Raw genomic sequence first — 55,485 nt, 5'->3', positions numbered from 1 at the left:
ACGCCGACCGAGAGCGCGGCGGCCGTCGCGGCGAGGGCGTTCATGACGTGGTGCTCGCCCAGCACGCGCAGCAGCAGCTCGGCGCGGCCGGCCTCGCGGCCCTCGCCCTCGCGCACGACGATCGTGAACCGGGTGCCCTCCGCGGAGGGCTCGACGTCGACGGCGCGAACGTCGGCCTGCTCGCCGCGGCCGAACCAGAGCACGCGGGCGGCCGTGCGATCGGCCATCGTGGCCACACGCCCGTCGTCGGAGTTGAGGACCGCGACGTCGTCGGCGGTGAGATCGGCGACCATCTCGGTCTTCGCCTCGAGGGTGCGCTCGATGCCGCCGAACTCGCCGGCGTGCGCGAGGCCCACCGCGAGGACGACCCCGACGTCCGGCTTCGCCATGCGGACCAGGCGCCGGATCTCGCCGACGGCGCTGGCGCCCATCTCGGCGACCAGGAACCGCGTCGACTCCGACACCTGCAGCATCGTGATCGGCGCACCGACCTCGTTGTTGAACGAGCCGCGCGGGGCGACGGTCTCGCCGACGCGGTGGAGGATCGTGCGGAGGAGGTTCTTCGTCGTCGTCTTGCCGTTGGACCCGGTCACGCCGACGACGGTCAGCCCGCCGAGCGCACGGACGCGCCGGACGACCTCCGTCGCGAGGGCGCCGAGCGCCTGCACGGAGTCGTCGACGAGCACCTGCGGCACGTCGAGATCGAGCGGGCGCTCCACGATCAGGAGAGCGGCGCCGTTCTGCACGGCGGCCGGCGCGAAGAGGTGCCCGTCGGTGTGCTCCCCGCGCTTGGCGACGAAGATCCCGCCGGGGCGGATCTCGCGGGAGTCGGTCTCGGTGGCGCCGTCGACGAGCGTCGACGCCGTCGAGGAGGGGCCGGCGAGGTGCAGGCGTCCGGAGACGGCCTCGGCGACCTCGGTGAGGGTCATGGCGATCATCTAGAGCCAGCCCGCCTCACGCAGAGCCAGACGGACGTCGTCCCTGGCCGAATACGGCATGTGCACTCCTGCAACCTCCTGGTAGTCCTCGTGGCCGGGTCCGGCGTAGAGGATCGAATCCCCCTCGCGCGCGAGCGCGACGGCGGCGCGCACGGCGGCGCGCGGGTCGGGGATCTCGTGGATCTCCCGGTCGGGTGACGCCTCCCTCGCCGCACGGAGGAGGACGTCGCGGATCGCGGCGGGGTCCTCCCAGCGGGGGTGGAAGTCGGTGACGACGACGACGTCCGACAGCCTGGCGGCGATCGCGCCCATGTCGGCGCGCTTGGTCGGATCGCGGTCGCCGTCGGCCCCGAACACCATGATCAGGCGACCGGGCGTCAGTGCCCGCAACGCCTCGAGAGCGTTCTGGAACGCATCGGGAGTGTGGCCGTAGTCGACGTAGACGCGCGGACCGCGCTCGCCCGAGACCCGCTCGGCGCGACCCGGGATGTAGACGTCGAGGACGCCCTCCTCGAGGGCGTGGGCGATGGCTCCGAGGTCGAAGCCGGACTCGACCAGCATCACGATCGCGAGGGCGGCGTTGGCGGCCATGTACCAGCCGATGAGCGGCACGGTCACCTCGACCGAGCGGTGCTCGGGCCCGTCGAGCCGGAAGGTCGTCTGCTCGGTCGTCCCCGCGACGACGGTCATCGTCCAGTCCGCGGGGACGTCGGGGGCGACTCCGACCGCCGGGGAGCTCGCGAGGGTCGCGACGGGGATGCGCGAGCGCTCGGCCAGCTCCCGGCCCCAGGTGCTGTCGACGGTCACCACGCCGCGACGTGCACGGTCGGGTTGGAAGAGATCCGCCTTGGCCTCGAAGTAGTGGGCCATGTCGGAGTAGTCGTCGAGGTGGTCGTGGCTCAGGTTCGTGAAGCCGACGACGTCGAAGACGACGCCGTCGATGCGGTGCCGGGTCAGCGCCTGAGCGGACACCTCGATCGACACGGCGCGGACGGCCGACTCGCGCATCCGAGCCAGGAGCGCGTGCAGCTCACTGGCCTCGGGGGTGGTCAGGGAGCTCGGCACGGCGACGTCGCCGATGCGGCGCTCGGCCGTCGAGCTGAGACCGGACACGACTCCGAGACGGCGCAGGAGGGCGTCGAGCAGGTAGACGACGCTCGTCTTGCCGTTCGTGCCGGTGACGCCGAACAGGGTGGGCACGTCCTCGCGGGTGCGGTGGATCCAGGAGGCGACGTCGCCGAGGGCGGCGCGCGGATCGGGGGTGACGAGGACGGGCAGTCCGCTCGCCGCGGCGAGGGCCGCGCCCTCCTGGTCGGTCAGCACGGCCACGGCGCCCGAGGCGGCGGCGTCGGAGGCGAACGCGGCGCCGTGCACACTCCGGCCGGCGACGCCGACGTAGAGGTCGCCGGACTCGACCTGACGCGAGTCGAGCGTCACTCCGCTCACCTCGACGCCCTCCGTGCCCGGAACGGCGCGGAGCGAGAACTCGGACACCAGCTGCGAGAGCGACCTCGGGACCGGATGCTCGGGTCGGAGGGAGGACTGCGGGCGAGTGACGTGCAATGCCCGCTCTTTCTCTCGTGGTGGTGCGATCACCACGTCGTGGGGTAGCTCACGGCGGGGACCGTCGACGGCTCCACCCGGTTGGTCTTCAGCACCTGGGTCATGACCTGCTGGAAGACCGGGGCGGTCGCCTGGGACGTGTTCATCTTAACCGGATCGGCGATGGTGACCGTCACGACGTACTTCGGGTCCTCTGCGGGAGCGAGCCCCGCGAGGGAGACCGTGTAGCTCGAGGAGTAGCCGCCATCGCCGTCCGGCTGCTGAGCCGTTCCGGTCTTCGTCGCGATGTTGTAGCCGTCGACGTGGATGTAGTCGGCGAGCCAGCCGTCGGTGTAGTGGGTCTGCAGCATGTCGACGACGTCGTGCGCGGCTCCGGCCGAGACGACCTGCGTGCCCGTCGCGTCCGGGACGTCGACGACGGTCCCGTCGGCCGTGGTGCAGCCGGCCACCAGCTGCGCCGGGAGGCGCACTCCGTCGTTCCCGAGGGTCTGGTAGATGCCCGCGACCTGGATCGCCGTGGCGGAGACGCCCTGGCCGAACATGGTCGTGTAGTTGGTCTGGCCGTCCCAGTCCTGGTAGTCGCTGAGCAGGCCGCCGGACTCGCCGGGGAACCCGACCGCGGTCGGAGCGTCGAGCCCGAACTTCAGCATGTAGTCGTAGCGCTGCTGAGCCGACAGCTTCGAGCCGATCGTCGCGATGCCCACGTTCGACGAGTCCTTGAGGATCCCGGTCAGCGTGTAGTTCGTCGGCGTGTGCGCGAAGTCGTCGCTGAACGAGACGCCGTTCTTCTCGAAGGTGTCGGGCGTCACCACGTGGGTCGTCGGCGTCGCGAGCCCCTGGTCGATCAGCATCGCGGCCGTCATGGGCTTGAACGTCGATCCGGGCTCGAACGGGCTCTGGAACGCGCGGGATCCGCGATCGGCCGCGGCGCTGGCCGTGACGTCGTTGGGGTCGACGGTCGGGGTCTCGGCGACGGTGAGCAGCTTGCCGGTCTCGACCTCCTGCACGACGACGATCCCGTAGCTGCCGCCGACCTCGGCGACCCGCTGCGACAGCACCTGCTGCGCGTAGTACTGCAGATCGGAGTCGATGGTCAGCTGCACCTGCCCGCCGTCGACGGCGGGCGTCTCGGCGACGGTGCTGCCCGGGATCCGGACGTAGTCGGCGCTGCGCTCGAAGCTCTCGGAGCCGTTCTTGCCCGCGAGGCAGGAGTTCTCGGTGTACTCCACGCCCTCCTGAGCCGCGCCGTCGGCGCCGACGTAGCCGATCAGGTTGCCGGCCACCGCGCCGTTGGGGTAGGTCCGCCCCTGCTGCGTCTCGAAGTAGAGCCACGGGATGTCGAGCGCGACCAGCTTCTGGTAGGCCTCGAGGTCCAGGCCCTCGGCCAGCACGAGGTAGTTGGCCTTCGCGTTCTCGGCCAGCTCGGCGTCGACGAGGCCCGTCACCTGCTCCACGCTCTGGCCGGTGATCGCACCGATCTCGGCGGCGGCCTGCTCGATGCTGACCACGACCTCCCGACCGTCCGGCATCTCGCGGGGGAACTCAGCGACGTTGCGCGGCGACGTGGTCAGCCGGTAGCGGGTCGTCGTGTCCGCGAGGACCGCGCCCGCACGATCGACGATCGCGCCGCGGGTGCCGTAGGTGACGCTCCTGCTCGACTGGCTCTCGGCGGCCGCGTCGGTCAGCTCGTTCGCGCGGACGATCTGGATGTCGACGAGCTTGCCGATGAACAGGCCCACGACCGCGGCGATCACGAGGAACGTGACGGCGGTGCGGCGTCGGCTGGAGCGGTTCTGTCTCACTGCGGCGGTGTCCTTCTGCGTCCGGGCGGGGTGGAGCCGTTCGTCGTGTGCTGGTCGGAGCGGCCGGGAGGCCTGGCCGGTCAGTGCGTGATCGGGGCGGGCAGCTCGCCCTGCAACGGTACGGCCGAGGCCGCTCCGGCGGCGGACGACGCGCTCGCGGCGGCGGGAGCGGCCTCCGCGCCGGCGGGGAGGATCAGGGCGTTCGGCACGAGCGCGGCGGCGCCCGCGGTGCCGACCTCGCTGGCGGAGGCGGAGGCGGGGTCGCCCAGCACGGCGCCGTCCGACAGGCGGAGGTAGACGGGAGCGGTGTTCGCGACCATGCCGAGACCCTGCGCGGCGGTCGCGAGGTTCTGCGGCGAGCTCAGCGTGTCGACCGCGTCCTGCTTCTCGGCGTTGCTGCGGGTGAGCGTCTTCTGCTCGGTCTGCAGCGCCGCGATCTGGTACGCGCCCTGCGACAGGCCCACGCTGACGAGGAGCTGCACCACGATGATCGCGAACAGGCCCGCCACGGCGACGATCCCGTAGACGAGCTTGGGGCGCGGTGCGCTCGCTGCGGCCGGGACCGCCTCGATGCGGGGCCTCTCGGACGGTTCACCCGGACGGGCCGGGCGGGTGTGCTCGATGACGGCGGGGTCGATGACGGCGGTGGCGCTCACGCGGTCCTCCTGATCCTCTCGGCCGCGCGCAGACGCACGGGTGTTGCTCGGGGGTTTCGGGCCTTCTCCTCGTCGGACGCCAGTTCGGCGCCGCGGAGGACGAGTCGGAACTCGGGTCGGTGCTCGGGCAGCTCCATCGGCAGCCCCGCGGGGGCCGTCGAGGACGAAGCGGCCTGGAGTGCGCGCTTGACGATGCGGTCCTCGAGCGACTGGTAGGCCTCCACGACGATCCGGCCGCCGACGGCGACGCGGTCGAGTGCGGCGGGGATCGCGCGCTCGAGGACCGACAGCTCCTGGTTGACCTCGATGCGCAGCGCCTGGAAGACGCGCTTGGCGGGGTGGCCGTTGCGCTGGATCGCTACCGGCGTCGCGGCCTGGATGATCTCGACCAGTCGGCCGGAGCGCACGATCGGCGCCTCCCGACGCGCCTCCACGATGCGCTTGGCGTACCGCTGGGCGAGGCGCTCCTCGCCGTACTCGTGGAAGATGCGGCGGAGCGCGCCCTCGTCGTACTCGGCCAGGATCGTCTCGGCCGTGAGCGGCGCCGTGGCGTCCATCCGCATGTCCAGCGGCGCGTCCTTGGAGTAGGAGAAGCCCCGCTCCGTCTCGTCGAGCTGCAGCGAGGAGACGCCGAGGTCGAAGAGCGCCCCGTCGATCTCGTCGATCCCCAGCTCGTCGAGCACGTCGGGCAGCTCGTCGTAGACGGCGTGCACGAGGTCGATCCGCGAGGAGTGCGCGGAGAGCCGCTCCCCCGCCAGCGCCAGCGCCTCGGGGTCGCGGTCGAGACCGACGAGGTGGAGGCCGGGGAAGCGCTCGAGCAGCGCGAGCGAGTGGCCGCCCATGCCCAGGGTCGCATCCACCAGCACGGCGCCGTCGCGCTCGATCGCCGGAGCGAGGAGCTCGACGCAGCGCTCGAGGAGCACGGGCAGGTGGCGCTCCTCGGTCGGGCGCACCTGCTTCTTCTCGGTGTCGTCTGCCATGGCGGTCCCGCCGTCCTGTTCCTGCTGCCCGATCCCCATCCATCTCACGACCGGACACCGGGGAAGGTGCGTCCGGGCGCCGAGTGGCTGGGAGTCGCGCGGCAGGAGCTAGAACAGTCCGGGGATCACCTCCTCCTGGGTGTCGGAGAAGACGGACTCCTGCTCGGTCAGGTACGCGTCCCAGGCGTCCTGCGCCCAGATCTCGGCACGGTTGCCCGCGCCGATGACGGTGAGGTCGCGGTCCAGGCCCGCGTAGGCGCGCAGCGGCGCCGGCAGCGTGACGCGGTTCTGCTTGTCGGGCGTCTCGGCGCTCGCGCCCGAGAGGAACACGCGGAGGAAATCGCGGGCCTGCTTGCTGGTGACCGGCGCCTGGCGGATCTTCTCGTGCATCGTCTCGAACTCGCTCTGGCTGAAGACGTAGAGGCACCGCTCCTGACCGCGCGTGACGACGACTCCGGAGGAGAGCTCGTCGCGGAACTTGGCGGGGAGGATCACGCGGCCCTTCTCGTCGAGCTTGGGGGAATAGGTGCCGAGGAACACGGACGTCCCCCCACTTCTTCCGGCCCGGATGGTGTGTCCTCCACAGTACTCCACTTCCCCCCACCCACAACCCCGCGGCGCGCGGCGACGCACCGGTTTCTCCCCGGTCATCCGCGGGATCGCGCGGCGGAGCACGGGTGGAGCGGAGTGGAGGGACTCAGCGCTCAGAGGGAGGGTCCGGGCATGAAAAAAGGGCCGATCCGTGAGGATCGACCCTGTGGGTGGTGCGGAGTGGGTGTCAGCCGCGACCGTCGCCGCGGTTGTCCCATCGATCGTTCAGACGATCCATGAAGGTGGAGTTCGGACGCGCTCCGGTGGACCGGGGCTTCGCGGGACGGGCCGCGCCGGGCAGTCCGGGCTCCTCGACTCCCCCGGCGGCCGGGCGCATGGCCACGACGACTCCGGCGAGCATGACGGCGAAGCCGCCGACGCCGACGAGCGGGACCTGGACGATGACGCCGGTCACGAGGATCGCGAGACCGAGGAGCGAGAGGAGGATGCCGAGCACGAGGGCCCGGTAGTTGGTGCCGCCGCGCCCCTTGCTGACCGCCGCCACGAAATCGGCGTCGTTCTGATAGAGGTTGCGCTCCATCTCGTCGAGGAGCCGTTGCTCGTGCTCGGAAAGCGGCATCTTGACCCCTTCGAGGGTGCGGCGCCGATCCTCTCGGGAGCGACACCAGGTTGGCGACACGGTGTGGTCGACGGGGCGGGTGGCGCTTCAGTGTAGACCGAGCCCGGCACAGGCGCTAGGCGGCGTCGATGCATAGGCTGGTCGGGTGAACAACAGCACTCGTCTGGTCGATCGCGTCCAGCTCCGAATCGATGGATTCCTCGCCGGGCGCACGCCAATTCTGCGCTCGATCGGAGAGGACGTGTCCGCCCTCGGCGACCTTTCGCGGGACTTTCTCAGCGGCGGGAAGCGGTTCCGCGCGCGCTTCTGCGAGGCCGGCTGGACGGCCGTCTCGGCGGTCCCCAGCGAGGCCCATCCGAGCGGTTCCGACCCCGTCGCGAGCGTGGGCGCCGGGCTCGAGCTGTTCCACGCCGCGGCCCTGGTCCACGACGACGTGATCGACAACTCCGACACCCGCCGGGGCGCCCCCTCGGCGCACCGCCGCTTCACCGGGATGCACTCGGCCGGCGGCTGGGCCGGCTCGGGCGACGAGTTCGGCCGCTCCTCCGCGATCCTGCTCGGAGACCTGCTCCTGGTGTGGTCGGACGAGATCTTCGCCGACGCGGAATGGGCCCTGGAGGACCGCACCAGCGCCGGGCGCGCGAGGACCGAGTTCAATCTGATGCGCACCGAGGTCACGCTGGGCCAGTACCTCGACATCCTCGAGGAGAGCGCGTGGGCCGGTCACGACGAGCACGAGCACCTCGCCCGGGCTGAGCGCGTCGTCGTCTACAAGAGCGCGAAGTACAGCATCGAGGCGCCGCTCGCGATCGGCGGCTCCCTCGGTGGAGGCGACGACGCCCAGATCGACGCCCTCCGGCGTTTCGGTCTCCCGCTGGGCATCGCGTTCCAGCTGCGCGACGACGTCCTCGGCGTCTTCGGGGACCCGGCCCTCACCGGCAAGCCCGCGGGCGACGACCTGCGCGAGGGGAAGCGGACGATGCTGCTCGGCCTCGCCCGCGCGGGCTCCTCCGCCTCGGCGCGCGACGCTCTCGACGCCGTCGTGGGTCGCAGTGACGCCGGCGTCGAGGACATCGCCCGCGCGCAGACGATCGTCGCCGAGAGCGGAGCCCTGGACCGGCTCGAGGAGCGGATCGGCCGCGACGTCGAAACGGCGCTGGCGGTGCTGCCCGGATCGCCGCTGCGCGAGGAGGGACTCGACGAGCTGCGGGACCTCGCGGCCCGGGTCAGCGTCCGGACCGCCTGAGCCGGGAGGCGCTCACGGCGCCGCCGAGCGGATCAGGCCAGGGCCTGGGCCACGCGGCGCACCTCGGCCTTGCGGCCGGCCTGCAGGGCGAGGACCGGGCTCGTGCCCAGGCTCTCCTCGTCGGCGAGCAGCCACTCGACGGCCTCGTCGTCGGAGAACCCGGAGTCGGACAGCAGGATCGCGGTCCCGCGGATCTCGGACATCGGCTCCCCGTCGCGGAGGAACACGGACGGCACGACGAGCTTGCCGTCGCGGCGCGTGGCGAGCAGGTGGCGCTCCTCGAGCATCCGGCGGATGCGGCTGACGCCGAGGCCGGTGCGCTCGACGAGGTCGGGAACGGTCAGCCACTCGATCTCGGAGGCGGTCGAGGACGGGGCGGGGGCGGACGAGTCGGTCACCCCTCAAGAGTGCCACGCCCCGCGCCTCCGAGCACGCCCGTCCGGGTCGCGCGGGGCGCCGCTCCCGCGTTGCACACGGGTTCGCCGGACGGTCTTGCCTAGACTCGTCGCGTGACCACCAGCCAGCTCGACCCCCTCCTCGGCCGTCTCGTCGACGGCCGCTACGAGGTGCGCTCGAGGATCGCCCGCGGAGGCATGGCCACGGTCTACCTCGCGACCGATCAGCGCCTCGAGCGTCGCGTGGCCATCAAGGTGATGCACGGCCACCTCTCCGACGACGCGACCTTCAAGAACCGCTTCGTGCAGGAGGCCCGCTCGGCCGCTCGACTGGCGCACCCCAACGTCGTGAGCGTCTTCGACCAGGGGCAGGACTCGGACATGGCGTACCTCGTCATGGAGTACCTGCCGGGAATCACCCTGCGGGATCTGCTCAAGGAGCGGGGGCGCCTCACCGCCCAGCAGGTCGTCGACATCATGCACTCGGTGCTGTCGGGCCTCGCCGCGGCGCACCGTGCGGGCATCCTGCACCGCGACCTCAAGCCCGAGAACGTGCTGCTGGCTGACGACGGCCGGATCAAGATCGGCGACTTCGGGCTCGCCAGGGCCGCGTCGGCGAACACCGCGTCGGGGCAGGCGCTGCTCGGCACGATCGCCTACCTCTCCCCCGAGCTCGTCACCCGCGGCACGGCCGACACCCGCAGCGACATCTACGCCATCGGCATCATGATCTACGAGATGCTCACCGGCGAGCAGCCCTTCACCGGCGAGCAGCCGATGCAGATCGCCTACCAGCACGCCAACGACTCGGTGCCCTACCCGAGTGCGAAGGTCGCCTCCGTCCCGACGTCGCTCGACGAGCTCGTGCTCTGGGCGACGGAGCGCGATCCGGACATGCGTCCGCGCGACGCCGGAGTGATGCTCGCGCAGCTGCTCGAGGCCGAGCGGCTGATGGGCATCACGCCGACCGACCGCCGGGTCGCCGACACCCAGGCCGTCACCCCTCTGCCCGAGGCAGCCCCGCCGCCCGCGACGACCGCGCTCTTCGATGCGGCGATTCAGGGCCAGACGACGGTCCTCGACGGACCCGGGAGCGAGGCCGAGGTCGTCGAGGACGACGACGAGACCGCCGTCGCCCGGCTTGCCGCGAAGCGGAGGGTCCGGCGCCGACGAGGCGTGCTCCTGGTCGTCGCCGTGATCCTCCTCGCCCTCCTCGGCGGCGGCACCGCCTACTGGTTCGGCGAGGGCCCCGGCGCGCTGCGCACCATCCCGAGCGTCGTCGGCCTCCCGCAGGACGACGCCGTCGAACTGCTCGAGTCCAGCGGACTGCGGGCGGAGCAGGAGCAGGCGCCCGACCTGACCGTTCCTCCGGGCACGGTGATGAGCTCGAACCCGGCGCCGGACCAGGCCATCCACAAGGACTCCGTCGTGACGCTCGTGGTCTCCAGCGGCCCCCGGCAGCTCGAGGTCCCGGCTCTCATCGGTCTCTCGGAGGAGGAGGCGATCGCGGCGATCACCGCAGCCCCGTTCGCCCTTGGCGACACGACCCGCGTGTTCGACGGGGACGTCGACGAGGGACGGGTCATCTCGGCCGCCCTCCCCGACGGCTCGCCGCTCCCGCCCGTCCTCGCCGAGCAGTCGACGATCGCCCTGACCGTCAGCCTCGGGTCGATCCCGAACGTCGTCGGGATGACCCTCGAGGAGGCGACCGCGGCGGCGAAGGACGCCGGCCTCGCCCTCGACCGCAACGGCGAGGACTGGAGTGACACCGTGCCCGCCGGCGTCGTCCTCATCCAGGCGAACCCGGAGGCTCCGGCCACCACCGGCGGCACGATCTCGGTCGTCGTCTCCAAGGGCCCGGAGCCGGTCGCCGTGCCGAACGTCGTCGGTCTGACCCGCGACGAGGCCAAGGCGGCCCTCGACGCCGTCGACCTGACGTGGAGCTACTCCCTCTCGACCCTCGGCGCGCTCATCGACGCCGCCCCGAACGAGATCACGAGGGTCACCGCGCAGTCGGACCCCGCCGGCGAGGCCGTGCAGCGCGGCACCTCCATCCAGCTGTCGATCACCATCACGACGTGATCACTGTGCGATGGGGTCCTCGCCCCCATCGCCGCGGTCGGCTTCACAACGGGTCGCGAACCGGAGAGCGGGTCGCGTGCGGCTAGCGCGGATCGCTCGCACGCGATCCACCCGTTCGCCTCGAGGAGGGGGACGATTCGGATGCCTGGGAGTCCATCGGACTCGGACCCCTGGTGATCGAGTAGCCCTCGGAGAGGGCGTATCGAGATCCACGACCTCCAACAGTGTCGGTCTCGATACGCCGCTGCTCGGCAGAGGCTCGCTGATCGAGTAGCCCTCGCAGATGGCGTATCGAGATCCACGACCTTCAGAAGGGCGGGTCTCGATACGCCGCTCCGCGGCAGACGCTCGTTGATCGAGTAGCCCTCACAGAGGGCGTATCGAGATCCACGACCTTCAACAGTGTGGGTTTCGATACGCCGCTGCGCGGCTACTCGACCAGCGGGCTTCTGGTGATCGAGTAGCGCGCGCGGCGGGCGCATCGAGATCCACGGCCTCCAGGAGGAGGACCGCCTCGCCGAGGTGGCGCTCAGACGGCGGAGCCGCGGAGTTCCTCCGCCACGAGGAAGGCGAGCTCGAGGGACTGCATGTGGTTGAGGCGGGGATCGCAGACCGACTCGTAGCGGGTCGCGAGGGTGGCCTCGTCGATCTGCTCCGAGCCGCCGAGGCACTCGGTGACGTCGTCGCCGGTGAGCTCCACATGGATGCCGCCCGGGTGGGTGCCCGCGGCGCGGTGCGCCTCGAAGAAGCCCTTGACCTCGTCGACCACGTCGTCGAAGCGACGGGTCTTGTAGCCGGTGGGCGTCGTCAGACCGTTGCCGTGCATCGGGTCGGTGACCCAGAGCGGCAGGGCGTCGCTCGACTTGACCGCCTCCAGCAGCGGGGGCAGGGCGTCGCGGATCTTGCCCGCTCCCATCCGCGTGATGAAGGTGAGGCGACCGGGCTCGCGATCCGGGTCGAGCTTGTCGATCAGCTCGAGCATCGTCTCGGGGCTCGTCGAGGGGCCGAGCTTCACGCCGATCGGATTGCGCACGCGCGACAGGAAGTCGACGTGGGCGCCGTCGAGCTCGCGGGTGCGCTCGCCGATCCAGATGAAGTGGCTGGACGTGTTGTACGGGGTGCCGGTACGCGAGTCGATCCGCGTCATCGGGCGCTCGTAGTCCATCAGCAGGCCCTCGTGGCCCGTGTAGAACTCGGTGCGCTTCATGCCCTCGAAGTCGGCTCCGCACGCGACCATGAACTTCACGGCACGGTCGATCTCGCGGGCGAGCTGCTCGTAGCGCTGGTTCTGCGGGTTCTCGGTGAAGCCCTTGTTCCAGTAGTGCACGAGCCGCAGATCGGCGAAGCCGCCCTGCGTGAAGGCCCGGATCAGGTTCAGGGTCGACGCGGCCGTGTGGTACCCCTGCACGATCCTGCGCGGGTCGGCGGTGCGCGACTCCGGAGTGAAGTCGTAGCCGTTCACGATGTCGCCGCGGTAGGCGGGCAGCGTGACGTCGCCGCGGGTCTCGAGATCGCTCGAGCGGGGCTTCGCGAACTGCCCGGCCATGCGGCCCATCTTGATGACCGGCATGCTCGCACCGTAGGTCAGGACGACGGCCATCTGCAGCACGGTCTTGACGCGGTTGCGGATCTGGTCGGCCGTGGCACCGGCGAAGGTCTCGGCGCAGTCGCCGCCCTGGAGCAGGAACGCCTCGCCGCGCGCCGCGGCGCCGAGGCGCTCGCGGAGCTGGTCGACCTCGCCCGCGAAGACGAGCGGAGGCAGCGCGGCGATCTCGGCGGACGCGGCGCGGACCGCCTCGGCGTCGGGCCACTGCGGCTGCTGCTTGATCTCGAGCTCGCGCCAATAGTCCAGGCCGGCGACCACGGAGGGGGCGGCGAGGACGTACGGTTCGTTCGGATCGATGACCACGGGGGTTCCTGGTTCTGACGGGCGCCGGGAGGCGCGCGAGCGGGTACCGCCCGGTCGGACGGCAGCGGTTGACGAGCTTATCGCCTCGCGGGACGCCTCCGAGGAGGAGGCCTCCGCGCACAGCCGGCGGTCAGCGGACGAGCGCGGCGCGCTTCTCCTTGACCGACGTCGCGTAGACGTCGAGGTACTCCTGGCCGCTCAGGGCGAGGAGCTCGTACATGATCTCGTCGGTGATCGAGCGGAGGATGAAGCGGTCGCCCTCCATGCCCTCGAAGCGGCTGAAGTCGAGCGGCTCGCCGAAGACGATGCCGATCCGGCCGAGCTTGGGCAGGCGGCTGCCGATCGGCATGATCCGCGCCGTGTCGACCATCGCGACGGGCACGACGGGCACGCGCGCCTCGAGGACCATCCGCGCGACGCCGGTGCGTCCGCGGTACATCCGGCCGTCGGGGCTGCGGGTGCCCTCCGGATAGATGCCGAGCGCCTCCCCGCGCGCGAGGACCCGGAGCCCGGTGTTGAGGGACGCCTCGGAGGCCTTCCCGCCGGAGCGGTCGATGGGCAGCATCCCCGTGGCGGTGAAGAACAGGCGCGTCGCCCAGCCCTTCAGGCCCTTGCCGGTGAAGTAGTCGCTCTTGGCGAGGAAGACCATGTTGCGGTCGATCACGAGCGGCAGGAACACCGAGTCGATGAACGAGAGGTGGTTGCTCGCGAGGATCACTCCGCCGGTCTGGGGCACCCGGTCGGCGTTCACGACCCACGGACGGAAGATCGTCTTCAGGAGCGGTCCCGCCACGATGTGCTTCATGAACCAGTAGAACATCGTGCGGCTCCTCAGCGAGTGCAGGGTCGGGGGTGGGGCGGGTGGAGCGGGGTCAGAGGGAGTTCGCGTGCAGGCGGGCGAGATCCGCCGCACCGACGACTCCGGCGTCGTTGACGAGCTCCGCGATGCGGAACTCGGGCTCGGGGTGGTAGCCGCGCGCCGGCAGATTGTCGAGGTACGCCTGACGGATCGGGTCGAGCAGCAGGTCGCCGGCCTGCGCCACTCCCCCGCCGATCACGAAGAGCTGAGGGTCGAGGACCGCGCTCAGGCTGGCCGCGGCCTCGCCCAGCCAGTGGCCGAGCTGGCGGAGCGCCGCGAGGGCGCCGAGGTCGCCCGCGACGATGAGGTCGGAGATGATGTGGCCGTTGAGCTCGCCGCCGTTCCGGCTGCGGGCGTCCGCGATGCCCTGTCCGATGCCGCCGGCGTCGGCCAGCTCGCCCGCGAAGCGCTGCAGGGCGCGACCGGAGCCGTACTGCTCGATGCAGCCGCGGGCGCCGCAGCCGCACGGCAGCCCGCCGGGGACGACGCGCATGTGCCCGACCTCCGCGGCCGCGCCGAAGCCGCCGCGCAGCAGGCGGTCGTTGATGACGATCGCTCCGCCGACGCCCGTGCCGATGGTGAGCATGACCATGTCGCTGACCAGGCGGCCGGAGCCGTAGCGGAACTCGGCCCAGCCCGCGGCGTTCGCGTCGTTCTCGATGATGATCGGCAGATCGATCCGCGCCGAGAGCTTCTCGCGGAAGGGCTCGTTGCGCCAGTTGATGTTGGGGGCGTAGTAGACGATCGACTGGGAGGCGTCGATGAAGCCGGCGGCGGCCACTCCGACCGCGGCGACATCGCCGGACGCGAGGCCTTCGCGCAGGCGCTGGACCATCTCGACGACGACGTCGACGATCAGCTCGGGGTGCCCGGCGGGAGTCGGCTGGCGGTCCTCGCGGAGGATCGCGCCGAACTCGTCGACCAGCGCCCCTGCGATCTTCGTGCCGCCGATGTCGATCCCGATCGCGTGCACGCGAACCGCCTTCCCTCCGCCGTCGGCGCATCCGCGCCGGTGGAGCCGCCTTCTCCGGCGACTGGATCGAGTGTAGTGACCGCGGACAGCGCGCAGGCTCAGGCGGGCCGGGCACCGGAGGAGCCCGCATCGCGACCACCGGCCGGATCGTTACCCTGAACGGATCCACAGTTTCGATCCCGCCGATAGAGTGGGCTCGACGTTCGTTCAGGTGCCGAAGGAGTTGCCGTGGAACAGTTCGATTCACCCGCCGTGGTGGCCGCCGATCCTCAGGCGAACGCCGCCGATCTGCTGCTCGACAGGGTTCGCGAGACCCCCGACCGCGTGCTGTTCGCCCTGCCCGAGGGCGGAGGCTGGCGCGACGTCACCGCGCAGGAGTTCCTCGACCAGGTGACGGCTCTCGCGAAGGGCCTCGTCGCCGCGGGCATCGAGCCCGGCGAGAAGATCGGGCTGATCTGCAAGACGCGCTACGAGTGGACGCTGATCGACTTCGCCGTCTGGTTCGCCGGCGCGATCCTCGTCCCGGTCTACGAGACCTCCTCGCCCGCCCAGGTGCAGTGGAACCTGACCGACTCCGGTGCCCACGCCGTGATCGTCGAGACGGCTGATCACTTCGCGCGGCTCGACGAGATCCGCGCCGACGTCCCGGACGTCCGCATCGCCTGGCAGATCGGGCTCGGCGACCTCGACAAGCTTGCCGCGCGCGGAGTCGACGTGCCGGACGCCGAGATCGAGCGCCGCCGCTCGCTCGCCACCGGCTCCGACATCGCCACGATCATCTACACCTCGGGATCGACCGGGCGGCCCAAGGGCTGCATCATCCGGCACTCGAACTTCGTCGAGCTCAGCCGCAACTCCGCCGTCGCTCTCACGGAGCTGATCCACCAGCCGGGCGCCTCGACGCTCCTCTTCATCACCACCGCGCACGTGTTCGCCCGCTTCATCTCGGTCCTCTGCGTGCACGGCGGCGTGAAGGTCGGCCACCAGGCCGACACCAAGCAGCTCCTCCCCTCGCTCGCGTCGTTCAAGCCGACGTTCCTGCTCGCGGTGCCCCGAGTGTTCGAGAAGGTCTACAACTCGGCGGAGCAGAAGGCCGAGGCCGGAGGGAAGGGGAAGATCTTCCGCCGCGCCGCGGATGTCGCCGTCGCGCACTCCATCGCCGTAGAGGCCGGGTCGGTGCCCCTGGCGCTCAAGCTGCAGTACCTGCTGTTCGACCGCCTGGTCTACTCGAAGCTGCGGGCGGCGATGGGCGGGAACGTGAAGTACGCCGTGTCGGGCTCGGCGCCGCTCGGCGACCGGCTCGGGCACTTCTTCCACAGCCTCGGGATCAAGATCCTCGAGGGCTACGGCCTGACCGAGACGACCGCGCCCGCGAGTGTGAACCGCACCGAGCTGTTCAAGATCGGCACCGTCGGACCGGCGATGCCGGGGGCGTCCATCCGGATCGCGGCGGACGGCGAGATCCAGGTGCGGGGCATCTGCGTCTTCGGCGGGTACTGGAACAACGAGCAGGCGACGGCGGAGTCGTTCGACGGCGAGTGGTTCCGCACGGGCGACCTCGGCTCGCTCGACGAGGACGGGTACCTGCGCGTCACCGGCCGCAAGAAGGAGATCATAGTCACGGCCGGCGGCAAGAACGTCGCGCCAGCGGCGCTCGAGGACCCGATCCGGGCGAATCCGCTGGTCGGCCAGGTCGTGGTGGTCGGGGACCAGCGGCCGTTCATCGCTGCGCTCGTCACGCTCGACAGCGAGATGCTGCCGACGTGGCTCGGCAACAACGGGCAGGATCCGACGCTCTCCCTCGACGACGCGGCCGTCAACCCGGCGGTCCTCGCCGAGATCCAGCGCGCCGTCGACCACGCCAACGGGTCCGTCTCGCGCGCGGAGTCGATCCGCAAGTTCGTGATCCTGCCGACCGAGTTCACCGAGGCGAGCGGCCACCTGACGCCGAAGATGAGCATCAAGCGCGCCGTGATCCTCTCGGACTACGCCGACACGATCTCCGCGCTCTACTCCGCCGCCCCGGCCACGGAGGGCATCAGCCTCCGCTGAGTGGCGGTGCCGCCCGGTGCTCGGGCGGCGGCGGTTCTGCGGCCGACGAGTGGTCGGGCGCGGGACCACCGCTGAGGGTGACGGTCAGCGCCGATGGCGGACGGCGCCCACTCCTGCCAGAGGTTCTGCGCGTGTCGCCTCCAGTACAGCGACGTGGATCTCGATACGCCCGCTCCGCGGGCTACTCGATCAGCAGGCAGGCGGCAGGGCCGAGCGCGCGCTCCCTTCAGAACGGACCCGCAACGGCGGGTCCGGGGGCTATGCAGAGGGTCGAGCCGTATCCGGGAAAGCGCGTGTCAGCGTTTTCCCGTCGGCGAACGCAGGACGCTCTACGGAACGCGCCCATCCACCCGAGCCGACCGCGAGGAGCCGGGCAAGGACCGGCTCCCCAAAAGGCACAGCCGTATCCGGGAAAGCGCGTGTCAGCGCTTTCCCGTCGGCGAACGCAGGACGCTCTGCGGAACGCGCCCCTCCGCGCGAGCCGACCGCGGGACGCCCGGCAAGGACGGGCGTCCGAATCGACTCAGAACCAGGGGGACTCGCGGACGTCCTTCATCGCGGCGCGGCGGTGCTCCTTGGAGAGCCGGTCGAGGTAGAGGCGGCCGTCGAGGTGGTCGCACTCGTGCTGCAGGGCCTGCGCCATCAGGCCGTCCCCCTCGAGGACGATCTCGTTGCCGTCGACGTCGGTTCCGCGGACCTTGGCGTACGGGTAGCGGATCGCCGGGTACCAGAGGTTGGGCACCGAGAGGCAGCCCTCGTCGACCGGTTGCGGCTCGCCGGTCAGCTCGACGATCTCGGGGTTCAGGATGTACCCGATGACGCCGTCCACGTTGTAGCTGAAGGCGCGGAGGTTCACGCCGATCTGAGGGGCGGCGACGCCGGCGCGTCCCGGAGGGCGGACGCTGTCGACGAGGTCCTCGACCAGTCCGCGGATCCCGTCGTCGATCGCCTCGATCGGTGCCGACGGGGTCTTCAGGACGGGATCTCCGAAGATCCGGATCTGGCGTTCGGTCATGTGGTGCGCTCCCTCAGGGCCTCCTCCGCTTTCAGGAGGGCGTTCTCGACGACTTCGCTCGCTGCCGGGTGCGGCCAGTACTGGCTGCGGGCGAGTCCGTGGATGCCGCGTCCGACGCTGGCGGCTTGGACGAGCGGCTGAATGAGGATACTCGCCTGCGGGCCCATCAGGTGCGCACCGAGCAGGGCTCCATCGAGCCCGACGACCAGGATGCAGACGCTGGAGTCGTCCTCGAGCGCCCAGCCGAAGGCGGTGGAGCCGTACTCCTGGCTGACCGAGATCGCGGCGACGCCGGCGTCCTCCGCGTCGGCCAGCGTCATGCCGAAGTGGGCGATCTGGGGGTGGGCGAAGATCGCTCCGGGCACGGGCGAGAGCGTGTTCCGCTGAGGGTCGTCCGGGTGCAGGAGGTTGTGGGCGACGATCCGCGCCTCGTGGTTCGCGACGTGCTTGAGCTGCCACTGGGAGGAGACGTCTCCGAGTGCGTAGAGGCCGGGGACGGGCGCGCCGCCCGAGAGGACCCGCTGCTCGAGGTCGACCGCGACCCGTCCGTCCGGATGCAGGTCGATCCCGACGGAGGCGGCGGCGAGGGTGTCGCTGTTGGGGTCGCGTCCGAGGGCGACGAGCAGGACGTCCGTCTCGACGCTCGACCCGTCGCTGAACGTGACGACGAGCCCGCCGTCGCCCGCGTCGACCTGCTCGGCGGTGACGCCGGTGCGGACGTCCCAGCGGCCGCGGGCGATCGCGGTGAACCGCCGCGCGATGTCCTCGTCGAGCGAGCGGAGGAGGCGGTCGCTCCGGACGGCGACGGTGACCGCGGTGCCGAAGGCGGAGAAGACGTGGGCGAACTCGACGGCGACGGCTCCGCCTCCCAGGATCACCATCCGCTCGGGGAGCTCGTCGAGGCGCATGATCGAGGACGAGTCGTGGATGCGCGCATCGGGCGCGTACGCCGCCAGCAGAGGGCGGGGCCGGGAGCCGGCGGCGATGACGACGCGGGGCGCGCTGATCCGGGTGCCGCTCGCGCTCACGAGCACGTGCGGCCGGGAGCCGTCGCCGAGCGACTCGAAGCCGAAGCTCTCGCGCAGCACGGTGACGTTCGGGGAGCGCTCGTCCCGGTACTCCAGTCCGGCCCGGCTGATCGTGTCGGTGCGGCCGAAGACGCGGTCGCGGACGGCCGCCCACTCGGGCCGCGCGACGGCTCCTCGCACGCCGATGGGCGCTCCCTGGTCGACGTCGGAGACCACGTCGGCCACGTGCACGAACATCTTGGTCGGGATGCAGCCCGCGTTGAGGCAGGTGCCGCCGAACCACTCCCCGTCGTCGAGGAGCGCCACGCGGGAGTCGTCGTACTCGGGACCGACGATCGAGTTGCCGGATCCGGCCCCGATGACGATCAGATCGAACTGCTCGGCGGCGTCGACCGCCGCCTCAGGCACGCCGGACCGGCATGCCCTCGACGACGAGCGCGGCCAGCAGTCGCGCTGCGTCCTTCGTGGCCGGACGCAGGTGCTCCCACTTCACGACCGAGCCGGCGGCCAGCACCGGGTCGTACGGGATGCGGACGATGTCGCGCACCCGCGAGCGGAAGTGCGACTCGATCTCCTCGAGCTTCACGAGGCTCGTCCCCTGCGTGGCGGTGTTCAGGGCGACGACGGCGTTCTTCACGAGAGCGCCGTGGCCGTTCGCATCGAGCCAGGTGAGGGTCTCGGAGGCGAGGCGCGCCTCGTCGATGCTCCCGCCCGACACGATGACGACCGTGTCGGCACGCTGCAGCGTCGGACGCATCACGGAGTGGACGATGCCGGTTCCGCAGTCGGTGAGCATGATCGAGTAGAACCGCTCCACGAGGTCCGCGACCACGTTGTAGTCGTCCTCGTCGAACGCCTCGGACAGCATCGGGTCGGTGTCGGAGGCGAGGACGTCCAGTCGGGTCTCGTCGCGCGACACCATCGTCGAGAAGTCGGTGAAGCCGGTGACTCCGGACGCCCGGTTGACGACGTCGCGGACGGTGGCCCGGGTCTGCTTCGGGACGCGCTCGGCGAGAGTGCCCCGGTCGGGATTGGCGTCGACCGCGATGATGCGATCCTCGCGGGCGTCGGCCAACGCCATGCCGAGGAGGGTCGTGACGGTCGTCTTGCCGACGCCGCCCTTGCGGGTCATCACCGGCACGAAGCGGGTGCCGCCCTCGAACTGGCGGCTGATCCGCTCCCCCATCGCCTTCCAGGCCTGCTCCTTCGCGGAGTCGCCGAGGTTCACCGTGTGGAACGTCACGGCGTAGACGAAGCGGTTCCAGCCGGAGGTCGGCGCGGGACGCGTACGCCGGTTCACCTCGAGGAGGCGGTCGGCCGTCAGCATCGACGACGATTCGGGGCCGGAGGCGGAACCGGGGGCGGATCCAGGACCGGACGACGCCTCGGACTCGGCCCGGAGACGGTCGCGCCGCGTGGCGCTGCGGGTCTGCTCGGCGGCGGAGGACTCGGCGGAGTCCGTGGCGGGAGTCTCTCCCCGGCGGCGGGGACGCTCGCCCGGCTCCTCGGGAAGCACGGAGACCTCGTCGCGCGAGGCGGACCCGGCGGACACGGGTCCGACGCCCGAGGCGGGGTCCGGCTCCGGAGGCGCGACATGCGAGGAGCGGGACGGACGGGCCGAGGGGATGCCGAGCGTGCCGACATCGACGGAGTCGTCCTCGACGGGCGCCGGCGCGGTGGACCGCCGCCGAAGCGGCGGGTCGACCCGCACGCCGTCGGGGATCCGGGTCGGAGCAGTGTCGCTCTCGCGGGGCACGTACTGCGTCGAGTCCCTCACCGCGTCGAGCGCGGTGCGGGGCACGGGGCCGGTGTCGGGCTGTTCGTCGTTGCGCTCATCCATGCGAACGAGCCTCCTTCCGCTTGCGGTCAGTGTACCGGCGGCCCGTTCGGGGGCGCCGGGCCTTGGAGCCCCCGGGCTCCGACTGCTAGGACGCCTCGACGACGACCAGCAGATCGCCCGCGTCGACCTGCTGCGTCACCGGGACGGCGAGCCGTCGGACGGTGCCCGCGACCGGAGTCGTGATGGCCGCCTCCATCTTCATCGCCTCGATCGTCGCGATCGCGGCTCCCGCCGCCACGACGTCGCCCACGGCGACCTTGAGCGTCACGACCCCCGCGAACGGAGCGGCGACCTGACCGGGGACGGTCCGGTCCGCCTTCTCGGCACTCGTCGTGTCGACCGCGACGGTCGTGTCGCGGACGAACACCGGCCGCAGCTGCCCGTTCAGGGTGGTCATCACCGTTCGCATGCCCTTGTCGTCCACGTCGCCGATCGCCTCGAGCCCGACGTAGAGGCGGACACCGCGCGCGATCTCGACCACGTGCTCCTCGCCCTGCCGCAGGCCGTAGAGGTAGTCGGCCGTGTCGAGGGCCGAGACGTCGCCGTACGACTCGCGCACGTCGAGGAACTGCTGGGCGGGGCCGGGGAACAGCAGCCGGTTCAGCGTGGCGCGCCGGGCGTCCGCGTCCTCGCCGAGCAGCACCGCGCGGTCCTCGGGCGAGAGGTCGGCCACTCCGATGCGCACGTCGCGCCCCTCGAGCACCCGGGTGCGGAACGGCTCGGGCCAGCCGCCGGGCAGCTCGCCGAGCTCGCCCGCCATGAAGCCGACGACGGAGTCGGGGATGTCGTAGGCCTGCGGGTTCTCGGCGAAGTCGGCGGGGTCGGCGTCGACCGCGGCGAGGTGGAGGGCGAGGTCGCCGACGACCTTGGAGGACGGCGTGACCTTGGGGACCCGTCCGAGGATCCCGTTCGCGGCGGCGTAGAGGTCCTCGACGACCTCGAAGCGGTCGGCGAGGCCGAGCGCGATCGCCTGCTGCCGCAGGTTCGAGAGCTGACCGCCGGGGATCTCGTGGCGGTACACCCGCCCGGTCGGTCCGGGCAGGCCGGACTCGAACGGGCGGTAGAGGCGGCGGACCGCCTCCCAGTAGGGCTCGAGATCCGAGACGGCGTCGAGGTCGAGCCCGGTGTCGCGGGGCGTGTGCGCGAGGGCGGCGACCAGGGCCGAGAGCGAGGGCTGGCTCGTGGTGCCCGCCATCGGCGCGGACGCGGCGTCGACGGCGTCGGCACCCGCCTCCGCCGCGGCGAGCAGGGTGGCGAGCTGACCGCCGGGAGTGTCGTGGGTGTGCACGTGCACCGGCAGGTCGAACCTCCCGCGCAGCGCCTCGACGAGGCGGGCGGCGGCGTACGGGCGCAGCAGCCCCGCCATGTCCTTGATCGCGAGCACGTGGGCCCCCGCGTCGACGATCTGCTCGGCGAGCCGGAGGTAGTAGTCGAGGGTGTAGAGGTCCTCGGCCGGATCGAGCAGGTCGCCGGTGTAGCAGACGGCCACCTCGGCGACCGTGGTGCCCGTCGCGAGCACGGCGTCGATGGCGGGCCGCATCTGCGAGACGTCGTTGAGCGCGTCGAAGATGCGGAAGACGTCGACGCCGGTGGCGGCGGCCTCGCGGACGAACGCGTCGGTCACCTCCGTCGGATAGGGCGTGTAGCCGACGGTGTTGCGGCCCCGGAGCAGCATCTGGATCGCGACGTTCGGCAGGGCCGAGCGGAGGGCCGCGAGCCGCTCCCACGGGTCCTCGCCGAGGAAGCGGAGCGCGACGTCGTAGGTCGCGCCTCCCCAGGCCTCGACCGACAGCAGCTGCGCAGTGAGCCGGGCGACGGAGGGGGCGACGGCCACGAGGTCGCGGGAGCGGACCCGCGTCGCGAGGAGCGACTGGTGCGCGTCGCGGAAGGTCGTGTCCGTGACCGCGAGGGCGGTCTGCGCACGCAGGGCGTCGGCGAACCCCTTCGGGCCGAGCTCCAGCAGGCGCTGCCTGGACCCGGCGGGAGCAGGAGCCGCGAGGTCGACGGCCGGCAGCTTGTCGACGGGCCGCAGTCCCGGCGGTCGGGCGCCGTGCGGCTGGTTCACCGTGACCTCGGCGAGCCAGGTCAGCAGCTTCGTGCCCCGGTCGCGGGACTCGCGGCCGGCGAGCAGCCCCGGCCTCTCGTCGATGAACGATGTGCTGAGGTCTCCCGCGGCGAACGACGCATCGTCCAGCACGGCCTGCAGGAACGGGATGTTCGTCGAGACGCCGCGGATCCGGAACTCGGCGAGAGCGCGCTTGGCGCGGGCCACCGCCGCCGGGAAGTCGCGACCGCGGCAGGTGAGCTTCGCGAGCATCGAGTCGAAGTGCGGGCTGATCTGAGCACCCGGGTTGATCGTGCCGCCGTCGAGGCGGATCCCGCCGCCGCCCGGCGAGCGGTACGTGGTGATCTTGCCGGTGTCCGGACGGAAGCCGGCCGCCGGGTCCTCGGTGGTGATGCGGCACTGCAGCGCCGCCCCGTGCAGTCGCAGCTCGCTCTGGGTCAGCCCCAGCTCGGCGAGGGTCGCCCCGGCGGCGATCCGCATCTGCGAGGCGACGAGGTCGACGTCGGTGACCTCCTCCGTCACCGTGTGCTCGACCTGGATGCGCGGGTTCATCTCGATGAACACGTGCTCGCCCGCCCGCTCCCCCGCGGTGTCCAGGAGGAACTCGACCGTGCCCGCGTTGACGTACCCGATCGACCGGGCGAAGGCGATGGCGTCGCGGTGCATCGCCTGCCGGGTCGTCTCGTCGAGGTTCGGCGCGGGCGCGATCTCGACGACCTTCTGGTGCCGGCGCTGCACCGAGCAGTCGCGCTCGAACAGGTGGACCGTCTCTCCGTCGGCGTCGGCGAGGATCTGCACCTCGATGTGCCGGGGCCGGACGACCGCCTGCTCGAGGAACATCGTCGGATCGCCGAACGCGCTGTCGGCCTCCCGCATGGCGGCCTCGAGGGCCGCGCGGAGGTCCTCCGGAGCGTCGACGCGCCGCATGCCGCGACCTCCTCCTCCCGCGACCGCCTTGGCGAAGATCGGGAAGCCGATCTCCGCGGCGCCCGCGAGCAGCTCGTCGAGATCGCGCGACGCCGGGGTGGAGCGCAGCACCGGCACGCCGGCGGCCCGCGCGTGCTCCTTCGCCGTGACCTTGTTGCCCGCCATCTCGAGGACCCGGGCCGGAGGACCGATGAACGCGATGCCGGCGTCGGCCGCCGCTCGGGCGAGCTCGGGGTTCTCGGAGAGGAACCCGTAGCCGGGGTAGATCGCGTCGGCACCGCACTCGAGGGCGACCCGGATGATCTCGGCCACATCGAGGTAGGCCCGGACCGGATGCCCCTTCTCGCCGATCTGGTAGGCCTCGTCGGCCTTCAGCCGGTGCATCGAGTTCCGGTCCTCGTACGGGAACACGGCGACGGTGCGCGCCCCGAGCTCGTACGCGGCACGGAACGCCCGGATCGCGATCTCTCCGCGATTGGCCACAAGGATCTTCGAGAACACGGCAGTCCTTCGGGTCGGTCCTCCGCGGGCGACGGGGAGCCGGGAGTGCGACGTCGCGCCCCCGTATCCGCATCCCGGGCCGGGTGGCGCGCAGGGAACGGTTAGGTTCTCCCACCCTAGTGAAAGTAAAGTAACCAGCCATGCATGTACTCAGCGTGAGCTCCCTCAAGGGCGGCGTCGGCAAGACCACGGTGACCCTCGGCCTCGCGTCCGCAGCGTTCTCGAAGGGTCTGCGAACGCTCGTCGTCGACCTCGACCCCCAGTCCGACGTCTCCACCGGCATGGACATCAATGTCGCCGGCCACCTCAACATCGCCGACGTGCTCACGTCGCCGAAGGAGAAGATCGTCCGCTCGGCGATCGCCCCCTCCGGCTGGACGAAGGAGCACCACGGCACGATCGACGTGCTCATCGGCAGCCCGTCGGCGATCAACTTCGACGGACCGCACCCGAGCATCCGCGACATCTGGAAGCTCGAGGAGGCGCTCGCGAGCGTCGAGGCCGACTACGACCTCGTGCTGATCGACTGCGCCCCGTCGCTGAACGCGCTGACCCGCACCGCGTGGGCGGCGAGCGACCGCGTCGCCGTCGTCACCGAGCCCGGGCTCTTCTCCGTCGCGGCGGCCGACCGCGCCCTGCGCGCGATCGAGGAGATCCGGCGCGGTCTCAGCCCGCGCCTGCAGCCCCTCGGCATCATCGTGAACCGCGCGCGCGTCCAGTCGCTCGAGCACCAGTTCCGGATCAAGGAGCTGCGGGACATGTTCGGCCCGCTGGTGCTCAGCCCCCAGCTCCCGGAGCGCACCTCGCTGCAGCAGGCGCAGGGCGCGGCGAAGCCCGTCCACGTCTGGCCGGGCGAGAGCGCGCAGGAGATGGCGCACAACTTCGACCTGCTGCTCGACCGGGTCATCCGCACCGGCCGCATCGGCGAGCAGGTGCCGGCGGGGAAGTAGGCGCGACCTCTTCTCGACCACGGCGTCGCAGCTCGGGCTGCGGCGCCGTCGTCGTCGTCGGGCGGAGTGGTCGGCGCGGCGACAGCGGTTCCTGGCGGTGGGCGGATCTCGATACGCCCGCTGCGCGGGCTACTCGATCAGCAGAGGCCGCGGAACCACGGATCAGCGGGGGCAGGCGGGTGACCGGAGCGGCGGTCAGCCGACCTTGCGGGAGGCGCGGCGCTGGGCGAGCTCGTCCAGGGGGTCGACGGACTGGCTGCCGAGGTCGACGAGGCTCGATTCGACCTCGCGGAGGACCTTGCCGACGGCGATGCCGAAGACGCCCTGACCGCGGCTGAGGAGGTCGATGACCTCGTCGTTGGAGGTGCAGAGGTAGACGCTCGCTCCGTCGCTCATGAGCGTCGTCTGGGCGAGGTCGTCCACCCCGGACTCGCGCAGCTGCGTGACCGCGGTGCGGATCTGCTGGAGGGAGATGCCGGTGTCGAGCAGTCGCTTGACGAGCTTGAGCACGAGGATGTCGCGGAAGCCGTAGAGACGCTGCGTGCCGGACCCCGAGGCGCCGCGCACGGTGGGCTCGACGAGCTCGGTGCGGGCCCAGTAGTCGAGCTGGCGGTAAGTGATGCCGGCAGCACGGGCTGCGACCGCTCCGCGGTAGCCCGCGCTGGCGTCGAGATCGGGGAGTCCGTCGGTGAACAGGACGAGGTCGCGCTGGCCGCTGACGTCGCGGCGGACTTCTCTCATCCCGTGGCCTTCCGGATCCGAACGCCGGATCGTCCGAACGCGCTCCCTACGGTACTCACCCGGGGGTGCCGAGTAAACGACATCGGCTCGACGGCCGCGGCGTGTCGTCGCGGCCGCGGGATCACGAGCGGGCGATCCGCGTGAGGGCGCTGCGGACCATGGCGCTCCGGATCGTTCCGAGCTGCGCCGCGAGCCCGATGGCGTTCTCGGTCGCGCTCGCGGAGCCGGACACGTCGCCCCGGCGGGCGCTCGACGCGACGACGCTCTCGATGAGCGACATCTCGCGCTCCACCGCGACCCGCAGCGGGCGGAGGTGGCGCGGCTCGATGCCCGATCGCGAGAGCTCGACGAGCGCCTTGAGGGTCGTCACCGCCTCCTCGCCGTAGAACTCGCCACCGCGGACGAGTCCCGCGCCGATCGCCTCCTGGAGGAGCGCGCCGCTCGCTCCGGACTCCTGCGCGAGCTGCTCGCGGGTGAGCCGGGACGCCGGGGCGAGCAGGGAGGCGGGCGCCCCGCCCACGCCGCTCGGGAGCACCGGCTCGCGGCCGGCGTCGACGTCGTCGAGGTAGCCGCGGATGACCTTCAACGGCAGGTAGTGATCGCGTTGCAGCGCGAGGATCATGCGGAGCCGCTCGACGTCCGCTCCGGAGAACTTGCGGTACCCGGAGTCGGTGCGAGCGGGTGACACGAGCCCCTGCTCCTCGAGGAAGCGGAGCTTGGACGGGGTCACGTCGGGAAACTCGGTCGTGAGGCGGGACAGGACCTGTCCGATGCTCAGCAGAGCGGCCGGACCGGACGGGAGGGCCCGGGCGGTGGAGCGCCCCACGGTCTACGCGTCCGGTGCGGCGACGAGGTCGGCGCGGGACGCGTAGAAGGTGAGCCGGAACTTGCCGACCTGCACCTCGGAGCCGTCGGTCAGGAGTGCGGACTCGATGCGCACGCCGTCGAAGTAGGTGCCGTTGAGCGAGCCGAGGTCGCGGACCTCGAAGCCCGTGCCGCGGCGGACGAACTCCGCATGGCGGCGCGAGACGGTGACGTCGTCGAGGAAGATCCCGGCGTCGGGGTGCCGGCCGACCGTCGTCGAGTCGGTGTCGAGGAGGAAGCGCGCTCCTGTGTTCGGACCGCGGCGCACGACCAGCAGGGCGGATCCGGACGGCAGCGCGCCGACCGCCTCGGCCTCGTCGCGGGAGGCGCGGTTGTCGAGCGCAGCGAGCTGCGCACCGATGTCGTCGGTGAACGTGAGCGTCGTGTCCGTCGAGGGCTCGACGGGCTCGGACTTCAGCGGTTCGGTGGATGATGCTCCACGCACGGGCTCGGCCAAGACGTACCTCCTATCCGTTCAGCGTATCGGAATCCGGGGGCCCGCCGGACCCGGAGTTCTGCGACCGGACCCCCCGGACGAGACCGGCCGTCTGCACCGCGTAGACGATCCCGGCCCACCAGTAGAGGAAGGCGCCCCAGAGCGCGAAGGCCCAGGCGATGGGCAGCGAGGCCGGCGCGAGAGCCGGGAACGCCTGTCCGAGCATGATCAGGGGCAGGGCGTAGAAGAGGCAGAACGTCGCGAACTTGCCGAGGTGGTGCACCGGGAGCGGCCCGTAGCCGGTGTTCGCCAGGATCACGGCCAGGACGACGAGCATGAGATCCCGCGCGACCAGCACGGCGACCAGCCACCACGGCACGAGTTCGCGGAACGCGAGGCCGAGCACCGTGGCGAAGATGTAGAGCCGGTCGGCGGCCGGATCGAGGATGCGCCCGAGGCGCGTCATCTGGTCGAAGCGGCGCGCGATCCAGCCGTCGAGGTAGTCGGTGAGGCTGGAGACCACCAGGGTGAGCAGCGCCAGAGCGTCCTCCCCCTCGATCACGAGGACGAGGAACACGGGGACGAGCGCCAGGCGCACCATGCTCAGGACGTTCGGGACCGTCCAGATCCGGTCCTCCCCCGCGCGCGCCATGCGCTCAGCCTACGGGCGGGCCCCGCGCGCCGGGTCAGCGCTTGTCGCGCCAGACCCGCTCGAACGGGAGACGCCAGGCGTGCGGCGCGATCAGCTGGTGGATCGCGTTCGGGCCCCAGGAGCCGGGGGCGTAGAGGCGCACGGGCGGCGGATCCTGCAGGAGCGGCGCCGAGACCTCCCAGAGGCGCTCGATGCCCTCGGCGGTGGTGAAGAGCGTGTGGTCGCCGCGCATCGCGTCGAGGATCAGCCGCTCGTACGCCTCGAGGGCGTCGCCGGCGCGATCGGTCTCCTGCAGCGCGAACTGCATGCTGAGCTTGTCCAGGCGCATGCCCGGGCCGGGCCGCTTGCCGTAGAAGGACAGCGAGACCTTGGAGGCGTCGGCGAGATCGAAGGTGAGGTGGTCGGGGCCGTGGGCGCCGACTCCGGAGCCCTGCGGGAACATGCTCTTCGGAGGCTCCCGGAAGGCGATCGAGATGATGCGCTGCCCCTCCGCCATGCGCTTGCCCGTGCGGAGGTAGAACGGCACGCCAGCCCAGCGCCAGTTGTCGATCTCGCACTTGAGCGCGACGAAGGTGTCGGTCTCGGAGTCGGGGGCGACGCCGGGCTCCTCGCGGTAGCCGATGTACTGGCCGCGCACCACGTTCTCGGGGTTCAGCGGCCGCATCGAGCGGAAGACCTTGTTCTTCTCCTCGCTGATCGCCTGCGGCTCGAGGGCGGTCGGCGGCTCCATCGCCATGAACGCGAGGACCTGGAACAGGTGCGTGACCACCATGTCCTTGTAGGCGCCGGTGGACTCGTAGAACTCGGCGCGACGGTCGAGCGTCAGCTTCTCGGGGATGTCGATCTGGACGTGGTCGATGAAGTTGCGGTTCCAGATCGGCTCGAAGAGGCCGTTGGCGAAGCGGAAGGCGAGGATGTTCTGCGCCGGCTCCTTGCCGAGGAAGTGGTCGATCCGGAAGATCTGCTCCTCGTCGAACGTCTCGTGCAGCTCGGCGTTGAGGACGACGGCGCTCTCGAGGTCGACGCCGAAGGGCTTCTCCATGATGATGCGGGAGCGCTCGACGAGGCCCGCCTCGGCGAGCATCCGCACGACCGACAGCGCGGCCTTGGGCGGCACGCTGAGGTAGTGGAGGCGGCTGACGTCCGGGCCCAGCTCCTTCTCGGCAGACTTCACGGCCCCGGCCAGGGCGGCTGGGCCCGCCGACTGCGGCACGTAGCAGAGCTTCGACGCGAACTCGTCCCACTGCGCGCGGGTGAGCGAGCGGCTGCCGAACTCGTCGTACGCGAGCTTCGCGAAGGCGCGGAACGACTCGTCGTCGTGCTCCTCGAGCGAGGTCCCGACGATGCGCACGTCGGGCGCGAGCGAGGACAGCGCCAGATGCGCCATGCCGGGGATGAGCTTGCGCCGCGCGAGATCGCCGACCGCCCCGAAGAGCACGACGACGTGAGGAGCGGCCTGCTCTGTCTGGACGGCGGGAGCGGAGGGTGCGGGTGTCACGGTCACACCTCCGATCATTCCATTGCGAAACGAGACCCGGGCGTCATCTCCCGGATACGAGGCGCCGCTAATGTCTGTCAGGTGCCTCCGATCTCCGACGCGCCAGCCGCGACCGCAGCACCCGCCCCCACCTCCGCCGACGGCACCGTCGCGCCGCCCCTGGACGACCGCATCCGTGCGGACGTCCACCTCCTGGGCGAGCTCCTCGGTCAGGTCCTCCGCGAATCCGGGGACCCGACGCTCTACACCGACGTCGAGCGCCTGCGCGCGCTGACGATCAGCGCGTACGACGGCGGGCGACCCGAGGACCTCGCCGATGCGGAGGAGTTCGTCGCGTCGCTCTCGGCCGAGCGCGCCGAGGAGGTGGCGCGCGCCTTCACCTGCTACTTCCACCTCGTCAACGTGGCGGAGGAGTTCCACCGCGTGCGCGTACTGCGCAGGCGCGAGGCCGATGCCGGCGCGCAGTCGCCCGAGGACTCGATCACCGCGTCGGTGGCGACGCTCACCGCCGAGCTCGGCGAGGAGGAGGCGTTCGAGCGCCTCTCGCGCCTCGAGTTCCGCCCCGTGCTCACCGCGCACCCCACCGAGGCCCGCCGCCGGGCCGTCGCCTCGACCATCCGGCGCATCAGCGCGCTGCTCGAGCAGCGCGACGACCCGCGCACGGGCGGCGTGGTGCTGCTCGAGAACCGCCGGCGCCTGCTCGCCGACGTCGACACGCTCTGGCGCACCGCGCCGCTACGCGAGTCGAAGCCGTCGCCGCTCGACGAGGTGCGCACCGCGATGAGCGTCTTCGACGAGTCGCTGTTCTCGGTCCTCCCCCGCGTCTACCGCCGTCTGGACGACGCCCTCCAGGGCGAGGCGTCGGGCACCCGCGCGCCGATCGCCCCCGCCTTCGTGCGGCTGGGCACCTGGATCGGCGGCGACCGCGACGGCAACCCGTTCGTCACCGCCGCGACGACCCTCGAGGCCGTCGGGATCGCCTCCGAGCACGTGCTGATGGGGCTCGAGCGGGTCGCGCGCCGCGTGGGCCGCGCCCTCACGCTCGACGCGTCGACCACTCCGCCGTCGGACGAGGTGCTGGCGCTCTGGGACGCGTGCACGGGCCGCGCGCCTGAGCTCGCCGAGGACATCGCCGACCGCTCCCCCAACGAGACGCACCGGCGCGTGCTGCTGTTCGCGGCCGAGCGCCTGGCGGCGACGCGCTCCGGCGGCGCACTCGCGTACTCCTCCGCCGCCGAGCTGATGGGCGACCTGCGGACGCTGCAGGAGTCGCTCCTCGCCGCCGGCGACGCCCGCTCGGCCTACGGCGACCTGCAGAACATGATCTGGCAGGTCGAGACGTTCGGCTTCCACCTGGCCGAGATCGAGGTGCGCCAGCACTCGAAGGTGCACCGCGAGACGATCGCGGCGATCCGGGCCGGCGGTGCACTCGACGAGCGCAGCGAGGAGGTGCTCTCGGTGTTCCGCGCGATCGCGACCGTGCAGGAGCGCTTCGGCGTCGCCGCCGCGCGCCGCTACATCGTCTCGTTCACCCAGTCCTCGGACGACCTGCGGACCGTGTTCGAGCTCGCGGACGCGGCGACGGAGGGGCACCCGCCGGTCATCGACGCGATCCCGCTCTTCGAGACCTTCGCCGACCTCGACGCGTCGACCGACATCCTCGCCGAGATGATCCGGCTGCCCCAGGTGCGCAAGCGGCTCGACGAGACCGGGAACCGCCTCGAGGTGATGCTGGGCTACTCCGACTCGTCGAAGGACGTCGGACCCGTCTCGGCGACGCTGGCGCTCTACGACGCCCAGGCGCGCATCGCGAAGTGGGCGGCCGACGAGGGAATCGTGCTCACGCTGTTCCACGGCCGCGGAGGCGCACTGGGACGCGGCGGCGGACCCGCCAACCGCGCGGTGCTCGCGCAGCCGCCGGGATCGGTCGACGGCCGCTTCAAGCTGACGGAGCAGGGCGAGGTCATCTTCGCGCGCTACGGCAACCCGGACATCGCGACCCGGCACATCGAGCAGGTCGCCGGCGCGACCCTCCTCGCCTCCTCCCCCTCGGTCGGCGAGCGCAACGCCGCGGCGGCCGACCGCTTCCGCGAGGTCGCCGAGACGATGGACCGCGAGTCGCGCAAGCGCTTCTTCGAACTGGTGAAGGCCGACGGCTTCGCGCCCTGGTTCGCCCGGGTCACCCCGCAGGAGGAGGTGGGCCTGCTCGCGCTCGGCTCGCGTCCCGCGCGCCGCGGCCTCTCGGTCGAGTCGCTCGAGGACCTGCGTGCTATCCCGTGGGTGTTCGCGTGGACGCAGGCGCGCGTCAACCTGACCGGCTGGTTCGGGCTCGGCAGCGCACTGGAGGCCGTGGGCGACCTCGAGCTGCTCCGCTCGGCGTACGCCTCGTGGCCGCTGTTCACGACGATGATCGACAACGTCGAGATGTCGCTGGCGAAGACCGACGAGGGCATCGCGCGCCGCTACCTGGCGCTCGACTCGCGCGACGACCTGGCGGCACTCGTCCTCGACGAGATGGAGGCGACCCGGCGCTGGGTGCTCTCGATCACGGGCGAGGAGAGCCTGCTCACCGGACACCGCGTGCTGGGCCGGGCGGTGCGGCTGCGCACTCCGTACGTCAACGCGCTCTCGCTGCTGCAGCTGCGGGCGCTCCGCGCGCTGCGCACGGATCCGGGCGGCTCGGGGACGGAGCAGAACCAGCGCCTGCTGCTGCTCGCGGTCAACGGCGTGGCCGCGGGCCTGCAGAACACGGGCTGATCCGGACGCGTCCCGGAACGACGGAACCCCCACGACCACGTGGTCGGCGGGGGTTCCGTCGTTCGAGCGTCAGATCTGGGCGCCGTCGGCGAACTGCTCGGGGCCGGCGGCCTCCTGAGCGGCCTTCGCCTCGTCGTACTGGCGGCGCACCTCGACCATGTCGAGACCGCGCACCTGCTCGATGAGGTTGTCGAGCGCCGGGGCGGGCAGCGCGCCGGGCTGCGCCATCAGCGGGATGCCGTCGCGGTAGACGACGAGGGTCGGGATGGAGGAGATGCCGTAGCTCGCGGCGAGCTGCTGCTGGTCCTCCGTGTCGACCTTCGCGAAGGTGATGTCGGCGTTCTTGTCGCTCGACGCCTCGAAGACCGGGGCGAACTGGCGGCACGGGCCGCACCAGGCCGCCCAGAAGTCGATGAGGACGATGCCGTCGGAGACGGTCTGGTCGTGGGAGTCGAGGGTCATCGTGGTCGTAGCCATGCCCTCTCCAACCCGGGCGGCCGCCCGGCTATTCCCCGAGCGGATCGCGGGGTGCGAGGAGGTCGAGCAGGGTGCGGGGGCCGAGGGCGGCGGCTCCGAGGGCGCTCACGCGGGCGATCAACTCGCGGTCGGCGGTGACCACGGCGGCGGGGGCGTCGAGCGCGCGCACCAGGGCGACGATCGCGTCGTCGCCCGAGCCGTCCGCCGACTCGATCCGGAGGCGCCGTGGCGGGACGGCGGCGAGGGCGGCCGTGGTGTCGGCGTCGCGGGCCGCGCCCTCGAGGACCACGGCGATCCGCGGCCAGACGCGATCGACGGCGACTCCGAGCACTGCGCCGGGCAGACCCGCGACTGCCAGAGCGGCCAGGCCGTCGAGGAGTCGCTCCGCGGCTCCCGCGCGGTCGCGCCACCAGCCGTCGGGCCGGGAGCCGACGACGTTCGCGGCGTCGACGACCAGCACGGGCAGCGCCGCGTCGAGAGCGCGCAGCCCGCTCCAGGAGGCGCCGAAGCCGGGGTGCAGCGGCAGCGAATCGACGTCGTCGGGAGCGACCCACCGCAGCTCGGTGCTCTCGGCGTCGGCGATGCGCGGCTCGAAGTGCTCGAGCGCGTGCGCGAGGACGGTGGTGTAGCTCCAGGGTCCGACGGTGACGACGCTGGCGGCATCGGGTACGACGAGCTCGGGCGGGACGCCCGCCTCCTCCACCGATTCGCGCAGGGCGGCCTCGAAGGCCGACTCCTCGGGGTGGCGGGCCCCTCCGGGGAGTCCCCAGGTGCCGCCGAAGTGGCTCCAGGCGACGCGGTGCTGCAGCAGCACCCGACCGTCGGGGTCCCGCAGGAGCAGACCGGCCGCGCCGAAACGGCCCCAGAACCGGCGCCCGTCCCCGACCTCGACCCAGCCGTCTCCGAGCGACGCGTCGAAGGGGTGGCGCGGAAGCGCGGCGTCGCCGCCGCTGTCGCTGCCCGTCATGCCCTCCAGCCTGACACACCGCGCCGGGACGACCGGACGGTGCGACTCCCCGTGGCTGGCAGAATCGGACGATGCGCCGCTCAGGAGTCCTCCGTCTCGCGACGGCGCTCTGGCTCGCGGTCATCGCGCTGATCACGCTGACCCCTGCGCCGTACCCGGCCGGGGAGCCGTCGACGCTCGTCCGCTCGATCATCGCCTTCCTCGGCTCGACTCCGCTGACCTCGTGGTTCGACTACGACGTCGCCGAGTTCACCGCGAACGTGCTCATGCTCGTGCCGCTCGGGGCGCTGCTGGCCGCGCAGCTGCCTCCGCGCCGCCGTCTGCTCGCCGCCCTGATCGGGCTCGGCGTCTCGGTGCTCGTCGAGACGATCCAGCTGCTCTGGCTGCCGTCGCGCGTCTCGGACGTCCGCGACCTCGTCTCGAACGGACTCGGCTCGCTCCTGGGCGCGCTGCTGACGATCGCGCTGCTCCGCTCCTCCGCTCGCCGCTCCCTCCGGAAGGACCGCACCGCCCATGCCCGCTGACACCCTCGTCCTGCTCGATCGCCCGTCCGAGGCGTCACCGGGCCACGGCCTCGCCGCGGCGGCGGTCGTCGATCCGACCGGCGTCGGCGGGATCGACGTCACCGATCTCGGCTTCACCCGGGGCGACGGCGTCTTCGAGACGATCAATCTCGTCGACGGGCGGCTGCAGGCGCTCGACGCCCACCTCCACCGCTTCGCGGCCTCGGCCCGGATGCTGGAGCTGCCGGAGCCCGACGGCGCCGCGTGGCGGCACGCGATCGCCACGGCGGTCGCCTCGCATCCGCGGGTGCCGGAGGCGATGGTGAAGACGATCCTGACGCGCGGGCTCGAGGGCGACGGACGGCCGACGGGCGTGGTGTTCGTCCAGACGAGTCCGGACTTCGGCCCCGCGCGGCGGGACGGAGTGCGGATCGTGCTGCTGGACCGGGGGCTGCGCTCGGACGTGCGGGAGACCTCGCCCTGGCTGCTCGCGGGGGCGAAGACGCTCTCGTACGCGGTCAACCGCGCGGCGTCGCGCGAGGCGGTGCGGCGCGGGGCGGACGACGCGCTCTTCGTCTCGAGCGACGGGTTCCTGCTGGAGGGGCCGACCTCGAACCTCGTGCTGCTCACGGGCGGCGCGCTGCTCACTCCGCCGCCGAGCCTGGGCCTGCTGCCCGGGACGACGCAGGCCGACCTGTTCGCGCTGGCGGACGGACTCGGTCTGCAGACCGCCTACCGGGCCCTGCGCCGCGAGGACTTGGGCGCCGCGGACGCCGCCTGGCTGGTCTCGAGCGCGCGGAACGCGGCTCCCATCCGCGCCGTCGACGGGAGCGAGCGCCGCGTCGACGCCGAGCTCTCGGCCCGGATCAACGCGGCGCTGCTCGCGCGCTGACGCGGCGCCCGGAAGCGCCACGTACTAGGAGAGGTCGGTCACGTCCGTCGCCTCGCGGCTGATCAGCCCGCCCCGGACGCGGACGGCGGCGGGGTCGAGGTCGACGCCCTCGCGCTGGTCGGCGGCCTCGTCGTTGATGACGGCCGACACCAGCCCGCGCCAGTCGGTGCCCTCGGCGACGGCGTCCTCGGAGCCGAGGCGGCTCGAGACGAAGACGGCCTCCGCCTCCTCGCCCGCGTGCGAGATCACGGCGAGCTTCCCGACGGCGCGGCCGTCGGGGTGGCGGACCTGCCACTCCTCGTGGCCGGACGGGACGAGCGCGTACTCGGCGCCCGCGTGCTCGAACGCGGTGTCGCGCAGCTCCGACGGCAGTCCGCTGTGCGGGGGCGCGCCGCGGGTCGGCACGCCGGTGCCGCCCTCGGAGGAGCGCGCGCTCGTCGTGCTCATGCCGACATCGCCCGGGGTGCCGGCGGCCGTGCTCGTGGCGGTCGCCTCGGCGACAGAAGCGTCCTCCTGTCCGGTGTAGGTGCTGCCGTTGGGGTTCGAGCCGGTGTTGCCGTGGTCGGTGCTCATGAGGAGACCTCCTTGTCGGGCGGTCCTGGGGACCGCGGGGTGTGCGGGTCCGCCGAGCGGCCCGGAGGGACCACCCGGCTCCCGGGTTCGTAGACTGGACGGATGCAGATCCCGGTCACCGGCGCCGTGCGCGTGGACGCCTGGCTGTGGGCGGTCCGCGTGTACAAGACGCGATCGGCCGCGACCTCAGCGGCCCGCGCGGGCCACATCCGCGTCAACGGCGAGCGGGCGAAGGCGGCGCAGACCGTGAAGGTCGGCGACGAGGTCCGCGCCCGCATCGCCGGATTCGACCGGCGTTTGATCGTGCGCGGGCTGATCGTGAAGCGGGTCGGCGCGCCGATCGCGGCGGAGTGCGCGGAGGATCTCACTCCGCCGCCCCCGCCGCGCGAATCGGCGCCCGCGATCATCGAGCGCGACCGGGGTGCCGGCCGGCCGACCAAACGCGACCGTCGCGAGATCGAGCGGCTGCGCGGCTTCTGAGCACGACGGGGTCGCTCACGGCGCGAGGGCGCGCAGGCGCTCGAGGAGGCCGTCGGCCGCCTCGTCGAGGAAGCGCTGCTGCAGCTCGTCGCCGACCTGGACCAGCGCGATGTCCGTGAACCCGGCCTCGATGTAGGGCAGGAAGCTCTCGGCGAGCTCGTCGAGGTCGGGTCCGCAGGCGATCTGCTCGGCCACGTCCTCGGGGCGCACGAACTTCGACGCTCCGGAGAAGCCGGCCGGGGTCGGCAGGTCGGCGTTCACGGCCCAGCCGCCGGCGAACCAGCGGAACTGCTCGTGCGCGAGGGCGATGCCCTGCTCCTTGTCCGGGGCCCAGCAGATCGGGATCTGCCCGATCGTGCGCGACGGCGCGGCGTCGGCACCGCGGACGGCCGTCCACTGCGAGATCAGCTCGGCGTCGGGCTCGGTGGTGATCAGGTGGTCGCCGAGCGGCGCGAAGCGCTCGATCGACTTCTCGCCCGAGACGGCGAGGCCGATCTCGACGGGCTTGTCCGGCAGGTCCCAGATGCGCGCGGAGTCGACGCGGAAGTACTCGCCCTCCCACGTCACCAGCTCGCCGGTGTGCAGCGCGCGGATGATCTGCACAGCCTCCTCGAGCATGTCCTGGCGGACCGAGACGGCCGGCCAGCCCTCGCCGACGACGTGCTCGTTCAGGTTCTCCCCCGATCCCAGACCGAGGGTGAAGCGGTCGTCCGAGAGGATCGCGAGAGTCGCGGCCTTCTGGGCGACGACGGCCGGGTGGTACCGGATCGTCGGAGCCGTGACGTAGGTGGTGAGGTCGATCGTGGACGTCGCCTGCGCGACCGCGCCCAGGAGGGTCCAGGCGTAGGAGGCGTGCCCCTGCTCGGTCAGCCAGGGCGAGTAGTGATCGCTCGAGACGGCGAACTCGAAGCCGTGCCTCTCGGCGTCGACGGCATAGCCGACCAGTTGCTTGGGTCCGCTCTGCTCGGTCATCAGGGTGTATCCGAATCGCACCATGGTCGCTCCTCGTTCCGCTCGACGTCGCGTGCCCCGGGGCACGGTCCCATGGTGCGCGGCGACCGGGGCGGCTGCTAACCCCTTGCACGGGCGACCCGCGGCGGCTAGCGGGAGCGGTCAGACGAAGCGGACGCGGTTCTGCACGCGGGTGCGGACCTCGAAGGACTCGCCGTAGCCGCCGAGGCGGTCGTCGGTGCCCGAGCGCAGCAGCTGCGGGAGGAGCGAGCGCCGGATCAGTACCGCGCCCTGGTGCCGGCCGCGCTCGACCTGCTCGTAGGGCTGCTCGAGGCCGTCGTCGGGCACGACGACGACGCTCGCCGAGAACCGCACGCCGAGCTCGCGGCCCAGGCGCCTCGCCGCCTTCGAGAGCGACGCGATCGGCTTCTCGTCGTCGGCGACTCCGGCGCCCTCGACCTCGCCCTTGCGCAGGCGCACCTGGTCGCCCCAGTCGGCCGAGGTCAGGGCGAGCAGCCCGGACGGGCCGAGGACGACGTGGTCGATCTTGAGCCCGCCGTCGCCGACGGCCACGTCGTTCCAGATCGTGTAGGCGATGCCCAGCGAGGCGACGAGCGAGGCGGTGGCCTCCTCTGCCTGCGCCTTCGCGAGCCAGCGCCGCACCTCGCGCGGCGCGGAGCGGACGATCGCCGGATCGAACGGGTCGTCGATGTCGACGCCGCGGCCGAGCCACTCCCGCACGAGGCGCAGGTAGTACTCGCGGGCGGCTCCGCCCGGGTGGCCGTACGAGCGGGCGCGGACGGCGGAGGCGGTCTGCGGCCGGGGCGACCCGGTGTAGGGCGACTGCGGGGACTGCGCGCCCGGGGCCGGAGCGCCGCGGTCGTAGTCGGTGCGGGCGGAGGCGCTGCCGATCCGCTCCCAGGCGAGCTGGACCGCGTGGAACGAGGCGGCGTCGCCTCCGGTGTCGGGGTGGGTCTCGCGGAGCAGGCGGCGGTAGGCCTTCCGCAGCTCGTCGTCGGACGCGGTGGCGGGGACGCCGAGGACCTCGTAGGGCGTGCGGGCGGCGTGGCTGTCGGGCATGGTCTTCCGGAGGGGTCGAGGAGCGGTGCGAGCCCTCGAGCATATCGGCGGCGGCCGGGCGGCCGATGGGAGCGCGCAGGGCGTGCGCTCGGAAGCCGGCGGCGTCGGGAGCGCCCGGGAAGGCGCTCCCGGACGGCTCAGCCCTCGGCGAGCATCTCGCGCACCAGCGGGATCACGCGGGTGCCGTACAGCTCGAGGTTGTGCATGATCGCCGCGTGCGGCAGGGTGCCGGCGCTGTACTTGAGGTCGAAGCGGTCGATGCCCAGGGCGCCGACGGTGTTCGCGATCTTGCGGGCCACGGTCTCGGGCGAGCCGACGTGCAGCGCGCCGTCGGGGCCGGCCTCCTCCGCGAAGCGCTCGGGGGTGAGCGGAGACCAGCCGCGCTCGCGGCCGATGGCGTCGGCCATGCCCTTGTAGTGCGGGAAGTAGAGCTCGCGCGCCTCCTCGTCGGTGTCGGCGACGAAGCCGGGCGAGTGCACGGCGACCGGGAGGCGCGGCTGCTCGAGCTGGTCGAGGGCGCGGCCGAAGAGGTCGACGTAGGGGCGGAAGCGGGCCGGCGAGCCGCCGATGATCGCCAGCACCAGCGGGAAGCCGAACCGGGCGGCGCGGACGACCGATTCCGGGCTGCCGCCGACGCCGATCCAGGTGCGCAGGCGCCCGTTCTCGACGGAGGGGAACACGCTCTGCTCGGTGAGCGCGGCGCGGGTGCGGCCCTCCCAGGTCACCGGTCCGCCCTCGAGGAGGGCGTGGAAGAGCTCCAGCTTCTCCTCGAAGAGGAGCTCGTACTGCGAGAGGTCGAGGCCGAAGAGGGGGAAGGACTCGGTGAAGGAGCCGCGGCCGAGGATGACCTCCGCGCGTCCGTTCGAGACTCCGTCGAGGGTCGCGAAGCGCTGGAAGACGCGGACGGGGTCGTCGGAGGAGAGGACGGTGACGGCGGATCCGAGGTGGATGCGCTCGGTTCGGCCCGCGATCGCGGCCAGGACCACGTCGGGAGCGCTCACCGCGAAGTCGGCGCGGTGGTGCTCGCCCACTCCGAAGAAGTCGATGCCGACCGCGTCGGCGAGCACGCCCTCCTCGACGACGTCGCGCAGGACCTGGCCGTGCGGGAGCAGGGCGCCGTCGGCGCCGCGGGTGACGTCGCCGAACGTGTCGACGCCGAACTTCACTTCATGCATACTCATGGACTTCTGCAACCTCCCGAGGTCGTGGGCTATTCCTGCGGCGGATCCGGGACGATCCCGGCCGCGACGACGGGCTCGCGATAGGCGCGGCCGAGGGACTCCGTGGTGTCGTGCGCGTTCAGACCGCTCGGATTGGGCAGGACCCAGAGCGGGACGCCCGCGATCCCCTCCTCCTGACGCCCCTGCTTCGCCGAGCGCCGACCGAACGCCGCGCGGTACGCGGTGATGCCGACCATCGCGACGGCGGAGGGACGCACCCGCTCGACGGTGGCGACCAGCCGCCGCGCCCCGGCGCGCAGCTCCTCGTCGCTCAGCTCGTCGGCGCGCGAGGTGGCCCGCGCTGCGAGGTTCGTGATGCCGATCCCGCGATCGATCAGCAGGCGACGGTCCTCGTCGCTCATCCCCTCCGACACGCGCATCGGCCGCTCGAGGATCCCGGCCGCGAGCAGGGCCGGGTAGAAGCGGTTGCCGGGATGCGCGAAGTGCGCTCCCGTCGCCGCCGTCCAGAGGCCGGGGTTGATGCCGACGAAGAGCAGGCGGACGTCGGGGCCCAGCAGATCCTCGACGGTGCGGTCGCGGAAGGACGCGAGCTGGGCGCGGGTGAAGGGCACGACTCCATCCTCCCCCGGACGCCCCGCCGCAAGGAGTCGCCGACGCCCGACGGGGGTGGAAGCATGGAGCCATGACGAACGCATCCCAGGACCACCCGATCCAGCACGGCAGCGACGACGCGGTGCTCGACGAGAAGCTGCGGGGGATCCTGCTGCAGGTCGCCGGCGATCTGCAGCTGCGGCCCGACGAGGACCCGGAGGCGCTGCTGCGCCAGCGCCTGCGCGACACCCGTATCGAGCTGTCGGAGGAGAGCATCCCCGGGCTCGCGAAGCGGATCCCCGGGCTGACCGATCGCAGCAACGGCGAGATGAACCCCGGAGCGCACTGACCTACTCCGGGACCGCCGGGCCCTTGCGGTGGTGGTCGAACACGATGCTGGTGCGGGTCGACGCGACCGCGGGGTGAGCCGACAGGTTCGAGACCACGAAGTCGCGCACGTCGTTCGAGTCGCGGACGGCGACGTGGATGATGAAGTCCTCGGAGCCGCCGAGGAAGAAGAGCTGCACGACCTCGGGCAGCGCCCGGATCTCGTCGGCGAACCGGGTGATCGCCTGGCGCTGACCGACCCGGATGCTCACGCTGATCAGCGCCTGCAGCGTGAGTCCGAGGGCGGCCGGGTCGAGCTCGGCGGTGAAGCCCGTGATGATGCCGCGCTCGACGAGCGACCGCACGCGCGAGACGCAGGTGGACGGCGCGATGCCCGCCTGCTCGGCGAGGCGGCTGTTCGGCGTCCGCGCATCCGCTCGCAGGAGCCGCACCAGTGCGCGATCGACCGGATCGAGGTCGCCGAGATCGTGCAGATCCTTCGGTCTCATCGCCGCCACCTCTCCTCGTACCGCCGATCGTGCGGAACTGCGCGCGTTCTTCGACGATCCTGCGGAACGTCACCCGTCGGAAACACGATCTTCGCACGATAGGAGCGACGTCGGCGCACGATCGGCGTCCACCGCCCAGCGTCGGGCGCTGCACCTCGGGCGCCCGCGAATCGAGGAGCAGCCATGCGCATCGGGATCCCCAGCGAGATCAAGAACAACGAGAGCCGCGTCGCCGCGACGCCCGCCGGCGTCCACGAGCTCGTCCGGCGCGGGCACGACGTGCTCGTGCAGTCGGGCGCGGGCCTGGGCTCCCGCCTCACGGACGAGGACTTCGCCGCAGCCGGAGCACGGCTCGCCGCGGACGCCGACGAGGTCTGGGGCGAGGCCGACCTCGTCCTGAAGGTGAAGGAGCCGATCGAGGCGGAGTACCCGCGGATGCGCGCAGGCCAGGTGCTCTTCACCTACCTCCACCTCGCCGCGTCCCGCCCGTGCACCGACGCGCTGCTCGCCTCCGGGACCACGGCGATCGCCTACGAGACGGTGCAGCTGCCGAACCGTCAGCTGCCGCTGCTCTCGCCGATGAGCGAGGTCGCGGGGCGCCTGTCGATCACCGTCGGCGCGTACCACCTGATGAGCGCGGCGGGCGGGCGCGGCACCCTGCTGGGCGGCGTTCCCGGCACGCCGAAGGCGAAGGTCGTCGTGATCGGCGGAGGAGTCGCCGGCGAGCATGCGGCGGCGAACGCAGTTGGGATGGGGGCGGACGTGACGATCGTCGACCTCTCGCTCCCCCGGCTGCGCGAGCTCGAGAACCGTTTCGGCGGAGCGATCCAGACGCGGGCGTCGTCGACGTACGAGATCGCGGCGCAGGTCGCCGACGCCGACCTGGTGGTCGGCTCGGTGCTGATCCCCGGCGCGCGGGCGCCGAAGCTCGTCACCGACGAGATGGTGGCGACGATGAAGGCGGGCTCGGTGCTCGTGGACATCGCCATCGACCAAGGGGGCTGCTTCGAGGGCTCGCGGCCGACCACCCACGACGACCCGGTGTTCGCCGTGCACGACAGCGTCTACTACTGCGTCGCAAACATGCCCGGCGCGGTTCCCGAGACCTCGACGCGGGCGCTGACCAACGCCACGCTGCCCTACGTCGTCGCGCTCGCGGACCAGGGCTGGGAGGCGGCGCTGCGGAGAGACCCCGCCCTCGCGCGGGGACTCAGCACCCACGACGGGCGGGTCGTGAACGCGGCCGTCGCCGAGGCGTTCGACCTGCCGGTCACGCGGGTCGAGGACCTGCTCGGAGGCCGGAGCTCCGACTGAGGACCCAGATGAGCGCACCCGCCGCGAGCACCGCGGCGATCAGGCCGAGGACGTGCGCGATCAGGGACGGCAGCCCGTTCCCGGGCAGCAGGAAGCCGTAGGGGACCCAGCCGTCGGTCCGCCCGCGGACGAGCACCACGACCAGCCAGACCAGCGGGTAGGGCAGGACCAGCGGGAGCCTGCGCCACGGCAGAGGCGGCCGGTCGGCGACGAGGGCCCAGTCGAGGACGGCGAGCACCGGCAGGACGACGTGCAGCAGCGCGCTGACCCACGGCGGTGCGGATCCCGTGCCCGGCACGAGGGTGTTGTAGACGACTCCGACGACGACGAGGTAGGCGGTGGCGATCCCCCGGACGAGGCTCGACGACTCGGAGGGCGCGCGGTCGAGCAGCGCCACTGCCCCCGAGACGAGCAGCACGACGCTCAGGATCAGGCTGGTCTGGTTCGTGAAGTAGCCGAAGTAGTCGACGGGACTCGCGTCGCCCACCGCCACTCTCAGGCCGTAGGCGTAGCCGAGCACCGCGAGCACGACCACCGACACGAGCAGGCGGGCTACGGCCACGGCGGGCGGAGTCGCGGGGACCGCCCTACGCACGCGGATCGTCCTCGCCGCTCCCCCGGCTCAGCCACCCCGGTCCGGTCGGATCGGGGGCGGGCGGCGGGGTCGGAGCCGGTGGCCGGATGAGCAGCTGGACCTGCTTGACGACGCCCAGGACGACTCCGGTGCCGAACAACGGCACGCCGAGCAGGAGCACGAGCCACAGCGGAGCGTGCCGGCGGCTGCCGCCGATCTCGGCGGTGAGATCCCAGCCGGCATCGGAGGCCAGCACGACGATCCCCGCGACGAAGAGGCCGCTGACGAGCGCCAGCGCCCACGGGTGCTCCTGCAGGTACTCCTGTGCTCGGCCTGACCGAGGTGTGCTCACGTGCGCGCCTCGGTCCGCACGCGCTTCAGCCGCTCGGGCGCATCGGTCGCGGGGACCCACTCGCACCGGAAGCGCCCGAAGTAGCCGAAGAGCACGCCCAACGCGCTGTTGCGCACCCCTGAATCGGCGTCGATGACCGTCTCGACGCAGATCGCCCGTTCCCCCATGCAGCGAGCGTAGCCGCGCACCTTGACGCTCGACCCCTATCTTCCTATTCTTCGGAGCATGCCCAGACGCAGACCGGGGACGGTCCTCCCCCTCGAGCTCGACCTCCTCGAGGCGCTGCTCGCCGCCGCCGAGCCCGTGCACGGCTTCGCTCTCGCGGCCTCGATCGCCGAGCGGGACGGTGCGGCGCTGACCGCCCACGGCACGCTGTACAAGGCGCTCGGGCGGATGCAGGAGCGCGGCCTGGTGACGTCGTCGTGGGAGGACAAGGCCGAGGCGACCGCGCAGGGGCGGCCGCCCCGGCGCTGCTACGAGGTCACCGGCGAGGGGCGGGCCGTCGCGCACGCCGCGGCGGCGGCGTCCCGAGTCGCGCCGTCGTCGCCCCTCCTCGCGGGAGGGACGGCGTGACCCGCCGTTCCGCGGCCGTCCGCCGCTCGACGCTCTCGGCTCTGCGGTGGTGCCGCTTCTACACCCGCGGACTCGACACTCTGGCCGCGTCGGATCGTGCCGACGAGATCGCCTCCGATCTGCACGAGCACGCCCTGTGGGCGGAGGAGCGTGGGGAGAGCCCCGCGCGGACCGCTCGTGCGATCCGCTCCCGGGTCCTGCGGGGAGCGGGCGCCGATCTGCTCTGGCGGCGTGCGCGGCTCCGCGAGGGCAGTGCGGAGGCCCTGTTCGACGGGCGCGTCGGCTCGCTCTCGGCGGGACTGCAGGCGGTCGCACTGCTGCTCGTGCTCGCGTCCGTCCTCGTCGGCGGGTGGGCGAGCATCCGGGTGACGACCGAGAGCACGGTGCCGCTCCCGACCCTGCTGCCCGTTCCCGTCGCGACGCTGATCGCGGCGGTCGGGCTCCTGCTGCTCGCAGGCAGGAGGACGAGGATCGCGGGGGCGCTCCTGGGCGCGGTGGGCGTCAGCGTGCTGCCCACGGTCGCGGTCGACGCGCTCTGGTACGTCAGCGCGACGGTACCGGTGCTCGTGTCCACCGTCCCCGCGCTCGATCTCGGCCTGCTCCTGCTCGGCAACGCGCAGGGGCTGATCCTTCTCGCCGCCGTCCTCTGCTGGTCGATCGAGCGTCGTCGCCCCGAAGGGGCGGTGGCGGCGTGAGCCGGCAGCAGGGCGGGACCCGGTTCCGTGCGGCCGTCGCTCTCACCGTGGCCGGGGTGCTCCTGACCGTCGGGATCGGGACCGCGCTGATCGTCGGGGCGAGCGCGTCGGTGCGGCAGTACGAGGCGCTCGCGGCCGTTCCCGGCGACGTCCGGTCCGACGAGTCGCTCCCCCGCGAGCCGCGCGAGCCCGCGGAGCAGCCGACTCCGACCGCCGCGCCCGACGGAGCACGCTACGACCAGTGGGGCGTGCGCCTGTACGGCGATGCGGACTCGGCCGCGGTCATCGAGTACCCAGCGGCGCTCACGGGCGACGAGCTCGGGCACATGCGCTCCTGGGTCGACATGCAGTTCCTCGTCGCGGAGTGCATGACGGAGTCGGGACACGACTACACCTTCCAGCTCCCGTGGGAGCGATCGCCCGAGAGCCACGGCTCCGGGCTGCCCGAGGCGGGCGGTGCCGCGTGGATCGCGCTCTACGGCGACGACGCCGACGGGCCCTACGACTGGACACGGGCGGGCTGCCACGGCGCCGTCGTGCACGCGATGGGCAACGACGGTGCGCACTGAGCCCGTGATCCGCGCATGAACGGGACACCTCTCCTCTGCGGCGGCGACGAGGAGCGGCCCGCCGATGCGAGGACGCGTCACGGGGCGGCCGGCGGACCCGGGAACCGGTCCGCGTGGATCGTGCTCGGTATCCTCCTCCTCGTCGTCGGCACGGTCTCGAACGTCGCGGCGGGCATGGTCTGGGATCCGGACGAGGAGTGCGCGGTGGGCGGCCACGGCGGACTGGCGGAGCAGCGCTCCCTGCCGACCGCGATCCTCTGCACGGACGGGGTCGACCTCGTGCCTCCGGGAGCCGCGGTGCTCACACTGCTCTGCCTCGGGCTCGGCGCCGCAGCGCTCCTCCTGGCGCTGCGACCGGATCGCCGGTGAGCCGCGGATCGGTCGTGTCCTCTTCCGGACGTGTCCTCTAGAGGTTCTTGCGGGGGGCGCAGGACGGTCACGACACTGGGGGCACCCCGGTCGGCGAAGGCCGGTCACTCGCGCAGTGCTCCGCGAGTGGCCGGCGGTGACGGCTACTCGCTCGCGGGTGCGGCACCGCTGTCCGCGGTCCACGCCGTGCCCAGGGCGAACAGGGTCGAGACTCCGTGGTGCTCCATCGCCGCCGCGACGCGTCGGCGCCCCGTGCGGGGGTTGATCCCCAGGCGGTGGGACGCGGTCTCGAGGGTGATCCCCGTCCGCATGAGGCGCAGCAGCGACGTCCACGACTCCTCGACGGCGGCGACCGGGACGGCCTGCCGCCACAGCTCCTCGAAGTACGCGCTGACCAGGCCCGCGAGGGCGGCGTGCCGCACGCCCACGACGCTGGTCGGCCGCGTCTCGCCCCACTCGAACGGCACCGCCAGGTGCTCGCCGTCGACCCAGAACCAGCTGGGCGGGTTCTCGAGCAGGCGGTACTCGACTCCTGCCTTCTCGTAGGCCTCGATGCGGGCGAGGACGCGCGGGTCGCTCACGCACGAGGCCGGCATGATGACCCGGACGCGGTCCTTCGCCGCCAGGGCCTGCCCGAAGCGGATCGCGCGCTCGGTGGGCGGATCGAGGAAGCGCTCGACGTCGGGCAGGACGGCGATGAGCGTTCCGGAGTCGCGGCGGACGAGGTCGAACCAGAGATCCTCGGACGCGTGCCGTCCGTGCCGGAGCAGGGTGGGCACGAGATCGGCCGACGCCTCGCCGACCGACCAGGCGCCCATCAGCCCGGGCAGTCCGGCCATGACGCGCTCGATGCCCTCGACCGACTCCTCCGTGGCGCGGCGGACGGCGTCGGTGTGCCGGGCGATGCTCGCGGCCGCCCACTCCGCGGGAGGGACGTACGCGAGGAGGTCGTCCTGTCCCCCGAGCAGGCCGCGCTCGCGCAGCCGATGGACACCCGAGCGCACGAGATCGGGGGCGAGCTGGGTGAGCTCGGCCGCCTCGACGATCGTGGCCGGGCGTCCGCGGTGCAGCGCCGCGAGCAGGTTCTCGTCGTCCATGGATCTCCCGTGATCTCTTCCCCGGGGACGACAGTTCCGTGTCGCGGTCCTGTGTGCAAGTCCGAATCGCTCTGCGGCCGGAGCGCCGCCCTGATCGGGGGCCCGGGAGTGCCGGGAAAGGCGTCAGCTCAGGCCGAGGCGCTCCACGATCTCGGCGATCTCCTCCTCCGGGGCGTTCCCGACGTCGACCGTGATGTGCCGCTCGTCGTCACCGAGGGGCTCGAGCAGGCCGAACTGCGAATCGAGCAGCGTCGTCGGCATGAAGTGGTCGAGCCGGGAGGCGAGGCGCCCGGCGACGACCTCGTTCGATCCGGCGAGGTGCACGAAGACGAGGTCGTCGCGCCGCAGGATGTCGCGGTAGGCGCGGCGCAGTGCCGAGCAGGTGACGACGACGGGGCGGCCGCTCGTGATCCGCTCGTCGACCACCCGGGCGATCTCGGCGAGCCAGGGAGCGCGGTCGGAGTCGTCGAGCGGGATGCCCGCCGCCATCTTCTCGACGTTAGCGCGCGGGTGCAGATCGTCGCCCTCGAGGAAGCTCCAGTGCAGGAAGCCGGCGAGCAGGGCGGCGACGGTCGACTTCCCGCTGCCGGAGACGCCCATGACGACGATCGCGCGGACGGGGGCGGTGGTCGGGTGCTGCATCAGAGTCCTCCTACGAACAGGCCGATCACGAGGACGCCGGCGAGCCCGGTCACCGAGACCAGGCACTCCATCACCGTCCACGTCTTCAGTGTCTGGCCGATGCTGAGCCCGAGGTACTCCTTGACGAGCCAGAACCCGGCGTCGTTCACATGCGAGAGGAACACCGAGCCTGCCCCGATCGCGAGCACCATGAGGGCGACCATCGGTCCGTCCATCGTCTCGGTCAGCGGCTGGAGGATTCCTGCGGCCGTCACCGTCGCGACGGTCGCGGAGCCGGTGGCGATGCGGATCACCACCGCGACGAGCCAGGCGAGGAGGAGCGCGGACGCTCCGCTGCCCTCCGCCAGCTGGGCCACGACGCTGCCGATGCCGGTGTCGACGAGGACCTGCTTGAATCCGCCGCCCGCGCCGACGATCAGGAGGATGCCCGCGATGGGCGGGAGGGAGCTGGAGAGCGAGTCCTGGAGCTCGGAGCGGTTCATCCGGCCGCCGCGGCCCAGCAGCACCAGACCGGCGAGCAGGGCGATGCCGAGGGCGATGGTCGGGGTGCCGAGGAAGTCGAGGACCGCCTTCCACGCCGCCTCGGACTGGGGAGCGGCGATGTCGGCGACGGCCTTGCCGAGCATGAGCACGACGGGGAGCAGGATGCTCGCGACCGCGGCGACGAAGCCCGGGCGGTGCTCGCGGGCGTCGCCGGCGCCCTCGCCGAAGAGCGGCGGAGTCTCGACGGGCGCCCACTTCGCGGCCAGGCGGCCGAAGAGAGGACCGGCGACGACCACGGTCGGGATCGCGACGAGCACGCCGAAGGCGAGCGTGACTCCGAGGTTCGCGCCGAGCGCGTCGATCGCGACCAGCGGACCGGGGTGTGGCGGCACCAGGCCGTGCATGACCGAGAGACCCGCGAGGGTGGGGATCGCGATCTTCATCAGCGGCAGTCCGCTCCGGCGCGCGACCAGGATCACGACGGGGATGAGGAGGACGAGGCCGACCTCGAAGAACATGGGCAGGCCGATCAACGCTCCGACGAAGCCCATCATCCAGGGCAGCGCGCGGGTGCTCGAGCGGGCGATGAGGGTGTCGACGATGCGGTCGGCTCCGCCGGAGTCGGCGAGGAGCTTGCCGTACATGGCGCCGAGTCCGATCAGGATTCCGACGCCTCCCATCGTGTTGCCGAAGCCGAGCGCGAAGCTGGCGACGGCGTCCGCGGGCGCCATCGCGGCGACGAGGCCGGTGGTCAGCGCACCGATGAGCAGCGAGACGAAGGGGTGCAGCTTCAGCCAGGTGATCAGGACGACGATCACGGCGATGCCGAGGATCGCGGCGAGGATCAGCTGCCCCTGCGGGGCGGTGGTGGCGACCTCCTCCCCCGCGGCGCGGAGGAGGGAGGGGAGGGTCGGTGTCATGAGCATCCTTGATCGGTCCGACGGCTCGCGGACATGCCTCGCGGGGGGCGATATGTCCGACATAACCGGTGTTCTCGACGAGTATGTCCGATGAATGGCGCGGAGTCGAGCGTCGGCTTGGGAGGATGGGCGCATGACCGCGACGCCGCCGCCCTCCCTGCACCACTCGGTGCTCGACGAGCTCGGCTCGCAGATCGTGCGCGGGGAGCTCGCCCCGGGGACCGCGTTCAGCGCCGACGAGCGGGCAGAGCGCCGCGGAGTGTCCCGCTCGGTGATGCGCGAGGCGGTGAGAGTCCTCGAGTCGCTCGGCCTGGTCACCTCACGCCGCCGGGCGGGGACCCGGGTGCAGCCGCCGGAGTCGTGGAACGCCCTCGATCCGCGCGTCGTCGCGTGGAGCCTGGACGGGCCGGACCGCCAGCGGCAGCTCCACCAGCTCAGCGAGCTGCGCCTGGGCGTCGAGCCGCTGGCCGCTCGGCTTGCCGCGGCGAACGCGACGGCGGAGCAGCGCGAGGCGCTGACGGACGCCGTGCGCGTGATGTCGACGCACTCGGGATCGGCCGACCAGGGCGCGTACCTGGCGGCCGACACGGTGTTCCACCGCACCCTGCTGTCGGCATCGGGCAATCGGATGCTCGCGCAGCTCGCCGACCTGGTCGCGGAGGTGCTGGCGGGGCGCACGCGGAACGCGCTGATGCCGCGGGAGGCCGACAGCGAGGCGCTGCGGCTGCACCGGTCGGTCGCGGTGGCGGTGTCGGAGGGGGACGGAGCGGCGGCGGAGGCGGCGATGCGCTCGATCGTGGAGGAGTCGGACAGGGCTGTGCAGGAGTCCTGAGGGGGTCCCGGGCGCCGGCGTTGGAGCGGAACCGGCGCTTGGCGCATCCGCTGGCGTGAAGCGCTCGTCGTGCTTCGCGAACGTGAGGGGATGTCAGTACTCGCTGGTTCTGTACTCGTATGACGGGAACAGAAGTAGTGGAGGTGCTCGCGCTGGTGCGGGAGCGCGGGGATCGGGCGGGTGAGTTGGCGCGGTCGGCGGCGCCGGTGCTGCTGGCGGCGGCGGTGGAGCTGCATGCGGCGTACCGAGCGGCGGTGTCGTGTCCGGAGGCGTTCGCGCGGGGTGTGCCGCGGGGCGGGTCGGCGGATCTGGTGGAGCGCTCGGTCCGGGCGGAGCTCGCGGTGGGGTGCGGGGTGTCGGAGCGGGTGGTGTCCCGCGATCTGGAGGACGCGCGGCTGCTGATCGAGGACCTCCCGCGCACCCGGGAGGCGCTCGCGGGCGCAAGGCTGCGGTGGGAGGCAGGCCGGATCATCTGCGCGACCGCCGCCAGCCTGCCGCCGGAATCGCGGGCGGTGTTCGATGAGCGGGCGTGCGAGCTGGCGCTCGTGCTGACGCCCACGCAGCTGCGGCGCCGGGTCGCACGGCTCCGCGACGAGCTGCACGTCGAGCCGCTCGCCGACCGGCATGCGCGGGCTCGGGAGGATCGCGCGGTCTGGCTGGTCCCGAACGCGGACGGCATGGCGCTGCTGTGCGCACTGCTCCCCGCCCCGGTCGCCATCGGAGCCTACGCACGGCTGGACCGCATCGCCCGCTGCCTCCGCGACAGCGCAGACGACGACGGAAGGGACGACGACGGGAGGATCGGCCCGACGGACGAGGTGAGCGCAGCGACCAAGGCCTGCGGCGAGCAGCGCACGCTCGCGCAGTTGCGCGCCGATGCGCTCGCGGATCTGCTCTGCGACGGCGACGTGTTCGGGACGACCCCGCCCCGCGACGGCGAGGCGTCCGACAAAGCGGCCGCCCCTGCGACGTTCGTGCCCGGCGTACGGGCCGAAGTCCGGTTGACCCTCACCGCGAGCACCGCCACCGGCCGCGACGACGCCCCCGCCGACCTCGACGAGTACGGCCTCATCCCCGCCCACGTCGCCCGCGAACTCGCCGGAGCGGCCACGACGATCACCCGCGTCCTCACCGACCCCGTCACCGGCACGGTCGTCTCGGTGGGCCGCACCCACCGTCTTCCCCCACCGCGGATGCGGCTCGCGCTCCAGCTGCGCGACCGGACGTGCCGCTTCCCCGGCTGCACCCGCCCTGCATCCCGCGCCGAAGCGGATCACTCCGTCGAATGGCGGCACGGCGGGGAGACGAGCCTCGAGAACCTCGCCTCCCTCTGCACCGCCCACCACCACGTCCGCCACGGCGACCGCTGGACCTACGTCCTCCACCCCGACGGCACCACCGAGTGGACGACTCCCACCGGGCGCCGCATCACCACACGACCGGGCGACCTCCTCCCGGACCCGCCGCGACGCCGGCCGGCTCCGCTGGTCAAGGCGACATGCACGGCATGACGGAGGAGCAGTCGACGAGAGCGCCCGACGGGCGGCGCTGGTTCCGCACGCCGCCTCCGGGGTTGCCGTGGAGCGTGGCGGAGCGCACAGTGGAGGCATGGTCGAGGGCTACTCCTCCGCGCAGGTGCGGGCCGCGGAAGCGCCGCACCTGGCGCGGCGCGAACCGCTCATGCAGAGGGCGGCGGACGGACTCGCCCGCGAGATCCGCGCGCTGCTGGCCGGGCGGCGAGACCGCCGCGGTCCGGGGACCGTGCTGGTGCTGGTCGGGCCGGGGAACAACGGCGGCGACGCCCTCTACGCGGCGGCCGAGGTCGCCTCCTCCGGTGTCGACGTGCTGCTCGTGCTGACCGCCGACCGCTGGCACCAGCGGGGGCTGGCCGTGGCGCTCGACGAGGGCTGCGACCGCGTCCCGGCGGACGACGTGCGGGCGCTGCTCGCCGCGATCGCGCGCGCGGACGTCGTGGTCGACGGGATCCTCGGGATCGGCACGCGGCATCCGGCCCTCTCAGGACGGCCCCGCTCGATCGTCGAGACGGTCATCGACGCTCTGGCCGACCGCGAGGAGCGTCCGGTGGTCGTCGCAGTCGACCTGCCGAGCGGTATCGGGCCCGACGACGGCAGCGTCCCCGATCCGACCGTGCTGCACGCGGACGTGACCGTCACGTTCGGGGCGATCAAGGCCGGGCTGCTCCTGCCGCCCGGCGACGCGTACGTGGGGCGGATCCGGCTCGTGGACATCGGGCTCGGGCCGGACCTGGCCGGGGTCGAACCGCTCGTCCGGGAGTGACGCCGGCGCGGGCAGCGGGTTCCGGCTCCATCAGCGGGTGAGGAGGTGCGACTTCTCGGGGTGCTCCTCGAACCACTGGCCGACGTACCAGCAGAGCGGCACGATGCGCCGAGCGCTCGAGGTCTCGATGTCGTCGACCGCGAACGCCACCAGCTCGCCGGCGAGGCCGCGGCCGCGGAACGGCGGAGAAGTGAAGGAGCGCACGAGCGAGACCGCCTCGTCGTTCTCGCGGTAGTCGAGGACGCCGACCAGCGCGCCGTCCTGATGCAGCTCGTAGCGGGACGCGTCGTCCGCGCGCCGGAAGTCCTGGGCCATGCCTTCAGCGTAGGACGGAGGCGGGCGCCACGGGACGGATGCCGAGAACCGGAGCGTCAGGACTCGTCGCCGAGCAGATCACCGTCGACGTAGAACCAGCGGCCGTCCTCCCGGACGAAGCGGCTGCGCTCGTGCACGAGGCCGACGCCCTCCGATGATCGGTACGACGCGCGGAACTCGACGAGTCCGTCGACGTCGCCCTCCCCTCCGCGGGCCGTGTCGACGATCTGGAGGCGGCGCCAGCGGACGTCGTCGTCGAGGTCGACGCGCGGCGGCCGCGTCGAGGGGTGCCAGCTGGCGAGCAGGTACGGGGCGCTCCCGAGCACGTTGGCGCTGTAGCGGCTGCGCATCAACCGCTCGGCGGTGGGCGACGGGGTCTCGCCGAGGTGGGCGGGGCGGCAGCAGTCGGCGTAGTGGCGGCGGCTTCCGCACGGGCAGGCGTCGGCGGGGTGCATCCGGACAGTGTCGCAGGTGCGGTGCCGCCGGTGCCGAGCCTGCCGAGCCGGGAGGTGTGCATTCCCTCCACGTCCGCCCGCGCGACTTGAGACCGGCTGCGGATCTCGGAATCGTGGCCGTCTCATCGACCACGGACGGAAAGGAACGACCGATGCTCACGCTCACCGACAACGCCAGCACTGTCGTCAAGACCATCACGGGACAGACCGAGACCCCCGTCGAGGGTGGCCTGCGCATCAGCGGGACCGACCTCGACGCCCAGAACTTCGCCGTCGCCGTCGCGCCGGCACCCGAGACGACCGATGCCGTCGTCGAGCAGGACGGGGCGCGCGTGTTCCTGGACGTCGCCGCCTCCGTCGCCCTCGGCGACAAGGTGCTCGACGCGCAGGTCGACGAGAGCGGCACCGTCAGCTTCGGGCTCGCCGCCCAGGGCTGACCTGCTCCGACGGCGGTCACGCCAGGACGTCCGAGAGGCCGCCTCCCCGCTCACGGGAGGCGGCCTCTCGTCGATCCGGAGCCCGATCGGGCGGGCGGTGTCAGGACAGGATGTCGCGCGTCGTGAACCGGCCGGCGGCCAGCGCGCCGAACACCGCGACGTAGGCGAGCTGCAGCAGCGCGTTCTCGCCGAAGGAGCCCCACGCGATGGGGTCGCGCAGCAGATCCGCGAAGTCGAACCAGCGATCCGTGAACAGGAACGGGTGCAGCGCGTCGAGCTGCGAGAGCGATCCGACGATCTGCGCCGCGATCGACACGACCACGGTCGCGGCCATCGCTCCGACGGGGACGTCGGTCAGCGTCGAGATGAAGAGCCCGATCGCGGCGAGCCCGACGAGCGAGAGTGCCACGTAGACCGCGATCGCCAGGGCGCGGCCGATCGCATCGACCAGCGGCACGGTGCTGCCCGACAGCAGGGTGACCGGTCCGACCGGGAAGAGCGCGAAGCCGATGAGGATGCCCGCCACCATCACCGTGAGGGCCGCGGCGAGGCAGAACGCGAGCGCGGCCGCGAACTTCACGGTGAGGAGCCGAAGTCGGCCGACGGGAGTGACGAGCAGGTAGCGGAGGGTGCCGAGCGACGCCTCGCCCGCGATCGCGTCTCCGGCGACCACTCCGATGGTCAAGGGGAGGAACAGCGGCACCGCCACCGTGATCGCGGCGAAGCCGGTGAAGAGGCCGTTGCCGCCGATCGCGCCCACGAAGGACGGACCGCCGCCCTCGCCGGAGAGGCGGACGGCGACGGCCAGCAGGACGGGGATCGCGGCCAGTGCGGCCAGCAGCGCCCAGGTGCGGCGACGGCGGAAGAGCAGCGTGAGCTCCGAGAGCAGGAGGGCTCCCACTCCCCCGCGGGTGCGGGACGCCTCCGCGGCGATCGTCTCAGCGCTCGACATCGAAGCCCTCCCCCGTCAGCTCGACGAAGCGCTCCTCGAGTGACGGCCGGCGCACGGCGAACCCGCGCACGCGGACCTCGGCTCGGACCAGTCCGGCGACGACCGACTCCGCGGCGACCCCGGGAGGCATCGCGGCGACGACGAGCGGCGGATCGCTCGGGTGGTCGGCGGGGGCGACGCGGGGGGCGAGCCCCTGCTCGACGAGGCTGCGCTGCGCGCGCTCCGGATCGGGGGTGACGAGCTCGAGGGTGGCCGCGTCGCCGCGGAGCTCGTCCAGACCGCCCTGCGCGACCAGGCGTCCCGTGCGCATGACGGCGGCGTGGGTGCAGAGCTGCTCGATCTCGGCGAGGAGGTGGCTGGAGACGAGCACGGTCGTGCCGTCGGCGTTGAGACTCCGCACGAGGGAGCGGACCTCGCGGGTGCCCTGGGGATCGAGCCCGTTCGTGGGCTCGTCGAGGACGATCAGGTCGCGCGGCGAGAGCAGGGCGACGGCGATGCCCAGTCGCTGCTTCATCCCGAGCGAGTAGGAGCCGACCTTCTTGCGAGCGGCGGCGCTGAGGCCGACCCGGGCGAGCGCCTCCTCGACGCGGAGCCGCCGAGTGCGGGAGGACGTGCCGGCCTCGGCGGCGTCGAACCGGCGGAGGTTCGCGGCCCCCGAGAGGAACGGGTAGAAGCCCGGTCCCTCGACGAGGGCGCCCACGCGCGGAAGGACCTCGGCCGAGCGGCGGGGCATGCTCTCACCGAGCACCGTGATGCTGCCCTCCGTGGGCGCGGCGAGGGCGAGCAGCATCCTGATGGTCGTCGTCTTGCCCGAACCGTTGGGTCCGAGGAACCCGAAGACCGCCCCGCGCGGGACGGCGAGGTCGAGCCCTGAGACGGCCTCCTGGCGCCCGAAGCGCTTGGTGAGGCCGCTCGTCTCGACCGCGAGGGCGGTCGCGGTCACCGACCGGCCGCGTCGACCAGGACGTCGACCGGCACGGAGCCGGCGAGGACGCGGCCGTCGTCGGTGAGGAGCACCGACACCAGCGCGGCTTCGAGGGCGCGACCGCCGTCGACGCGGGTGGTGACGGCGTCGAGGGAGGCGAGTGCCTCGGAGTCGCCCGCGGGCAGCTCAACGACTGTGGCCCAGCCGGTGCCGGTGGTCACGACATCGGACGACTGCGCAGAGGAGGACTCTGCATCGAAGGACTCTGCATCGGACGACTCCGCGCCGGGCTCGATCGAGAGGTCGTGCTCCGGGGCCGCCTTCTCGACGACCTCGGCTCCCTCGGGCGCGGTGAAGGCGAACATGGCGGCATCCGGGGCGTCGAAGTCGATGCTGGAGTAGGCGACGCTGAACGCGGGTGCGGTGCCGCCGCGCGCGGTCACGGCGACTCCGAGCGGGAGGCCGGTCTCTCCGTCGATCGAGACGGTGACCGAGCCGACGAGCGTCGAGCCCTCGCGCGGAGTGAGGACGAGCTCGTACGCGTCGCGGCCGGCGACCTCGACGTCGGAGCCGACGGCCACCGCGGTGGTCGGATCGATGCTCGCGAGCAGATCCTCCGCGATGCTCGAGGGCGTGGGGACCTCGCCCGACGGCACGGTGTCCGGTGCGGCCGCCCCGGACTCCGGAGGCAGGAAGTGGGTGGCCGTGTTCTCGGCGGAGTCGTAGACCCAGACGCCCTCGCCCTTCGTCGCGACCACGTCGCGCTCGGCGAGCCGGTCGAGGACCTGCAGGCGGGCACCCTGCTCGGCGTCGACGAAGACGCGGGCCTCGTGAGAGCCGGTGGCGAGCTCCATCAGGGCGCCGGCCGGGGAGGCGTCGGAGCCCGACGAGCCCGGCGCGGAGCCGCCGAGGGCGGAGAGGTCTGGCAGGCCGAGGTCGGAGGACTGCTCGATCTCACCCGAGAACGCGGTGACCTCGTTCTCGGCGGCGAAGGTCAGGAGCTCGGAGGCGGTCTTCTCGGGCAGGTCTCCTGCGGCGCTCGCGGAGAGGGGCAGGGCGACGGCCGCCGCGACGACGACCAGGGGGACGGCCGCAGCGGGCGCCCAGCGCTTCCATGTGGTGCTCATACCCCGGGAGGGTACGCGGCGAACCACCGAACCGGCTGCGAGTCGCGCGACGTCCGAGGGGTCAGGAGACGCGCTGAGCCGAGACGACGACGTTGTCGACGTAGTGCCCGTAGGAGTCGTCGAAC

General features: G+C 72.3%; 58 protein-coding genes (2 of these 58 only partly in view). 18 read left to right on the top strand and 40 right to left on the bottom strand.

Annotated elements, in window-relative coordinates:
- The 7 genes from LRG51_RS00565 to LRG51_RS00535 form a co-directional block, all read right to left on the bottom strand.
- Positions 1-938, bottom strand: partial view of a UDP-N-acetylmuramoyl-tripeptide--D-alanyl-D-alanine ligase gene (locus tag LRG51_RS00565; RefSeq protein WP_230670393.1) — the 5' portion only. The gene continues 487 nt to the left of window position 1, outside the view; only the first 938 of its 1,425 coding nucleotides appear in the window; its start codon is at positions 936-938; the stop codon falls past the left edge of the window.
- Positions 939-2,501 carry a Mur ligase family protein gene (locus tag LRG51_RS00560; protein ID WP_055794952.1) on the bottom strand — a complete coding sequence of 521 codons (1,563 nt, stop codon included), beginning with the start codon at positions 2,499-2,501 and terminating at the stop codon, positions 939-941.
- 29 nt (positions 2,502-2,530) lie between these two features.
- The gene (locus LRG51_RS00555) at positions 2,531-4,303 is read right to left on the bottom strand and encodes a peptidoglycan D,D-transpeptidase FtsI family protein (RefSeq protein ID WP_230670391.1); all 1,773 of its coding nucleotides are present in this window, start codon (positions 4,301-4,303) and stop codon (positions 2,531-2,533) included.
- A gap of 80 nt (positions 4,304-4,383) precedes the next feature.
- Positions 4,384-4,959, bottom strand: coding sequence for a hypothetical protein (locus tag LRG51_RS00550; protein WP_055794949.1), 576 nt, complete (start codon positions 4,957-4,959; stop codon positions 4,384-4,386).
- Positions 4,956-5,939: a 16S rRNA (cytosine(1402)-N(4))-methyltransferase RsmH gene (rsmH, locus tag LRG51_RS00545; RefSeq protein ID WP_055794946.1), complete on the bottom strand. Its 984-nt coding sequence runs from the start codon at positions 5,937-5,939 to the stop codon at positions 4,956-4,958. The genes LRG51_RS00550 and rsmH overlap by 4 nt, the downstream gene beginning before the upstream one ends.
- 108 nt (positions 5,940-6,047) lie before the next feature.
- A complete protein-coding gene (mraZ, locus tag LRG51_RS00540) occupies positions 6,048-6,479 on the bottom strand; it encodes a division/cell wall cluster transcriptional repressor MraZ (RefSeq protein WP_055794943.1) in 432 nt (143 codons plus the stop codon).
- 238 nt (positions 6,480-6,717) lie between these two features.
- Entirely contained in the window at positions 6,718-7,110 is a 393-nt protein-coding gene (locus tag LRG51_RS00535; RefSeq protein WP_055794940.1) for a DUF3040 domain-containing protein, read from the bottom strand.
- 145 nt (positions 7,111-7,255) lie between these two features.
- On the opposite strand from LRG51_RS00535, the gene LRG51_RS00530 reads away from it, so the two are divergent.
- Positions 7,256-8,356, top strand: a complete 1,101-nt coding sequence (locus LRG51_RS00530) for a polyprenyl synthetase family protein (RefSeq protein ID WP_055794937.1) — start codon at positions 7,256-7,258, stop codon at positions 8,354-8,356.
- 32 nt (positions 8,357-8,388) lie between these two features.
- Here the strand turns inward: LRG51_RS00530 and LRG51_RS00525 are convergent, their stop codons facing one another.
- Positions 8,389-8,754, bottom strand: coding sequence for an Rv2175c family DNA-binding protein (locus LRG51_RS00525; protein WP_230670389.1), 366 nt, complete (start codon positions 8,752-8,754; stop codon positions 8,389-8,391).
- A 111-nt stretch (positions 8,755-8,865) separates the two neighbouring features.
- On the opposite strand from LRG51_RS00525, the gene pknB reads away from it, so the two are divergent.
- Positions 8,866-10,833, top strand: coding sequence for a Stk1 family PASTA domain-containing Ser/Thr kinase (pknB, locus tag LRG51_RS00520; protein ID WP_230670388.1), 1,968 nt, complete (start codon positions 8,866-8,868; stop codon positions 10,831-10,833).
- Between the two features lie 529 nt (positions 10,834-11,362).
- Here pknB and LRG51_RS00515 read toward each other — a convergent pair.
- From LRG51_RS00515 to LRG51_RS00505, 3 genes are all read right to left on the bottom strand, one after another.
- Positions 11,363-12,697, bottom strand: coding sequence for a class II 3-deoxy-7-phosphoheptulonate synthase (locus LRG51_RS00515; protein ID WP_107575899.1), 1,335 nt, complete (start codon positions 12,695-12,697; stop codon positions 11,363-11,365).
- 175 nt (positions 12,698-12,872) lie between these two features.
- Positions 12,873-13,562 carry a lysophospholipid acyltransferase family protein gene (locus LRG51_RS00510; protein ID WP_055794930.1) on the bottom strand — a complete coding sequence of 230 codons (690 nt, stop codon included), beginning with the start codon at positions 13,560-13,562 and terminating at the stop codon, positions 12,873-12,875.
- A gap of 52 nt (positions 13,563-13,614) precedes the next feature.
- Complete coding sequence (locus tag LRG51_RS00505) at positions 13,615-14,574, bottom strand: ROK family glucokinase (RefSeq protein ID WP_230670386.1); 960 nt, start codon at positions 14,572-14,574, stop codon at positions 13,615-13,617.
- Positions 14,575-14,802: 228 nt separating this feature from the next.
- Between LRG51_RS00505 and LRG51_RS00500 the strand changes: the two genes are divergently transcribed.
- Positions 14,803-16,626, top strand: a complete 1,824-nt coding sequence (locus LRG51_RS00500; protein WP_055794924.1) for an AMP-dependent synthetase/ligase — start codon at positions 14,803-14,805, stop codon at positions 16,624-16,626.
- Positions 16,627-17,149: 523 nt separating this feature from the next.
- On the opposite strand, the gene def is transcribed toward LRG51_RS00500, so the two are convergent.
- From def to LRG51_RS00480, 4 genes are all read right to left on the bottom strand, one after another.
- Positions 17,150-17,641, bottom strand: a complete 492-nt coding sequence (gene def / locus LRG51_RS00495; RefSeq protein ID WP_230670384.1) for a peptide deformylase — start codon at positions 17,639-17,641, stop codon at positions 17,150-17,152.
- Complete coding sequence (locus tag LRG51_RS00490; protein ID WP_230670382.1) at positions 17,638-19,077, bottom strand: mycothione reductase; 1,440 nt, start codon at positions 19,075-19,077, stop codon at positions 17,638-17,640. The genes def and LRG51_RS00490 overlap by 4 nt, the downstream gene beginning before the upstream one ends.
- A complete protein-coding gene (locus LRG51_RS19490; protein WP_268966540.1) occupies positions 19,070-20,509 on the bottom strand; it encodes a MinD/ParA family ATP-binding protein in 1,440 nt (479 codons plus the stop codon). The genes LRG51_RS00490 and LRG51_RS19490 overlap by 8 nt, the downstream gene beginning before the upstream one ends.
- Before the next feature lie 85 nt (positions 20,510-20,594).
- The gene (locus LRG51_RS00480) at positions 20,595-24,002 is read right to left on the bottom strand and encodes a pyruvate carboxylase (protein ID WP_230670380.1); all 3,408 of its coding nucleotides are present in this window, start codon (positions 24,000-24,002) and stop codon (positions 20,595-20,597) included.
- Positions 24,003-24,142: 140 nt separating this feature from the next.
- Here LRG51_RS00480 and LRG51_RS00475 point away from each other — a divergent pair, with 140 nt between their 5' ends.
- The gene (locus LRG51_RS00475; protein WP_055794914.1) at positions 24,143-24,952 is read left to right on the top strand and encodes a ParA family protein; all 810 of its coding nucleotides are present in this window, start codon (positions 24,143-24,145) and stop codon (positions 24,950-24,952) included.
- Positions 24,953-25,147: 195 nt separating this feature from the next.
- Here the strand turns inward: LRG51_RS00475 and LRG51_RS00470 are convergent, their stop codons facing one another.
- The 5 genes from LRG51_RS00470 to zwf form a co-directional block, all read right to left on the bottom strand.
- Positions 25,148-25,693, bottom strand: coding sequence for a MerR family transcriptional regulator (locus LRG51_RS00470; protein WP_055794909.1), 546 nt, complete (start codon positions 25,691-25,693; stop codon positions 25,148-25,150).
- 121 nt (positions 25,694-25,814) lie between these two features.
- Positions 25,815-26,519, bottom strand: coding sequence for a transcriptional regulator FtsR (gene ftsR, locus LRG51_RS00465; protein WP_055794906.1), 705 nt, complete (start codon positions 26,517-26,519; stop codon positions 25,815-25,817).
- A gap of 3 nt (positions 26,520-26,522) precedes the next feature.
- Positions 26,523-26,975, bottom strand: a complete 453-nt coding sequence (locus LRG51_RS00460) for an FHA domain-containing protein (protein WP_230673060.1) — start codon at positions 26,973-26,975, stop codon at positions 26,523-26,525.
- Between the two features lie 49 nt (positions 26,976-27,024).
- Complete coding sequence (locus tag LRG51_RS00455) at positions 27,025-27,645, bottom strand: CDP-alcohol phosphatidyltransferase family protein (protein WP_055794903.1); 621 nt, start codon at positions 27,643-27,645, stop codon at positions 27,025-27,027.
- Between the two features lie 34 nt (positions 27,646-27,679).
- Complete coding sequence (gene zwf, locus LRG51_RS00450) at positions 27,680-29,143, bottom strand: glucose-6-phosphate dehydrogenase (protein ID WP_230670378.1); 1,464 nt, start codon at positions 29,141-29,143, stop codon at positions 27,680-27,682.
- A gap of 159 nt (positions 29,144-29,302) precedes the next feature.
- On the opposite strand from zwf, the gene LRG51_RS00445 reads away from it, so the two are divergent.
- On the top strand, positions 29,303-31,900 hold the full coding sequence (locus LRG51_RS00445; RefSeq protein ID WP_230673059.1) for a phosphoenolpyruvate carboxylase: 2,598 nt from the start codon (positions 29,303-29,305) through the stop codon (positions 31,898-31,900).
- 69 nt (positions 31,901-31,969) lie between these two features.
- Here LRG51_RS00445 and trxA read toward each other — a convergent pair whose 3' ends face one another.
- Together trxA and LRG51_RS00435 are read right to left on the bottom strand one after the other, a co-directional pair.
- Positions 31,970-32,377 (bottom strand): thioredoxin, encoded by a 408-nt coding sequence (gene trxA, locus LRG51_RS00440; protein WP_055794900.1) that lies wholly within the window; start codon positions 32,375-32,377, stop codon positions 31,970-31,972.
- A 28-nt stretch (positions 32,378-32,405) separates the two neighbouring features.
- Complete coding sequence (locus LRG51_RS00435; RefSeq protein ID WP_230670376.1) at positions 32,406-33,344, bottom strand: NUDIX domain-containing protein; 939 nt, start codon at positions 33,342-33,344, stop codon at positions 32,406-32,408.
- Between the two features lie 71 nt (positions 33,345-33,415).
- Between LRG51_RS00435 and LRG51_RS00430 the strand changes: the two genes are divergently transcribed.
- Both LRG51_RS00430 and LRG51_RS00425 read left to right on the top strand, forming a co-directional pair.
- Positions 33,416-33,868, top strand: a complete 453-nt coding sequence (locus LRG51_RS00430; RefSeq protein ID WP_055794895.1) for a VanZ family protein — start codon at positions 33,416-33,418, stop codon at positions 33,866-33,868.
- Positions 33,858-34,739, top strand: a complete 882-nt coding sequence (locus LRG51_RS00425) for an aminotransferase class IV (protein WP_230670373.1) — start codon at positions 33,858-33,860, stop codon at positions 34,737-34,739. The genes LRG51_RS00430 and LRG51_RS00425 overlap by 11 nt, the downstream gene beginning before the upstream one ends.
- 24 nt (positions 34,740-34,763) lie before the next feature.
- Here LRG51_RS00425 and LRG51_RS00420 read toward each other — a convergent pair whose 3' ends face one another.
- Positions 34,764-35,312: a hypothetical protein gene (locus tag LRG51_RS00420; RefSeq protein WP_230670371.1), complete on the bottom strand. Its 549-nt coding sequence runs from the start codon at positions 35,310-35,312 to the stop codon at positions 34,764-34,766.
- A gap of 102 nt (positions 35,313-35,414) precedes the next feature.
- On the opposite strand from LRG51_RS00420, the gene LRG51_RS00415 reads away from it, so the two are divergent.
- Positions 35,415-35,792, top strand: coding sequence for an RNA-binding S4 domain-containing protein (locus LRG51_RS00415; RefSeq protein WP_055794888.1), 378 nt, complete (start codon positions 35,415-35,417; stop codon positions 35,790-35,792).
- 15 nt (positions 35,793-35,807) lie between these two features.
- On the opposite strand, the gene LRG51_RS00410 is transcribed toward LRG51_RS00415, so the two are convergent.
- From LRG51_RS00410 to mug, 4 genes are all read right to left on the bottom strand, one after another.
- Positions 35,808-36,788: a TIGR03557 family F420-dependent LLM class oxidoreductase gene (locus LRG51_RS00410; protein ID WP_230670369.1), complete on the bottom strand. Its 981-nt coding sequence runs from the start codon at positions 36,786-36,788 to the stop codon at positions 35,808-35,810.
- Between the two features lie 117 nt (positions 36,789-36,905).
- Entirely contained in the window at positions 36,906-37,823 is a 918-nt protein-coding gene (locus LRG51_RS00405; protein WP_107575335.1) for a J domain-containing protein, read from the bottom strand.
- Positions 37,824-37,960: 137 nt separating this feature from the next.
- A complete protein-coding gene (locus LRG51_RS00400) occupies positions 37,961-38,998 on the bottom strand; it encodes an LLM class flavin-dependent oxidoreductase (RefSeq protein WP_056867296.1) in 1,038 nt (345 codons plus the stop codon).
- Between the two features lie 35 nt (positions 38,999-39,033).
- Entirely contained in the window at positions 39,034-39,615 is a 582-nt protein-coding gene (mug, locus tag LRG51_RS00395) for a G/U mismatch-specific DNA glycosylase (protein WP_230670367.1), read from the bottom strand.
- A 71-nt stretch (positions 39,616-39,686) separates the two neighbouring features.
- Between mug and LRG51_RS00390 the strand changes: the two genes are divergently transcribed.
- A complete protein-coding gene (locus LRG51_RS00390; protein ID WP_055794872.1) occupies positions 39,687-39,944 on the top strand; it encodes a hypothetical protein in 258 nt (85 codons plus the stop codon).
- A gap of 1 nt (position 39,945) precedes the next feature.
- On the opposite strand, the gene LRG51_RS00385 is transcribed toward LRG51_RS00390, so the two are convergent.
- Complete coding sequence (locus tag LRG51_RS00385) at positions 39,946-40,431, bottom strand: Lrp/AsnC family transcriptional regulator (protein ID WP_056867545.1); 486 nt, start codon at positions 40,429-40,431, stop codon at positions 39,946-39,948.
- A gap of 183 nt (positions 40,432-40,614) precedes the next feature.
- Between LRG51_RS00385 and ald the strand changes: the two genes are divergently transcribed.
- A complete protein-coding gene (gene ald, locus LRG51_RS00380; protein ID WP_055794868.1) occupies positions 40,615-41,745 on the top strand; it encodes an alanine dehydrogenase in 1,131 nt (376 codons plus the stop codon).
- On the opposite strand, the gene LRG51_RS00375 is transcribed toward ald, so the two are convergent.
- The 3 genes from LRG51_RS00375 to LRG51_RS00365 are packed head-to-tail and all read right to left on the bottom strand — an operon-like array spanning position 41,702 to position 42,838.
- The gene (locus LRG51_RS00375) at positions 41,702-42,340 is read right to left on the bottom strand and encodes a Pr6Pr family membrane protein (protein ID WP_230670365.1); all 639 of its coding nucleotides are present in this window, start codon (positions 42,338-42,340) and stop codon (positions 41,702-41,704) included. The genes ald and LRG51_RS00375 overlap by 44 nt on opposite strands.
- Positions 42,333-42,671 carry a hypothetical protein gene (locus LRG51_RS00370; protein WP_055794862.1) on the bottom strand — a complete coding sequence of 113 codons (339 nt, stop codon included), beginning with the start codon at positions 42,669-42,671 and terminating at the stop codon, positions 42,333-42,335. Before LRG51_RS00370 ends, LRG51_RS00375 begins: the two co-directional genes overlap by 8 nt.
- Positions 42,668-42,838 (bottom strand): hypothetical protein, encoded by a 171-nt coding sequence (locus tag LRG51_RS00365; RefSeq protein ID WP_230670363.1) that lies wholly within the window; start codon positions 42,836-42,838, stop codon positions 42,668-42,670. Before LRG51_RS00365 ends, LRG51_RS00370 begins: the two co-directional genes overlap by 4 nt.
- Positions 42,839-42,896: 58 nt before the next feature.
- On the opposite strand from LRG51_RS00365, the gene LRG51_RS00360 reads away from it, so the two are divergent.
- From LRG51_RS00360 to LRG51_RS00345, 4 genes are read left to right on the top strand one after another with little or no spacing between them, the layout of a single operon-like run.
- On the top strand, positions 42,897-43,244 hold the full coding sequence (locus tag LRG51_RS00360) for a PadR family transcriptional regulator (RefSeq protein WP_055794859.1): 348 nt from the start codon (positions 42,897-42,899) through the stop codon (positions 43,242-43,244).
- The gene (locus LRG51_RS00355; protein WP_230670361.1) at positions 43,241-43,939 is read left to right on the top strand and encodes a hypothetical protein; all 699 of its coding nucleotides are present in this window, start codon (positions 43,241-43,243) and stop codon (positions 43,937-43,939) included. The genes LRG51_RS00360 and LRG51_RS00355 overlap by 4 nt, the downstream gene beginning before the upstream one ends.
- A complete protein-coding gene (locus tag LRG51_RS00350; protein WP_230670359.1) occupies positions 43,936-44,508 on the top strand; it encodes a hypothetical protein in 573 nt (190 codons plus the stop codon). Before LRG51_RS00355 ends, LRG51_RS00350 begins: the two co-directional genes overlap by 4 nt.
- 15 nt (positions 44,509-44,523) lie before the next feature.
- Positions 44,524-44,877 (top strand): hypothetical protein, encoded by a 354-nt coding sequence (locus LRG51_RS00345; RefSeq protein WP_230670357.1) that lies wholly within the window; start codon positions 44,524-44,526, stop codon positions 44,875-44,877.
- 143 nt (positions 44,878-45,020) lie between these two features.
- On the opposite strand, the gene LRG51_RS00340 is transcribed toward LRG51_RS00345, so the two are convergent.
- The 3 genes from LRG51_RS00340 to LRG51_RS00330 form a co-directional block, all read right to left on the bottom strand.
- A complete protein-coding gene (locus tag LRG51_RS00340; RefSeq protein ID WP_055794852.1) occupies positions 45,021-45,974 on the bottom strand; it encodes a hypothetical protein in 954 nt (317 codons plus the stop codon).
- A gap of 123 nt (positions 45,975-46,097) precedes the next feature.
- A complete protein-coding gene (locus tag LRG51_RS00335) occupies positions 46,098-46,616 on the bottom strand; it encodes a gluconokinase (RefSeq protein WP_230670355.1) in 519 nt (172 codons plus the stop codon).
- Positions 46,616-48,019 carry a GntP family permease gene (locus LRG51_RS00330; RefSeq protein WP_230670353.1) on the bottom strand — a complete coding sequence of 468 codons (1,404 nt, stop codon included), beginning with the start codon at positions 48,017-48,019 and terminating at the stop codon, positions 46,616-46,618. The genes LRG51_RS00335 and LRG51_RS00330 overlap by 1 nt, the downstream gene beginning before the upstream one ends.
- A gap of 133 nt (positions 48,020-48,152) precedes the next feature.
- Here LRG51_RS00330 and LRG51_RS00325 point away from each other — a divergent pair, with 133 nt between their 5' ends.
- The 3 genes from LRG51_RS00325 (at position 48,153) to LRG51_RS00315 (ending at position 51,149) form a co-directional block, all read left to right on the top strand.
- Positions 48,153-48,851, top strand: coding sequence for a FadR/GntR family transcriptional regulator (locus LRG51_RS00325; RefSeq protein ID WP_230670351.1), 699 nt, complete (start codon positions 48,153-48,155; stop codon positions 48,849-48,851).
- A gap of 119 nt (positions 48,852-48,970) precedes the next feature.
- Positions 48,971-50,362 carry an HNH endonuclease signature motif containing protein gene (locus tag LRG51_RS00320; RefSeq protein WP_230670349.1) on the top strand — a complete coding sequence of 464 codons (1,392 nt, stop codon included), beginning with the start codon at positions 48,971-48,973 and terminating at the stop codon, positions 50,360-50,362.
- A gap of 97 nt (positions 50,363-50,459) precedes the next feature.
- Positions 50,460-51,149, top strand: a complete 690-nt coding sequence (locus tag LRG51_RS00315; RefSeq protein ID WP_055794842.1) for an NAD(P)H-hydrate epimerase — start codon at positions 50,460-50,462, stop codon at positions 51,147-51,149.
- 30 nt (positions 51,150-51,179) lie between these two features.
- Here LRG51_RS00315 and LRG51_RS00310 read toward each other — a convergent pair whose 3' ends face one another.
- Positions 51,180-51,524: a GNAT family N-acetyltransferase gene (locus LRG51_RS00310; RefSeq protein WP_268788530.1), complete on the bottom strand. Its 345-nt coding sequence runs from the start codon at positions 51,522-51,524 to the stop codon at positions 51,180-51,182.
- Positions 51,521-51,919 (bottom strand): YchJ family protein, encoded by a 399-nt coding sequence (locus LRG51_RS00305; RefSeq protein ID WP_230670347.1) that lies wholly within the window; start codon positions 51,917-51,919, stop codon positions 51,521-51,523. Before LRG51_RS00305 ends, LRG51_RS00310 begins: the two co-directional genes overlap by 4 nt.
- A gap of 152 nt (positions 51,920-52,071) precedes the next feature.
- Here LRG51_RS00305 and LRG51_RS00300 point away from each other — a divergent pair, with 152 nt between their 5' ends.
- On the top strand, positions 52,072-52,356 hold the full coding sequence (locus LRG51_RS00300; protein ID WP_055794838.1) for a hypothetical protein: 285 nt from the start codon (positions 52,072-52,074) through the stop codon (positions 52,354-52,356).
- A 100-nt stretch (positions 52,357-52,456) separates the two neighbouring features.
- On the opposite strand, the gene LRG51_RS00295 is transcribed toward LRG51_RS00300, so the two are convergent.
- The 4 genes from LRG51_RS00295 to LRG51_RS00280 form a co-directional block, all read right to left on the bottom strand.
- Positions 52,457-53,308, bottom strand: coding sequence for an ABC transporter permease (locus tag LRG51_RS00295; protein ID WP_230670345.1), 852 nt, complete (start codon positions 53,306-53,308; stop codon positions 52,457-52,459).
- Complete coding sequence (locus tag LRG51_RS00290; RefSeq protein WP_230670343.1) at positions 53,295-54,251, bottom strand: ABC transporter ATP-binding protein; 957 nt, start codon at positions 54,249-54,251, stop codon at positions 53,295-53,297. Before LRG51_RS00290 ends, LRG51_RS00295 begins: the two co-directional genes overlap by 14 nt.
- A complete protein-coding gene (locus LRG51_RS00285; protein WP_230670341.1) occupies positions 54,248-55,360 on the bottom strand; it encodes a LolA family protein in 1,113 nt (370 codons plus the stop codon). Before LRG51_RS00285 ends, LRG51_RS00290 begins: the two co-directional genes overlap by 4 nt.
- Before the next feature lie 61 nt (positions 55,361-55,421).
- Positions 55,422-55,485, bottom strand: the 3' portion of a protein-coding gene (locus LRG51_RS00280; RefSeq protein WP_055794828.1) for a class F sortase. 581 nt of this gene lie beyond the right edge of the window; 64 of the gene's 645 nt are visible here — the last part of the coding sequence; its start codon lies off the right edge, out of view; its stop codon occupies positions 55,422-55,424.

It is taken from the genome of Rathayibacter sp. Leaf248 (assembly GCF_920939495.1).
Lineage (GTDB): Bacteria > Actinomycetota > Actinomycetes > Actinomycetales > Microbacteriaceae > Rathayibacter > Rathayibacter caricis.
The sequence above is the reverse complement of the archived record's forward strand: the minus strand, read 5'-3'. Positions and strand labels throughout refer to the sequence as shown.

Coding starts and splice junctions, on each gene's coding strand:
- LRG51_RS00345 (WP_230670357.1), top strand. CDS start 44,524: ATGAACGGGACACCTCTCCTCTGCGGCGGCGACGAGGAGCGGCCCGCC.
- trxA (WP_055794900.1), bottom strand. CDS start 32,377: ATGGCTACGACCACGATGACCCTCGACTCCCACGACCAGACCGTCTCC.
- LRG51_RS00410 (WP_230670369.1), bottom strand. CDS start 36,788: ATGGTGCGATTCGGATACACCCTGATGACCGAGCAGAGCGGACCCAAG.
- LRG51_RS00470 (WP_055794909.1), bottom strand. CDS start 25,693: ATGAGAGAAGTCCGCCGCGACGTCAGCGGCCAGCGCGACCTCGTCCTG.
- LRG51_RS00325 (WP_230670351.1), top strand. CDS start 48,153: ATGACCGCGACGCCGCCGCCCTCCCTGCACCACTCGGTGCTCGACGAG.
- LRG51_RS00300 (WP_055794838.1), top strand. CDS start 52,072: ATGCTCACGCTCACCGACAACGCCAGCACTGTCGTCAAGACCATCACG.
- rsmH (WP_055794946.1), bottom strand. CDS start 5,939: ATGGCAGACGACACCGAGAAGAAGCAGGTGCGCCCGACCGAGGAGCGC.
- ald (WP_055794868.1), top strand. CDS start 40,615: ATGCGCATCGGGATCCCCAGCGAGATCAAGAACAACGAGAGCCGCGTC.
- LRG51_RS00420 (WP_230670371.1), bottom strand. CDS start 35,312: ATGAGCACCGACCACGGCAACACCGGCTCGAACCCCAACGGCAGCACC.
- LRG51_RS00425 (WP_230670373.1), top strand. CDS start 33,858: ATGCCCGCTGACACCCTCGTCCTGCTCGATCGCCCGTCCGAGGCGTCA.
- LRG51_RS00400 (WP_056867296.1), bottom strand. CDS start 38,998: ATGCATGAAGTGAAGTTCGGCGTCGACACGTTCGGCGACGTCACCCGC.
- LRG51_RS00415 (WP_055794888.1), top strand. CDS start 35,415: ATGCAGATCCCGGTCACCGGCGCCGTGCGCGTGGACGCCTGGCTGTGG.
- LRG51_RS00435 (WP_230670376.1), bottom strand. CDS start 33,344: ATGACGGGCAGCGACAGCGGCGGCGACGCCGCGCTTCCGCGCCACCCC.
- LRG51_RS00315 (WP_055794842.1), top strand. CDS start 50,460: ATGGTCGAGGGCTACTCCTCCGCGCAGGTGCGGGCCGCGGAAGCGCCG.
- LRG51_RS00455 (WP_055794903.1), bottom strand. CDS start 27,645: ATGGCGCGCGCGGGGGAGGACCGGATCTGGACGGTCCCGAACGTCCTG.
- LRG51_RS00390 (WP_055794872.1), top strand. CDS start 39,687: ATGACGAACGCATCCCAGGACCACCCGATCCAGCACGGCAGCGACGAC.
- LRG51_RS00385 (WP_056867545.1), bottom strand. CDS start 40,431: ATGAGACCGAAGGATCTGCACGATCTCGGCGACCTCGATCCGGTCGAT.
- LRG51_RS00305 (WP_230670347.1), bottom strand. CDS start 51,919: ATGCACCCCGCCGACGCCTGCCCGTGCGGAAGCCGCCGCCACTACGCC.
- def (WP_230670384.1), bottom strand. CDS start 17,641: ATGACCGAACGCCAGATCCGGATCTTCGGAGATCCCGTCCTGAAGACC.
- LRG51_RS00535 (WP_055794940.1), bottom strand. CDS start 7,110: ATGCCGCTTTCCGAGCACGAGCAACGGCTCCTCGACGAGATGGAGCGC.
- LRG51_RS19490 (WP_268966540.1), bottom strand. CDS start 20,509: ATGGATGAGCGCAACGACGAACAGCCCGACACCGGCCCCGTGCCCCGC.
- LRG51_RS00365 (WP_230670363.1), bottom strand. CDS start 42,838: ATGGGGGAACGGGCGATCTGCGTCGAGACGGTCATCGACGCCGATTCA.
- LRG51_RS00430 (WP_055794895.1), top strand. CDS start 33,416: ATGCGCCGCTCAGGAGTCCTCCGTCTCGCGACGGCGCTCTGGCTCGCG.
- LRG51_RS00335 (WP_230670355.1), bottom strand. CDS start 46,616: ATGCAGCACCCGACCACCGCCCCCGTCCGCGCGATCGTCGTCATGGGC.
- LRG51_RS00510 (WP_055794930.1), bottom strand. CDS start 13,562: ATGTTCTACTGGTTCATGAAGCACATCGTGGCGGGACCGCTCCTGAAG.
- LRG51_RS00360 (WP_055794859.1), top strand. CDS start 42,897: ATGCCCAGACGCAGACCGGGGACGGTCCTCCCCCTCGAGCTCGACCTC.
- LRG51_RS00475 (WP_055794914.1), top strand. CDS start 24,143: ATGCATGTACTCAGCGTGAGCTCCCTCAAGGGCGGCGTCGGCAAGACC.
- LRG51_RS00295 (WP_230670345.1), bottom strand. CDS start 53,308: ATGTCGAGCGCTGAGACGATCGCCGCGGAGGCGTCCCGCACCCGCGGG.
- LRG51_RS00320 (WP_230670349.1), top strand. CDS start 48,971: ATGACGGGAACAGAAGTAGTGGAGGTGCTCGCGCTGGTGCGGGAGCGC.
- LRG51_RS00285 (WP_230670341.1), bottom strand. CDS start 55,360: ATGAGCACCACATGGAAGCGCTGGGCGCCCGCTGCGGCCGTCCCCCTG.
- LRG51_RS00405 (WP_107575335.1), bottom strand. CDS start 37,823: ATGCCCGACAGCCACGCCGCCCGCACGCCCTACGAGGTCCTCGGCGTC.
- LRG51_RS00330 (WP_230670353.1), bottom strand. CDS start 48,019: ATGACACCGACCCTCCCCTCCCTCCTCCGCGCCGCGGGGGAGGAGGTC.
- LRG51_RS00340 (WP_055794852.1), bottom strand. CDS start 45,974: ATGGACGACGAGAACCTGCTCGCGGCGCTGCACCGCGGACGCCCGGCC.